The organism is Aeromonas sp. S11(2024) (genome assembly GCF_041402345.1).
Classification (GTDB): Bacteria; Pseudomonadota; Gammaproteobacteria; order Enterobacterales; family Aeromonadaceae; genus Aeromonas; species Aeromonas veronii.
Genome location: NZ_JBGLRC010000002.1, coordinates 1 through 57,671, shown reverse-complemented (window position 1 = coordinate 57,671; position 57,671 = coordinate 1). Strand labels below are relative to the sequence as shown.

The following is a 57,671-nucleotide window of genomic DNA, read 5'->3' as shown; positions in this document are numbered from 1 at the left end:
TCTGCATCACTGCCGGCGCCTTTGTCGGCGGCAAGCTGATTGGCCGTACCGGTCACTACAAGAGCTTTGTTGCGGTGGGCTTTGGCCTCGCGGCGGTGGCGCTCTGGCAGATCCACTTCGATGCCAGGGTCAGACTGGCCCTCGGGTTTGCCGGTATTGGTCTCGGTCTGGTGCTGCCCGCCCTCTCGGTGGTGGTACAGAATGCCCTGCCACGGGAAGATCGCGGCATCGGCATGTCGCTGTTCAACTTCGGGCGGGAGCTTGGCGGTGCCGTCGGCGTGGCCATCTGCTCCATGCTGTTTCATTTCCGCCTGCCAGCCGGCAGCGATGGCGATCTGAGCCGACTTGCCCCCGATCTGCTGGCCCCGGGCTTCAGCGCGACCTATATCGGCATGGCATTGATCGCCACGCTGGCGCTGCTCATCACCCTGCTGGCGTTGAAGCGCCATGAGCTGGCCTCCATCAGCGCCTGATTTGGCCTGCGCCAGCATTGGCTCACCATAGATAGCATCAGGGCTCCCCGCGGGGAGCCCTGATTATTATTTGGCGAATAGAGTGGCTGCTGCCATCAAGTCATGCGCGGGTTACTCCTGCGCCGGACTCTCCTTGCCCGCCAGCTGGCTCAGCCAGGCGAAGCGGCGGTTGGCCTCCTGCTCCGCCTCTTCATAGAGCTGGCTGGCCACCTCAGGCAGCTGGCGCTCCAGCCGCTGGAAGCGGGGCTCATGGCGCAAGGTCTCGGCCAGCGAGGCATTGGAGGCCCGCGAGTCGAGCGCCAGCGGCAGTTTACCCTCGTCAGCGCGGCGCGGATCGAAGCGGTAGAGGGGCCAGAAGCCGGTGGCGGTCAGCTGCTTCATCTGCTCATGGCTCTCGGCCATGTCGTAGCCATGCTCCTCGCAGGGGCTGTAGGCGATGATGAGCGAGGGGCCCGGATAGGCTTCCGCCTCCTGAATCGCCTTCACCGTCTGGTTCATCTGGGCGCCGAGGGAGATCTGCGCCACATAGACGTGGCCATACATCATCACGCTGGCCCCGAGATCTTTGCGTGCCTTGCGTTTGCCCTGCTCGCCAAACTTGGTGATGGCACCGAGTGGCGTCGCCTTCGACTGCTGGCCACCGGTGTTGGAGTAGCACTGGGTATCGAGCACCAGCACATTGATGTTCTCCCCCAGACTCAGCACATGGTCGAGCCCGCCAAAGCCGATATCGTAGGCCCAGCCATCGCCGCCGATGAGCCAGACCGATTTTTCCACCAGATAGTCCGCATCGCGAGCCAGCTCTTGGGCTGCCGGGGCCTTGCTCTGTTGCAGCAGCACCCGTAGCTGCTGGATATGGGCCCGCTGCTCGGAAACCGGCAGGGTGGCATCGCCGAGCGCCTCGCGCAGCGCTGCCGGTATGGTGTCGCCCAGGCTCGCCAGCAGACGGCGCACCCGCTCCCTGTGCTGATCGACGGTAAGACGGAAGCCCAGTCCGAATTCGGCGTTGTCTTCAAACAACGAGTTGGCCCAGGCCGGCCCGCGCCCGTCGGCGTTGGTGGTGTAGGGGGTGGTAGGCAGGTTGCCGCCATAAATGGACGAGCAGCCGGTGGCGTTGGCAATCAGCAGCCGATCGCCATAGAGCTGGGTCAGCAGCTTGATGTAGGGGGTCTCGCCACAGCCGGAGCAGGCGCCGGAGTATTCAAACAGCGGCGAGATGAGTTGGGAGGTGCGAATGTCGATGCGCTCCAGCTGCTCGGCGCTGCGCTCTGGCAGATCGAGGAAGAAGTCGTAGTTGGCCTTCTGCTCGTCGAGGTGATCGAGCCGTGAAGCCATATTGATCGCCTTGCGATCCGGGTTGCTGCGATCCTTGGCCGGGCACACCTCGACGCAGAGGTTGCAGCCGGTGCAATCCTCCGGCGCCACCTGCAGCACGTACTGCTGGCCGCGCATGTCACGGGATTTCACATCCAGCGCATCGAGAGTGGCGGGAGCTGCGGCGAGCGCATCCGGTTCCACCACCTTGGCGCGAATGGCCGAGTGGGGACAGGCGGCGACACAGTAGTTGCACTGGGTGCAGAGCTCCGCCTCCCAGATGGGGATCTCCTTGGCGATATTGCGCTTCTCCCAGCGGGTGGTGCCGACCGGCCAGGTGCCATCCGGCGGGAAGGCGGAGACCGGCAGGCTGTCACCCAGTCCCGCCAGCATGGCGGCGGTGACGGTCTGGACAAAGTCTGGGGCCTTGGCCGAAACCACCGGCGGGCGGGGGCGGCTGGTAGGATCCAGCTCGCCAAGTTGCACCCGGGTCAGTGCGGCGCAGGTTGCCTCCAGTGCCATCCAGTTGCGCTCGACCAGTGTCTGCCCCTTGCTGCCATAGCTGGTGGCGATGGCTTGCTTCAGCAGGCTGGTCGCCTCTGTGGGGGGAATGATGGCGCTGAGCTGGAAGAAGGCCATCTGCATCACGGTATTGATGCGGTTACCGAGCTGGCAGTCGCGGGCAATTTTGGCGGCGTTGATGATGTAGAAGCGCGCCTCTTTCTCGCGCAGGGCGTGCTGTACCTCGCTGGGGAGGCGCTGCCAGATATCCGCTTCGCTGTAGGGGGTGTTGAGCAGGAAGATGCCGCCCGCCTTCAAGCGCTCCGCCATCCGGTACTTGTCGACAAACTGCCACTGATGGCAGCCGATAAAGTCCGCCTCTTCCACCAGATAGGCCGATTGTAGCGGCCGCTCGCCTACCCGGAGGTGAGAGACGGTGAGACCCCCCGCCTTTTTCGAGTCGTAGACGAAATAGCCCTGCGGATAGAGGTCGGTGTGGTTGCCGAGGATCTTGATGCTGTTCTTGGCCGCCGAGACGGTGCCGTCGCTGCCAAGGCCGTAGAAGAGCGCTTCCAGCTTGTGTGGCTGGCTGTGGAGGGGGCTTTGCGAATCCAGCGCTGCCAGCGGCAGCGAGAGACCAGTGATGTCATCGAAGATGCCGACGGTAAAGCGCGGGCGGGGGTTCTCTTGCGCCAGCTCGACAAATACCGCCAGCGCGCAGGCGGGGCCGAACTCTTTGGAGGAGAGGCCGTAGCGACCGCCGATAACCCGCGGCAGGCTTGCCCGCTCGCCCCGGCTGACCGCTTCGGCCAGCGCCGTCATCACATCGAGATAGAGGGGCTCGGCCTGTGCGCCCGGCTCTTTGGTGCGATCCAGCACGGCGATGGTGCGGGCACTCTCGGGAATCGCGGCCAACAGGTGCCCGGCCGAGAAGGGACGGAACAGCCGCACCTTCACCAGACCTACCTTCTCCCCTTGGGCCAGCAGGCGTTCGATCACCTCTTCACAGGTGCCGATGGCCGAGCCCATCAGCACCACTATCCGCTCCGCCTGCGGGTGGCCAACGTATTCAAATGGCCGGTAGTGGCGGCCGGTCTGTTCGCCAAAAGCCTGCATTGCCTCATTCACATGGCCATAGGCGGCGTCATACCAAGGGTTGCTCGCCTCCCTGCACTGGAAGTAGGTGTCCGGGTTGGCGGCGGTGCCGCGAATGACCGGTTTGTCGGGGGTGAGCGCCCGGTCACGATGAGCGCGGATGGCATCTGCGGGCAGCAGGGCGCGCAGGGTGTCGTCAGCGAGCGGCGCTATCTTGGCGATCTCGTGAGAGGTACGAAAGCCGTCGAAGAAGTGGATAAAGGGGAGGCGGCTGTTGAGGCTCGCTATCTGGGAGATCAGGGCAAAGTCCTGCGCCTCCTGCACATTGCTGGCACAGAGCATGGCACAGCCGGTCTGGCGCACCGCCATCACGTCCGAGTGATCGCCAAAGATCGATAGCGCATGGGTCGCCACGGTGCGCGCCGCCACATGCAGCACGAAGGGGATGAGCTGACCCGCCAGCTTGTAGAGGTTGGGGATCATCAGCAGCAACCCCTGCGACGAGGTAAACGAGGTCGCCAGCGCGCCGGTCTGCAGGGCACCGTGGACGGCGGCGATGGCTCCCCCTTCCGACTGCATCTCGACAACCCGGGGGACATCCCCCCACAGGTTCTTGCCCCGCTCGCTCGACCAGGCCGACGACTGCTCAGCCATGGCCGAGCTGGGGGTGATGGGGTAGATGGCGATGACTTCGCTGGTGCGGTACGCCACCGAGGCGACTGCGTTATTCCCGTCTGTGGTGATCATCTGTTTTCCACTTTGCTATGCCAGTTTGAAGGCCGATGGTTGCATCGGCAATGGATAGGTCGCAGGCATAGTAAGAGGGGCAATGAGAGCGTATCAAACGGGATAAATAATCAATTAATAAGTCAGTAATAGTGGTTAATTTAATCCCGCCTAGTGGGGGCGTGATTTTCTGCTGATAACCGGCGGGGGGCGATTGACGGGCCATTGACATGGCCCGTCAGCACGGGGTTAACTCCGCTCCACTTGCAGCCAGATGGCGCACTGATAAGGGGCGAAGAGTGGCAGTGGTTCGCTTGGGTAATTGGCCAGCAGCAACTGCATCTCGTCTGTCACCTTGTCGAAGTGGGGCATCGTCAAGGGATTGGCCGTGAGATTGGCGAGCAGCAGCAGGGTGTGCCGATCTCCGCTTGCCGGATCCTGCCAGTGGCGGCGATAGCTGATGCGCTCGGGGTCGTCCCCATCCAGCAGCTCGAAATTGCCGTGGCGAATGACCGGGTAGGCCTTGCGCAGGGCGATGAGCTGGCGATAGCAGTGAAACGGCGAGTCGGGGCGGGTCAGCTGTTCGTCAGCATTTATCTCGACGTGGTTTGCATTGAGGGCAATCCAGGGTGTGGTGGCGCTGAAACCGGCGTGGGGGCCGGCATTCCACTGCATCGGGGTGCGGGCGTTGTCGCGGCCGATGGCATCGAGCCGCCGACTCAGCTCGGCAGGATCCAGCCCTGACTGGCTGGCGCGGTAGTTGATGGCCTCCACATCGCGCAGCTCGCCCGGCTGCCAGTGGCGGTTGGTCATGGCGAGCTCCTCCCCCTGATAGATGAAGGGGGTGCCCTGCATCATGTGCAGCACCATGGCCCACAGGTTGGCGCTGGTTTCACGCCACTCTGGCCTGTCATCGCCAAAGCGTGATACGGCGCGGGGCAGGTCGTGGTTGCCGAGAAACAGGCTGTTCCAGCCCTGACCGTGCAGCCCTTGCTGGTGGCGGGCCATGGCTCGTTTGAAGGCGAGGGGATCGAAGCGGGATGACCACTTGTCACTGCCGAGCCCCAGATGCTCGAAGTTGAACACCATGCTGAACTCGCTGCCGTCGTGGTTCGAATAGTTCTGCATATGGGCGAGATCGGCCCCCCAGGTCTCCCCCACCGTAATGATCCCTTTGCCGCCGAAGCTCGCGGCATTGAGCTCGCGGATATAGTCGTGCAGGCGCGGGCCATTGCTCATGGCCAGTCGGTCCCACTCCTTGCTCACCATATCGATCACATCGAAGCGAAATCCCTTGATCCCTTTGCCCAGCCAGAAGTTGATCACCGCCGCCATTTCGGCCCGCACCGCCGGGTTATCCCAGTCCAGATCGGCCTGACTGGGATCGAAGTTGTGCAGGTAGTAGCGATCAAGCTCCGGCACATACTGCCAGCCGCTGCCACCAAAAATCGAGGTGATGGGGTGGGCGTTGACAAAGGCTTGGTCGCGAAATACGTAGTAGTCCTGATAGCAGGGATCCCCGGCCAGTGCCTTCACAAACCACTCGTGCTCGGTGGAGGTGTGGTTGGCGACGATATCCATCATGATGCCGATGCCGTGAGCGGCCGCTTCGGCGATCAGCTGCTCCATCTCGGTCAGGGTGCCGAAGGCGGGGTCGATGGCACGGTAGTCCGCCACATCGTAGCCGTTGTCCCGTTTGGGGGAGCGATAGATGGGGGTGAGCCAGAGCATATCGACCCCGAGGGTGGCCAGATAGTCGAGGCGCTGGCGGATGCCGTTGATATCGCCCATGCCGTCGCCATCGCTGTCCTGAAAACTCATGGGGTAGATCTGGTAGATGACGCAGCTATTGAGGTCGATATCGGGCGTGTGAAGGGAGTGCGTATTCATCAGCTTGGCCGGTTAGGGGAGAAGATTTTCTATCTTACGCAGATGAACGGGTACTCGACAGGGCAGGGGAAACCTTGAAAAGGGTTCCATAGTTGACTGATTGCCAAAAGTGCGGGAAGGGTCACAAAGGTGCCATCCCGGGCCACGGCTGTGGTCGGGATGGCACTTGGCGCTGATGCTATGCAGGAATACTGGTTATTGAGCAGTCTTGGCCTGTTCGCTGCGCTGCTCCTGCTGGCGTTCTGCCTTCTCTTGTTGGCGCTCCGCTTGTGCTTCCAGCTCCTTGCCGAGGAAGTAGTTCAGGAAGGTGCGGATCACCGCAATGATGGCGAGGCGGATCAGCTCCTCCTTGCTCGGCGCGATCGTGGTGGCCAGGATGTCGGCGGCCAGCTGGAACTCCAGCGCCAGAATGAGCCAGCTGCCAAAGCAGAGGCGAATGCGCGGAAAGCCGGGCTGGTGATCCCGCACTCTTGCCGCCAGCCAGAGGGTCTTGCCAAGCCCTATCACCACACAGGCGATGGAGATGATCTCCAGCAGCAGCTGGAACAGCTCGACCCCGTGCATCATCCCCTCTTTCAGGCTCGCTATCTCAAACACTCGGGTCACCTCCCTGATTCAAAAGAGGACACTATTAACACATCGCTCGGCAAAGGCCAAATCAGAGTCTCTTGATAAGCAGTGAGAGCTGTTCAATGAGCTGACGCGCCGCGGGGCTGACTCCGGTCAGTTGGAAGAAGCCGTGTATAACACCCAGTTGCCGCTGACAGGTAGCCGTGACACCGGCTTGCAGCAGTTTGCGATAGAAGGCTTCCCCCTCATCGCGCAGCGGATCATATTCCGCCGTTACGATATGGGTCGGCGGTAATCCTGACAGGTCCGGATGGTGGAGAGGGCTGGCTTCGGGATGAGTGACGGGCTGCTCCCCCAGATAGGCGTGAAAACCGCTTAACAGCATGTCGCGGGTGATGAGGTAGTCATCCCCTAGCTGCCGATAGCTGTCACTGTCGCCCGCAGCATCGAGCATCGGATAGATGAGCAGTTGGGCTGCGGGCAAGGGGGCGCCTCGCTCCTTGAGTCGTAAGGTGGTGATCAGGGCTAGGTGGCCGCCGGCACTGTCGCCCGCAAGGGCAATCCTTGCCGGATCCCCATGCCATTTCTCCACATCGGCCATGATGGCGAGCGTAGCAGCCATTGCATCGTCATGTGCTGCAGGATAGGTGTGTTCAGGGGCAAGGCGGGTATGTACCGCGAACACCAGTGCCTCGGCGCGATTGCACAGCATCCGCATCTGGCGGTCGTGAGTGTCGAACTCACCGCTGACAAAACAGCCGCCATGAAAGTAGATCAGGGCCGGACGGCTTGCACTTGAGGTGGACGCTGGCTGATAAAGGCGAACGGAATAATGGCCGTTTTGCCACTCTTCGGCAGCGCCAACCTCCTCTTGTTCACCACCCAATATGGCTGAAGCAAGATAGCCTTCACGCCGCTCCTGCCAGCTCAGGCTGCTCGCCTTGGGGCGGCCTGCGGCAATGAACTCTGTCACCATGGCCGCAATGGCCGGTTCAAGTTGTGTTTCCATAACGCACTAATGACTGTATATAAAAACAGTTATTTTGCGCTTTTAGCCAGAAAGCGCAACCGGCGTTAGCTGAGGCAGCTCACAAAATCAGGCTTCAAGCAGCTGGAATTCAATCACATAGAGCGGCGGCAGATCGGGGTAGATATCGCGGATCACCTGTTTGAGCTCGGGGAGGGTCATGTTCTCCTGACGGGCGTGCTCGTCGTTCAGTTCATCGAAGGCGACCGTCTTGACCGAGAGCACCTCTATGGTGCCAAAGGGCTGGTGCTCCGGGTTGGTGAACAGTACCAGCCGCTGGCCGGGTTGCCAGTTGGCTTCGCTCTCGTCGCGGATGGTGATGGTCTTGCGGCCCGCCTGAATGTCGGCAACGAAGCGGCTGAAGAAGGTGAATTCGGGATAGGGATGGGCAGACATGGTGACTCCTGACAGGGTGAATCGAAATGAGGTGAATGGAAATCAAAGATCGAGATAGGCGCGCAGCCTGGCCAGATCGGCGATAACGGGGCCATTGCTGCCGTCGGCAACTATGCCCTGTTCGACCAGCTCCTTGAGGGCGCGGCGGTAGACCCGCTCGGTGGTGCCGAAGCGCGCCGCCTCATGGGCCCGCGTGCGTGACCCCAGCATGGGGGTGCGCTGGCGTTCTCGCCACAGCTCATAGGCGATGTTGTAGGCAATGGGGTGGAGCAGCCGGCTGGTGGTGATCTCCAGGGTATCGAGATAGTCGCTGGCAAGTGCGGCGGCGAAAAAGAGGGTCAACTCAGGTTCTGCCAGCAGCCGCTGGGCCAGCTTGTGGGCGCAGATGACCCGGGCGTCCAGCTCGGTTTCGGCCACCACGTTCCACTGCACCGGGGTGGCGCTGAAGAACTCCATTTCGCCGAAGATCTGGCTGTGACACTCAATCTCGCCGAGCTGGAAGATGCGGCCCGAGTGGACGGCGCTATTGAGGGAGACCCGCCCTGCGCCCACCAGATAGAGCTGCTCGCTCAGCTCCCCCTGCCGCATGATCAATTCGCCCGGCAGGTAACGGCGCAGAAACAGGGTGCAGGCGTCGAGCGCCGCGGCAAAGCGGGGTTCAAGCTGCTGGAGTTCGGCGTGAAAACGGCCGAGGGGGTAGGGCTGTTGCTGCATGACTTGCCTGTCGCACCGGATGACGAGGGCCATGAGGCTAGCAAGAGTGCGGGCCGGATACCAGCCCGCACGGTAGCGGATGTGCCGCAGTTAACGGTTTACGGTTTATTGCACCAGGGCGTGGAGGGCAGCTGCGATGGCGTGCTGCTCCCCGGCCATCATCGCCTGTTCGGCGCTGGCGTAATCCGCCACCCCTTGCTGCACATCCTGCTCGAACAACACCACGTTGCAGAGCACGGCGGCGACCCGCACCTTGCGCAGGCGACCCACGGTCAACAGGGAGGCGGTCTCCATGTCAGCGCCCAGTACGCCACGGGCATGCCAGTAGCGGCACACCTCCTGCTCATCATCTCGATAGAAGCTGTCGTGGGAGCGTACCAGCCCGTGCCAATGAGGCTGGCTGCCAGTCGCTAAATGGTTGAGCAGGGCGGCTTGCAACCAGATATCGGCGCAGGCGGGGTACTCGGCGGGCAGATAGGCCTGCGAGGCCCCCTCATTGCGTACTGCTCCTTCCACCACGATAAGGTCGCCCAGCCCGATGTCGTGCTGCAGGGCACCGGCGGAGCCGACCCGAATAAGCGAGTGGGCACCGGCTTGCACCAGCTCCTCCAGCGCTATGATGGCCGAGGCACCGCCAATGCCGGTGCTGCAAACCGTGATGGGCTGCCCCTGATAGGATCCGTTGATGAGGCGAAACTCCCGGTTTTGCCCCAGCACTTCACACTGTTCGAGCTGGCTGGCGATGCGGTCGACCCGGGCCGGGTCGCCGCACAGTACCACCCGCTCGGCAATCTGGTCGGGGCGGCACTGCAGATGGGGTAACAGACTCATGGCTTACAGACCTTGTGGCTGGCGCTTGGCGGCAATCACCCAGAGGCGAGTGCCGTTGGCGGCGATAAACAGCAGGATCAGGTACTCCAGCGACATGGCGTAGACGCCCTGCGCGGCATAGACACCGATGCTGATGATGTTGATGACGACCCAGAGGATCCAGTTCTCCACGTATTTGCGGGTCATCAGGATCTGGGCGACCACCGAGAGCACCGTCATGCTGGCATCCCAGAACGGGAAGGCATCAGGGGAGGGCTCGGGAGTAGCAAGGTTGGCACCAAACAGGTTGAGCAGGGAGACCGAGGTGCGTGCCAGGGTGGCGAAGACCGGGTCGATATAGCGGGTCAGCAGAGCGATGGCCAGCACGCTCACGGCGGCGGTCACCATCAGTTTGGATCTGCTGAGCCAGCGGATCTGCAGGGTATCCCCTTGCTCGTTGGCCGGGCGGGTCCAGGCGTACCAGCCGTAGACGTTGGCGCAGAAGAAGAACAGCTGCAGCATCAACAGCCCGTAGAGCTGGATCTGGAAGAAGATGATGGCAAACAGGCTGACGTTGATCAGACCAAACAGGTAGTTGATGGTCTTCTCCTGACTGGCGAACCAGATACAGGCCAGCCCGAACAGGGTACCGATGGCTTCAATCCATGACATGGCATAGCCGCCACCCAGCGGTATGGTCACTAGGGTGTTATTGATGCTGAACAGCTCGAATATGCTCATTTTCTGATCCTTGGGCATGAGGGTTAGTATGCGAGGGGGCCATTCTAAGGGGTGAGGGGGAGGAGGGGCAGGACTTTTGTCCGCCCCGTACTTGGCCCATATCAAAGAAATCGCCGCTGCTGCCCGGTTATTCCAGCAGTGATGGGTTATGGGGTCCCGATGGGCCGGACTTTATTGATATGTAGCAAGATGATAGCGCCGTGGCTGTGGTCTGATAGAGTCCACTCTCCGGGAGGAGAATCACGTGATAAAAGGAGGTTGTATTGAATTCTGAGCTTGTCTGGGTGCTCTGTCTGCTGGCTGGCGCCATCTATCTCTTTATGACCAACAAGGTGCGGATGGATGTGGTCGCCCTGTTGATCATTATCCTCTTTGTGCTGAGCGGCACCCTCACCCTGCCAGAGGCGCTGGCGGGTTTTAGCGATCCCAACGTCATTCTGATTGCCGCCCTGTTTGTGGTGGGTGAGGGGCTGGTGCGTACCGGCATCGCCTATCAGGTGGGGGATGCATTGGTGAAGGTGGCGGGTAGCAGCGAGACCAAGCTGCTGGTGTTGCTGATGGTCGCGGTGGCGAGTCTGGGGGCGGTGATGAGCAGCACCGGAGTGGTGGCCATCTTTATCCCGGTGGTGCTGAGCGTGGCGAACCGGATGGGGATCCCGGCCGGTCGCCTGATGATGCCCCTCGGTTTTGCCGGGCTGATCAGCGGCATGATGACGCTGGTGGCCACGCCTCCCAACATGGTGGTCAACAGCGAGCTGATGCGTCACGGCATTCACGGCTTCAGCTTCTTCGATTTCACCCCCATGGGCCTGCTGATCCTGGGGCTGGGCATCCTCTACATGCTGTTGGTGCGCGGCTCCTTGGTGGGCGAGGGAGAAGAGGGCAAAGGCAAGCCGACCGGGCGCCGCACCCTGCGCGATCTGATCCGAGACTACCGACTGGCTGGCCGGGCCCGTCGTCTGGCGCTGCGGCCGGACTCCCCGCTGATTGGTCATACCCTGGACGAGCTGCAACTGCGCGCCCGTTATGGTGCCCACGTCATCGGGGTGGAGCGCTGGCGCAAGTTTCGCCGGGTGATGGTGCCGGTGTCGGGGATCAGTGAGTTCCAGGCCAAGGATGTGCTGCTGATCGACATGTCAGACCCCGAGGTGGATGTGCGGGCGTTTTGCAGCGAGGCGCGGCTTGAACCCATGATCCTGCGCGGGGAGTATTTCTCCGATCAGGCGCGGGAGGTGGGGATGGCCGAGGTGTCACTGATCCCCGAGTCCAAGCTGCTGGGTAAAAGCGTGCGTGAGGTGACCTTCCGCTCCAGCTATGGCCTGAGCGTGGTGGGGCTGCGCCGCGACGGTGAAGCGCTGGCAGGCAAGCTGGTGGACGAGCCGCTGCAGATGGGGGACACCCTGCTGGTGGTAGGGAACTGGAGCCACATCAGACAGTTGCAGACCCATAGCCGCGACTTTCTGCTGATGGGGCTGCCGGCCGAGGTGGACGAGATGGCCCCCGCCCGCAGTCAGGCTATTCATGCCCTCTTCTGTCTTGGAGTGATGATCCTGCTGATGGTGACCGATCCGGTGTCCAACGTGATTGCCGCGCTGATCGCCTGTCTGCTGATGGGCAAGTTTCGCTGCATCGACATGGAGAGTGCCTACAAGTCGATCCACTGGCCGACCCTGATCCTTATTGTCGGTATGCTCCCCTTCGCGCTGGCGCTGCAAAAAACCGGCGGGGTGGATCTGATCGTCGGTGGTCTGATCAATGCGGTAGGGGAGATGGGGCCGCGGGTCATGCTGGCCAGCCTGTTTGCCCTCTGCGCGGTGATCGGGCTCTTTATCTCCAACACCGCCACCGCAGTGCTGATGGCGCCCATTGCGCTGGGTACGGCCCAGCAGATGGGGGTATCGCCCTATCCGTTTGCCATGACCATTGCCATTGCCGCCTCGGCCGCTTTTATGACGCCGGTCTCGTCACCGGTGAATACTCTGGTACTGGGGCCGGGCAACTACAAGTTTGCCGATTTTATCCGTATCGGGGTGCCATTCACCCTGTTGGTGATGGCGGTCAGCGTGGTAGCGATCCCCTGGTTCTTCCCGTTCTGATAACCGGGATGATGAATGTGTGCACCAGCGGCCTGCGGGCCGCTTTTTTGTGGCCGGGAGACAAGAATAGCAAGGCGTGCTCGGAATAAATGAAGAGGGACGTGAACGTGAATTAACGTGGAGCTGGGTTAATAGAGGAGCGAGAGAAAAACTGGAGAGAGGCAAATTTCAGACACAAAAAAACCAGCGTGAGCTGGTCTGTTTGGTACTGCTATTAATGGTGCGGAAGGAGAGACTCGAACTCTCACGCCTAGGGCGCCAGAACCTAAATCTGGTGCGTCTACCAATTTCGCCACTTCCGCAATATTAATGGTGGCTATGACGGGATTCGAACCTGTGACCCCCGCATTATGAGTGCGATGCTCTAACCAACTGAGCTACATAGCCGTTTGTTATCAACCACTGATGTGGAAGAGAACAGAAAAATGGCTGGGGTACTAGGATTCGAACCTAGGGATGGCGAGATCAAAACCCGCTGCCTTACCGCTTGGCGATACCCCAACAGTGATGCCTGACAGAAACTATCAAACATCTTTCAAAAATGGCTGGGGTACTAGGATTCGAACCTAGGGATGGCGAGATCAAAACCCGCTGCCTTACCGCTTGGCGATACCCCAACAGTGATGCCTGACAGAAACTATCAAACACCTTTCAAAAATGGCTGGGGTACTAGGATTCGAACCTAGGGATGGCGAGATCAAAACCCGCTGCCTTACCGCTTGGCGATACCCCAACTAGAGATGGTGGCTATGACGGGATTCGAACCTGTGACCCCCGCATTATGAGTGCGATGCTCTAACCAACTGAGCTACATAGCCAACCTTGCTTCCGGTGAGTCGTTACCTCGTCACCGTGCGGGCCGAATTATGCGTATCTGGCTCTGGGGCGTCAACCCTTTTTTTGCCAGAAAAACGCAATTTGAGTGCGTTTGACCAGTTATTGGTCTCTGTTGCGCAAAAGCCCAACAATCTGGTTTTTTTTAAGACATTGCCATGATTGCCCGGGCAATGGCAGATAAAAAACAGGCCAGCAAATGCTGGCCTGTCATGGGATTAGACGTTGAACAGGAAGTTGGTCTTGAGTGAGTCTCCATGGATGTCATGAAGTCTCATCTTTTAATTCAACCTCTTTATTATCAATAAATTAAAGAGTTTTTGGTCTCACGACGTTTCAGGTGGAATCACTGGTAGCCAAGTAGTTTGTGTACGCAGTTGCGTACTCAAAATGCTATTGTGTACACAGCTTGAACAAAGGGGGCTAGGGTGGCGCTTAAGACAGATCGGGAAATCGCCAATTTGAAGGCGGAGGATGGCCAACGACAGGTGGTTGCTGTTGCTAGTGGGGCTGGTGGTGGGTTGTGTATCGAGGTTCGCAGTGGTGGGCGTTCTAAAACATGGCTTTACCGTTATCGTATCAATAATAAGGCCCGAAAATTCACATTGGGCTCTTACCCAGCAATGAGCTTGGCGGCTGCGCGAGTTGAGCACGGTAAGGCTGTTGCTTTGGTTAAGGCAGGAGAAGATCCTGCTGCTGTTGCCAAAGCATCCAAAGTGAAGCGGTCGGCTATGCCGACATTTGATGCGTTTTTTGAAGAGTGGTTGGAGTGGAAGCAAGTTGCCAGGCCTGCCCGAGCATCTACCGTTGAAGCCTATCGTCACACACACCGACTATATATAAGCAAAGCCATTGGTAGTCTGTTACTGAAAGATGTGACGCGAGCAGTGTTGTTTGCTCACTTATCTAAGGTTCGAGGGCGCAGCATACAGGCTGCGCGAAAGGCACTGACTATCTGTGCTCAGATGCTAGATCATGCTGTGAACCTAGAATTGCTCGAACTGAATCCAGCTCGAACCATTAAGCCATCAACAATTGGGGCTGAGGCGCCACCTCCTCGTCAACGTTGGCTTTGTCGTGAGGAAGTCGCTTCTTTTTGGCAAGGGCTATCAGAAGGAGGGTTCCATCCATCTCAGTCAAATTGTTTACGTTTGATTTTGTTAACTGGTGTTCGCCGTGGAGAAGCTACGGGCATGACCTGGGAGCAAGTTATTGGCAACAAATGGATCATTCCTGCCAGTAATACCAAGAATGGTAAAGAGCATACGGTCACGCTTCATAAGATGTCTCTAGAGATCCTTGCTCATCAACGAGCTATTAGCAGTGGCAGTCCTTGGGTTTTTGAGGCAATAAGAGAACACGAAGCTGGACAAGGTCATATTGATGGCAATGCCCTTCGTTGGGTGATAAATAAGGTAAGGTCTATTTCTATGGCCCAAAGTGAGCAATTCACCGTCCATGATTTACGGCGTAGCTTTGCTAGCTGTTGTGCAGAGTATTTGGATGCAAATGAAAGTGTGATTGAACTTGCTCTTAATCACAGCAAGCGAGATCGTCTCGTTGCTACTTATCAAGCGGGTAAACGTGCGGAACAGGTAGCTCGGCTTTTTGAAAAATGGGGTGAGTATATTGAAAAGCTCACTACAACAGAAAATACAATTCCAGACAATGTTGTTACTATAAACTTCAGGAAATAGATACCAATGATAAATCACATCAATTATATCTGAGACTATTATGGTTCATGATTAATGTGAGAAAAGTTAGTTGCCAACACCGGAACTATGGCTAAATACGGCAAGGAAATGCCAAGTGATTTCCTTGTCGTATTGTTGTAGAAAGCTCAAGGTCTCGTTATCTTCTCATACTCAGCCCTGATCAGGGCCTCAACTATTGCATTTTTATTTTCATTTCTAGCTAAGCTAAGTTTATCAAGAATATCGCCAATGTCTTGGCTCATGTTTATACTGTATTGTTTCTTTTCTTTGTTTTTATCTCGGTATTTTCTCTGGCTCCATGTTTTTTTCATGGTGAGTGCAATAAGTTTTGAGCTATCCTCATTTAATGTGCGCGTCACATCAAAAAATGAAATAATATCATCTCGAACTCCAATTGAACCAGGAAGTACTAGTGGTATATATCTTGGTTTGATATTAAGTAAGTAGTCAAATACCCACGTTGTTTTTTGATGTTCATCCTTGCTTAGCCAGTTAGTTATTTCTTTATTTTTTAGAGTGTATGAAGCTGCCTGTTTTATGTGGTCTAGTATTTGTAATTTAGTGGCCTTGCTAACTCTCAATCTATTTATACAGCAAGCGATTAAGAATGTGCTTATTTTTTCGTTGGTAATATCATCCATTCTCGCCATTTTTTTGCTGTTGTTTGGCTGCATTGTGTGTAAAAAATCATATTTAAGATCGAAACCGAACATCCTATTAGAGGTGTTCTCTAATATTAAATGACTTAATGTTCGCCATATATAAAAAATCAATCTGGTATTTTTGTCATCTATCCAATGTAGGTCACCCTTGGAAATACAAACTTGGGTATATTCGTTATGAATTACTTTGATAAATCGGTCGAGGTTAAGTGTTGAATTGTCTCTAACATCATTATCAGACATGAATCTTTGGGCGTTAGGATCTAAGCTGGCTCTTAATAATTCGTTTTCAAGATTTTCAGCTGCAGGAATTATACATACTGAGTACAAATTTATTTCACATGTTCTATACCAAAGATAATCAACGAAGTATCTGTCGAATAACTGTGTTCTGACAACTTTTCCATCCGCCCAGACCGCCATGCTTTTACCCCAATAACTTAAAACTACATTGTAGTTTTTATTGCGTCTTTCATGAGTGGTTTTTGTTGATTTTCGTGATGCATTTCACGTGTTTTTTATGTCTAGCCTGGTGCAGGCTATGTCAACCAGTGTCTGTGGTATCTGGTTTTAAGCTATCTATGTATATGGTGGTTTGGTTCCTGATATTGTTTGGTGTGCTATGAATTACTGTGTGTCAGTAAAGTTATTTCTTCATGAATTTATCGCAAAGTTCAGTGGAGGCCGGGCTTTATTATTCAGTTGTGGGAGGTAGTGAATTTACTCTACGAATTAATGAGATTGAGATTAGATCGGCTAGATAGTGGTTTTCTTCGGATGGTAATTTTTCACATGAGGTCCTTCGTTATGAAGAAATAACGGAGAGAGAACATGAAGTTGATTAAGCTAAAAGAAGTCATCGAAATGACTACCTTATCCAAAGCGACAATTTATCGCTTGATGAGCAAGGGGGCATTTCCTAGAGCCGCTCCTTTAGGGGCTCGTGCAGTCGCTTGGAAGCAGAGTGACGTAATAGAATGGATTGATTCGAAGGTATCCGCTAGAGAGGAGGTATCGAGCTAAGTTCAGAGTAACTTCTTTGTCCTAATGCTCGGTATTATCGAGAACTTATAGAAAATAACTGCGATTTTCTCGGTGATTTAGTCGGCTACTTAGTTTGGTAATAGTATTACTATACACGCGAAGTGTATAACAAGGTAAATGTGGCGTAGAGGATATACACACCAAGGTGTATAACAAGGTAGAGGGGGTAGGAGATATATCGAGGGTGAGAGTGATACACCATCAGAGTGTATCACAGGGTATGTGAACGAGAATATGTGATATATACACTTCGTGTATACCAATCAGATGCACATCAGGCTTGTACATCAGAGACAAGCCATTAGCCGTATACATCTGCATAGCGAAGCATATGTAAAGCACAGGGTGCTAAATGTTGGTTGATATATAAACCTAGTGGTTTGATAAGAGAGCAAGGTATCAGTTGTCCGTAAAGTTTTACGTAGCAATCCTCATTAATTACGATAAGTGAAGTCACCTGAGTATCTAACCCCAAGGCATGGATATTCCATGCGAACAATAGGTCTGTATATGAAGTCAATTGTTGGGTATCATTTAATAGCCGACGAGCTAGAAAACTTGCGAATTGATGCAGAAGCCAAGTATGGCGAAATATCACATGAACAATTGGAAACGTCATTAGGTGTGATCATGAACTTCTTGCATCGCTACCCACGAGTGTTTGCAGTGCGCGTTGATCTACGCTTTCCCCAGATACCAGTTATGGATGATCCGGACATGCCGACAAGCTTTCCACCGGAGGTAGAGGAGGAAAGGGTGATTAAGCGCTTTATAGCTTCACTAAAAAGCCAAATACAGGCGGCACGTCACCGTAAGGGTAAGGCTGGTAAACCATTCTTCTTGGGATTTATCTGGGTGAAGGAGCAAGTAACAAGCCAGTATCCTCATTATCACGTGGTGCTACTATTTAACCGAGATGATTATGGTCATCTTGGGGATTACTCTAATTTCGATGCGGATAACATGGCTACACGCATCCGTAAAGCTTGGTGTAGTGCATTGAGGCTCGCATACCCTGATTATGCGTCTTTGGTGCATTTCCCTGATGATGCAGAGTATCGATTTGATCGCCGAGATGCTGACCTACACAATGAGAAATTTTATAAATTCTTGGAGAGGACTGCGTATTTATTTAAATTACGTTCGAAAGTACGAGGTGAGCGTAATTTCGGGCGTAGTCAACTGATAAGGTAATGTTTACACTTAATTCATGGGCTCTAAATAACTGATCCTAATAGTGCTACACCTTCGCTGTGCCATAGCCATTCCCGGCGAAAGGAGACACGGTATCCATGAAGTGTTTCACTCGGGCCAGCAGGCTGGCCATTCCTCTACATTGATGATTGCGCGTGATGGTTTCATGTAACTTGTGCCACAGCCGTTCTATGTGATTAACCCAAGGGCTGTAAACTGGCTGGAACACCAAGCAGAACTTGGGGTTCTTCTTCAACCATCGCTCGGTCTGCTTGCTTTTGTGGGTGATGCATCCGATCGGTTGAGTTGATATGATGAACTCTTTTGAGACCGACAGCTTCATGGCATCCATCCCCGTTCACTGTCCTCGTTGCAACTCTGACCACGTATATCGCCATGGTAAGACCCCTGCTGGCCATGTTCGCTATCGTTGCCCCGTCTGTCCGCACGTGTTTCAGCTCACCTACACCTATGAAGCCCGCAAGCCTGGCGTCAAAGACAAGATTGTTGATATGGCGTTCAACGGCTCAGGTGTTCGTGATACTGCTCGCGTCCTCAAGATTGGCATCAACACCGTCATACGCACCCTAAAAAACTCACCCCAAGGCAAGTAACCTCCGAAAAGGGGGGGCTCGATGACGTGGCGCTTATCTGTGAACTTGATGAGCAATGGGCCTATGTTGGCAACAAACTGCATCGACATTGGCTTTGGTATGCCTTTGATACCAAGAGAAAACGAGTCGTGGCATATACCTTTGGCCCACGCAACGATGAGACATGCCGTCGGTTGCTGAGCCTGCTTTCTCCGTTCCAGATAGGCTTTATCACCAGTGATGACTGGGGAAGCTATGCCAGAGAGGTGCCGAGCGAGATGCATCTGACCGGGAAGATATTCACCCAGCGTATCGAGCGTAACAACCTGACGCTCAGAACGCGCATCAAGCGATTGGCTCGCAAGACCATCTGCTTCTCTCGTTCCGTTGAGCTCCACGAGAAAGTGATTGGTGCCTTTATAGAAAGACACCATTTCAACTGATTGGAGTCATTACCGTGAGCTGATCACCACGATCCTCTTCAAGTCTGCATCATGGGCAAGTCGCTTCACCCCATTACCAACTGGCCTCAATACAACAAGTCTCTGATTAGCCGTGGCTCTCTCACCTTCTGGGTTGATGCAGGCGCCATGGATAACTGGTTTCACCAAAACCAACACGGGCGACGGGGCCGCAACCAGCTCTACACCGACCAGACCATCTGCACCTTCCTGATGCTCAAGGGGATTTTCAACCTCACTCTGCGGGCCACTCAGGGACTACTCGACTCCCTGTTCGAGTTGATGAATGTGCCGTTGTGCGCACCGGACTATAGCTAATGGGATGGTCGCCCCTCCCCAAAACGGCATCTGAGTGCCCAAGTGGCGAATGTATGTAGTTGGTTAGCCAGAGCTGTTCGCTGCTCAACTATGAGCTGGCGAGCACTACGTAACGCCTTGATATCTTGTTGTTCTGTAGTTTTAACTGATACGAATTGGATCCCTGGTCGGAAAGCGCCATGAAAAAGGGACTGCCGGAGCAGTCCCTGAGGTAGGTTCATAGAGATAACATATATCTGAGATTTGGTTCAATTGTATTATCCACATGTTAATCAAAGCTGCTTACTGAGAGCGTTGTTTAACTAAACTAAGTCCAATGCTCATCGCTTAGCAATACGGCTATACCATGACCAGTTTGGAAATAGTTGACCACTACAATATTGAGGTGTCAGCGAAGATATCAGAATAGGCCGGCTCCGGCTGAGGGCTTACAGATATAGATGCTCGGGGCCAGACCGCTTACTTGGGGATAACGAATATTAACCTGTTCGCACAATGCTGCTGTCAGTGACTGTGGAACCAATGCAACCACACAACCACCAAACCCGCCACCTGTCATCCTCACACCACCACGACTGCCGATGATATCTTTGATTATGTCGACCAGGGCATCAATGGCGGGCACTGTGATGGCAAAATCATCACGCATCGAGGCATGAGAGGCTGCCATTAATTCGGCCATCATGACCATGTCTTCATTGGCAAGCGCATCGGCCGCTGCCAGCGTTCGTTCATTCTCGGAGATGACGTGGCGTGCACGGCTCGCGACGACAGGAGCCAGTTCGTTGGCTCGCTCCGTGAACTGGGTCATAGTCAGGTCGCGCAGTGCCTTGACCCCAAAATGCCGTGCGGCCTCTTCACACTGTGCTCTGCGGGTATTGTATTCGCTATCCACCAGGCCCCGGCGTACGTTCGAGTTGATTATGACCACATCAATGTCGGCCGGCATGCTTACAGGACGGGTTTTCAGGCTACGGCAATCGATCAGCAGGGCATGATCCTGCTGACCCAGGGCGGAGATGAACTGATCCATGATGCCGCAGTTGCAACCGACGAACCTGTTTTCCGCCAGTTGTCCGTTCAGGGCGATATCTGCCTGGCTGATGTCGAGGTGATTCATCTCTTTGAAGATCTGTCCTACCGCCACTTCCAGAGAGGCGGAAGAGCTCAGACCGGCTCCCTGCGGTACATTGCCACTGAGCACCAGGTCAGCCCCGGTCAGTTGACAGCCTCGCAATAGCAAATATTTGACGACACCTCGCACATAGTTGGCCCACAGGTATTCCGGGCGCGGCTCTATGGGGTGGCGCAAGTCAAATTCATCCAGCTGGTTGTCATAGTCGGCAGCGATCACCCTGATCAGGCTGTCTTGGCGGGGGGCCGCACTGATCACTGTCTGATAGTCAATGGCGCAGGGGAGCACGAAGCCGTCGTTGTAGTCCGTGTGTTCCCCGATGAGGTTGACACGCCCTGGAGCCTGAATGGCGAGGGTAGGGGGATAACCGTACTGGGTGTAAAAGGTGCGTTCAGTCACGCTGCGTGGCGATTCAATACTCATATCTCAACCTCAAACCTGTTCACGAAAATGGATATCACTGACGGAACGCAGGCGTTCGGCCGCCTGTTCTGCCGTCAGGTCACGCTGTGTTTCCGCCAGCATTTCATAGCCCACCATAAATTTGCGTACGCTCGCAGAGCGCAGCAGGGGCGGGTAGAAGTGGGCATGCAACTGCCAGTGGTCATTCTCCTCGCCATTGAAAGGCGCACCATGCCATCCCATCGAATAGGGGAAGGAGCACTGAAACAGGTTGTCATAGCGGCTGGTCAGCTTCTTGAGCGCAAGCGCGAGGTCTTCACGCTGTTGTGTTGTCAGGGCCGGTAGACGTGTTACCGCAAACTTGGGAAGCAACAGGGTTTCGAAGGGCCAGGCCGCCCAATAGGGCACCACTGCCAGCCAGTGCTCCGTTTCCACTACGGTACGGCGGCCGTCAGCCTGTTCGCGCTCCACATAATCGAGCAACATGGCACGACCATTTTTTGCAAAATACTCCCGTTGGGCATCATCTTCCCGCGCGGCTTCGTTGGGCAAGAAGTCGTTGGCCCAGATCTGCCCGTGTGGGTGGGGATTGGAGCAACCCATCATGGTTCCCTTGTTTTCGAATACCTGGATCCAGGGGTAGTCGCACCCCAGCTCTGCAGTTTGCTCGCACCAAGTGTTGACCACGGCGGTGAGGGAGGGGACGGACAACTCGGGTAAGGTCTTGCTGTGATCCGGTGAGAAGCAGATTACCCTGCTGGTGCCGCGCGCACTCTCTAGCTGGAAGAGGGGATCCTCGCTGGTTGGGGCCATCGGAGTATCAACAATCAGGGCTGCAAAGTCGTTGGTAAAGACGAAGGTCGACTGATAATCCGGATTTTTGTCACCAGTGACGCGAGTGTTGCTGGCGCAGAGGAAACAATCCGGATCGTGAGCTGATCGCTGGGTGCGATCGGGTTCATCCTGCTGCCCCTGCCAAGGGCGCTTAGCCCTGTGGGGAGAAACTAGAACCCACTGCTGGATCAATGGGTTGTAACGACGGTGGGGGTGATCGGTCGGTTCAAATTGCATAGGAAGGCCTGTCTCGTTCTGTACATTCATGGAAGGGGGTAACCGTTCGGATTTTGGGATTGCCAGCGCCAGGTATCGGCCGTCATCTCATCAAGCGTGCGATGAGCCTTCCACCCCAGCTCGTTGTAGGCTCGTGTTGGATCGGCCCAACACTGCGCTATGTCCCCGGCGCGGCGCGGCACGATCTCATAAGGCAGTTCGCGGCCACAGGCCTTGGAGAAGGCGGCATGAATGTCTAGGACGCTGTAGCCATGCCCAGAGCCCAGGTTGTAAACATGGACGCCAGCTTGCCCAAGAGTATGTTTCAAGGCTGCAACATGGCCATCGGCTAGATCCATGACATGAATGTAATCCCGCACGCCGGTACCATCCGGTGTCGGGTAGTCATCACCAAATATGGCGAGTTTGGCACGGCGGCCCACTGCCACCTGGGCAATATAAGGCATCAGGTTATTGGGAATGCCCTGGGGATCTTCGCCCATCAGGCCGCTGGGATGGGCTCCTACCGGATTGAAATAGCGCAACAGGGTTAATGACCAGTCGGGAGCTGATCGTGCAAAGTCCTTGATGAGACGCTCCACCATCAGCTTGCTCTGACCATAAGGGTTGGTGGCGCTAAAGGTTGGCGATTCCTCGGTGATGGGCATAGTCTCTGGTTCACCATAAACGGTGGCAGATGAGCTGAATAGCAAGGTCTTGACCCCGGCGCGTCGCATAGCCTGCAATAGCACCAAGGTGCCGCTGACATTGTTGTCATAGTACTCGAGAGGTTTTTGTACTGATTCACCTACAGCCTTGAGGCCAGCGAAGTGGATTACGGCATCTATTTGCTGGTCGGCAAAAACTCGATCAAGCAGGTCGGCATCTCGCACATCACCGTGATAGTGCAGAGGGCGTTGTCCGCTGAGAGTGTGGATACGTTCTAGGACACTTTCTCTGCTGTTAACCAAATTGTCCAACAAAATGGGGGTCATCCCGGCAGCGATAAGCTGCAAGCAGGTATGACTACCTATGTAACCAGTTCCACCCGTGACGAGTATCTTCAACATGAATCTCTCCTTGGCGCTCGTTTTGATTGGGTTTCATTAGTGTAACCGCTTACCCTTATTCTGCGCTTGTGGAAGTATGCCGGGAAGATTCACCTCCATTTTATGTGATTTTTGTCACGTTTTTATTCGCAATACGCATGATGCTGGAGAGCGGTGTATGTAAGATGATTACACGGCGAGGCGCTCGTATTGATAGAATGATCCCGCTTTTGGTATGAAAGCCGTGTCAGGCATTGGAAATGTCGGTAGTATCCTTACCATGTAAAGCACAGGTTTTTATTTATCCCGTTCACCGGAAAAACTAATTCATGGCAACTATCAAAGATGTAGCACTCCTGTCAGGCGTATCCGTCGCCACAGTCTCACGTGTCATCAATAAGTCGCCAAAGGCAAGTCAGGCATCACGCGATGCCGTCTTCAAGGCGATGCATGAACTCAACTACCACCCCAACGCGAACGCGAGAGCATTGGCCCATCAGAACAATGAAACTTTGGGATTGATTGTTGCTGATGTGTCTGACCCGTTCTTTGGCACCATGGTTAAAGTTGTTGAGCAAGTGGCACAGGCCACGGGGAATTTTCTGCTTATCGGAAATGGTTACCACGACGCAGCCAAAGAGAAGCATGTAATAGAGCAGTTGATAGGGCATCGCTGCTCTGGCTTGGTGGTTCATGCCAAAATGCTGCCAGATGAAGAGCTGATCCAGATGATGAGCTATGTTCCAGGCATGGTACTAATCAACCGTATTGTTCCAGGATTCGAGTCCCGTTGTGTTGCGCTAGATGATCGCTATGGTTCCTGGCTTGCGACTCGGCATTTGATTCAGGAAGGCCATAAGAAGATAGGATTTTTATGCTCAAATCATCAGATATCAGACTCTCAGGACCGTCTGCAGGGTTATCTGGATGCTCTGCAAGAGCACAATATTCCGGTTGATGAACGCCTGATCTCCCGCGGTAGTCCTGATGAATTGGGGGGGGAGGCTGCGATGACCGAGTTGCTGGGTCGGGGACCGCAGATGACAGCCGTCGTTTGCTATAACGATTCGATGGCGGCGGGGGCCTTGTCAGTGCTTAGCGATAACGGGATTGATGTTCCTCAAGACCTCTCTTTGGTGGGCTTTGATGATGTGCTGATATCTCGCTACTTGCGTCCGCGTCTCACCACAGTTAAATACCCCGTGGTGGCTATGGCAACGCAAGCTGCTGAGTTGGCTGTGGCTCTGTCGCGTGGTGAGGCCATCAATTCAGCGACCAACTTGTTTAGCCCGACCTTGGTTCGGCGCCATTCAGTCAAAACCTTGTAAATCTGACTCCCGCCTCTCTAAGTGGTCAAGATCCAATGATCTGGCCACTGCTTCTTCTTGACGTTGCCTTTAATGCCCGTCTCGCTATCCGCTCTGTTAGCTAAGACCTCTGCCTAAGTCGTTGGCTTAGGGCCTCTTTCAGTCCGCAGTGTCTGCTTGACAGCCTTGGTTGTGCGAAAACACTTTATTAACAGTGTAATCGATAACACTCCAGTGGTGATTTATTTTTATTGATTATCAATACCTTACATTAAGTCTTGTGTTGATGTAATGTGTTTTCACCATTTCAATGATGCTTGTTTCATGAATGTGTGATGCATGTCATGACAAAAGTTCAATCGTCGCGCATATAATCCGTTCCGTCGGTGAGAGCGTTTTCTTGGATGCTGACGTTCATCGCCATACATATATAGATACAACGGAGGAAGGAACGCACATGAAGACCAAATATTTGACATCATCGATTGCACTCGCTGTTGCCATGATGGCTGCGAATGCTCACGCTGTTGATTTTACTGGTTATTTCCGTTCTGGGGTCGGTGTTTCCCAAGATGGTAAACAGCAGACAGCGAATAAGGATCTATTAGGTCGCCTGGGTAATGAAGATGATACCTATGGCGAAATTGGTCTTGGACAAGAGCTGTTTAAAAAAGATGGCGTCTCGTTCTATGTAGACAGTATGGTCAGCATGGAAAGTGATGGTTCTAATGACGGTGAAAGTACCAAAGATGATGATGCAAAATTTGGTCTTCGTCAGTTTAATGCTAAAGTTAAAGGCCTCATTGCTAGCGATCCAGATGCAATACTGTGGGTTGGTAAGCGTTATTATCAGCGTCATGATCTGCATATTATCGACACCAAGTATTGGAACGTGTCCGGTGCAGGCGCAGGCTTGGAAAATCTGAAAGCAGGGCCAGGAGCATTCTCTTTTGCCTGGATCCGTTCCGACGGCAATGATATTGATAATTCCATTACCAATAATGATCTGAATATCAACTTCCTTGATGTACGCTATGCAGGATTAAAGCCCTGGAGTGGTGCTTGGACTGAGTTTGGTGTTGATTACGCTATGCCCAACCCAACTGATGAGCAAAAATCTGCTGGCTCCAGTTATGATCCAAAGAATGGGGTAATGGTGACTGGTGAAATCAGCCAATATTTTGATGGCTCAGGCATCAATGAAAAGCTGGTACTGCAGTATGCCAATAAAGGTCTGGCTCAGAATATGATCTCGCAAGGTGGTGGTTGGTATGACGTATGGCATACAACCGACGATGCCACTGGCTACCGCGTCATTTTGACTGGTGATATTCCAGTTGGTGAGCGTTTCTCAATCAACCATGTTTTCACTTATGGCAAGGGTGAAAAACTCCAAGCTTGGCACGACAATACTGAACTCTTTAGTGCAGTAGCTCGTGGTTCATATGCTTGGACTGATATTACTAAGACCTTGGTTGAGCTTGGCACTTTCGAGCGCACCAAAACTTGGACCAGTGGTTCTGAAGACAAAGAAAGTGGTCAAAAATATACGTTGGCACAAGCTTGGTCTGCTGGCCCTAGTATGATGGCTCGTCCTGAAATCCGTGTTTATGCAAGTTATCTGACAGATGGTGAAGGTGATTCCTTCAATGGTAACACCGATGACCATGCGTGGAACTTTGGTGTCCAAGCTGAAGCGTGGTGGTAATATCTACTCGGGTTTGTTACATGCTGCCCCCTTTTGGGGGCAGTCTTGTTTGTGTCACCATTTGATAGGGAAATACGATGAAGTTGGCCAATTATCTCCTTGCCGCCGCGGTGGCAGTCGTGTTGTCGGGCTGTTCAAGCATGACGGTTCCCCTGCAGCCGCATGAAGCCGTGTTAAATTCCCCCGATGCAGCTAAACAGGCGCTGCTTTCAGCCCAGAGTTGCTGCGCTTCCCTGTCGGCGCTTAAATATCAGCCTCTGGCGGAAGGCGATACGCTGCTGACCATTGATGGCGCTTCCCAGGTTTATAAATTTCAGGAAGGGTTGAGTTACCTGGCTGCCTACCAGTTGCCCACCAATACCGGTGATATGGTGGTCAAGGTTGCAGCCCAAGTGGGCAAGAGTGTCTTGATGCCGCAGGTATTGATGCTCAACAGCAATTTTGAAGTGACCCGGGTATTGGGCAAATCTCTGTTTAGTTACAAACCGGCACACCTGCTCGATAATGACCGTATTGAGGGCACCATTTACGTAAGCCGTAATGCACTCAAGCCAGAGGCGTATATGGTCATCTATTCACCGGCCACCGAGCTCTCGGGTTCGACCACGATTTTGCACCCCGCTAAGGCGTTTGCCCGAGCGACCTCCACTCAGGAGCCGCCGGTCAATGATCCGGTTATCCCGCACTCCCCGTGGGGATTGGTCAAGATTGAGCTGGTGGATCGCGCCAAGCTGGAAGGGGTCGATAATGTGTTTAAATCAGAATACAGCGACAAACTGGCATTGAGCCAAGGTGTGCAACCCAGTGCCATGGCGCTTGGCGCCGGTGCTGGCGCTGTGGCGGCAACGGCGATAAAGAATCAGCCAGCCGTCGCGACTCCGACCATGTTGGGTGAAACGGAGAACTTCTATCTGACCCAGATTGAGATAGCGGTGCAGGCTGGTGATATCGACAAGGCGATGAAACTGGTGGATGAAGCTGAGCGGGCTGGCTCGACCAAGGCCAAGACCACCTTTGTCGAGGCGGTCAAGCGCAGTCAGAAATAAGACGAGCCACGTTTCTTAAATAACAACGCCTGCTTAAGCAGGCGTTGTTATTTAAGAAACATAATGCCAGCTAATTTTTACGGGTTGGCATTATTTGTCGGTATTATCTGTGCGGCAATATTTAATCTTTACTGACGGTGACGATCACCTTGGCCGGGTCACGACGATCAAGCGTAAATGTGTAACTTCCATCAGCAGCTGGTGTAAATTTCATATCGCCCCACTGGTAACCGGCTTTGACCACCACGGGCTTGCCTGACTCGACTTTGCTGGTGGGATCGACCTGGCCATAGGTCGTGTCACTTTTCCATTTTTCATCAGCAATCTTGAACTTGTAAGCGCCGTGACTGGCTTGCAGTTGCGTCTTTACGCTCAATAGGTCGATCGCCTGAACCGTCATCTTGGCGGCAGCTGACGCTTCCCAGTTGTTCATCTCGCCACGTAAAAACAGAGCACGGGTTTGCGCCGAGTCATCATCGGCAAATGCAGGTTGCAGGCAACTGAGCATAGCCGCGACAAGCAGAGTACGTTTGAGCATGTTAGTAGGTCCTCATGGTCATGGGATATCTCCCGTTTTGGTCAGGTATTTTGCAGAACAAAGCGCTGTACCAGAGATTGCTGCTGTGATGAGAGCTTTTGCAGTTGCCCGCCGGTATGAGCCACATTGCCCAGCACTTTTTGGTTTTCATTGGCAATAGAGCTGATATTGCTGATGTTTCTGGCTATTTCTGTACTGGTTTGGCGCTGCTGTAGGGCCGCTGTAGCGATTCGACTGCTCAGTTCGGCCACTGAGTGAAGACTGTCTGAAAGAGCGCCAAGCATCATTCGGGTTTGTTGACTGTCCTGGCTACATGCCTGCATTACTCCGTGGCAGCGGACAATGGTCTCGACCGCTCCGGTAACCCCTTGCTGCAGGGCCGCAATGTGCGACTGGATCTGGGTTGTTGACTCTGCGGTATGACGGGCTAGCTGGCGTACCTCGTCGGCAACAACCGCGAAGCCACGGCCGTGCTCGCCGGCTCTGGCGGCTTCTATTGCCGCATTGAGCGCGAGCAGGTTAGTTTGCTCTGTGACCCGCTCAATGATCTCAAGAATGCCACCGATATTGACACTCAAGTGATGCACTGACTCAATGGCGTGGCAGGAGTTGGTCAGGTCGTCAGCTAATCGACTCATTCGCTCTGCAGTGTGCTTACTCATCATGCTGGTCTGAGTGGCTTCTTTCGCCACCTGTGCCAGCGTCTGTTCGGCCATTTCAGCACTGGTTGCCACTTCTCGCGCCGAATAATCCATCTCCTCCATCGCGGCGCAGACACTGTTAGTTTCACTTCGCTGCTGCTCAAGCTGGCGGGTGGCGCTTTGTTGTGCGCTCAGGTTGAGCTCGGCCATTTCCCCGAGTGAACGGGCGGCATGTACCACTTGGCTGAGCATATTGCTCATCTCGTGTGCCAAAGAATTGATCCCTTCGCCTACTTGCCCCAGTTCGTCATGACGATCCAGAATGGCTCGCTGTGTCATGTCACCACGACTTAGTGAGAGCAGTGTTGTGAGCAGTTGTTGCATGGGCTTACGAATGGCGCGAATCAGATGCAGTAAAATAAGAGCGCTCAAACACAGTGAAACCAGTAGCCCAACCGAGAGCCCGATTTCCAGTTGCAACAGAATACCCTGGCTTTGTGAAACCCGCGCACTGAGCTGGGCGTCCACGATGTCATCAATGGCAGAGAGTTCTGCGAGCAGTGAGTCAACCATGCGGGTTGCTTGCTCGCTTTGATTGCGCAATTGTTCACTGCGCATAGAAAGTTCCAGGTGTTTTGCCAAGAGTGCTTGGGGGCCGGAGAGCAAGGCAAATACGCTATCTAGGGTGATCCCGGCACTTTGTTCAAGGTCAATATAGTCACCAAAGGCACTTTCCTGCGTGCGTAATTGCACTGAGAGTTGCTTGCGCAGTGCAGCCAGTTTCATCGCTGATGCGGTGAGTTGCTCAACCTTGCTGGCAATCAGCTGGGGATCACGTTGTTTGAGAGAGTCTGTCACACTACTTGTTTGTAGCTCCAACTCTTGTAACAGCTGATTTTTTGTAAGCACGGCAGGATGAGCCCCCAGTGGCGCAACCAATATATCCAGTTGTCCGCGTAATTTTCGAAAAGCACTATTGAGTCTGTTATCGCGGCTGAGCGTCTGCTGATGGGAGAGATTAGTGGCATAGTCAGTTGCAAGTTGCTTTATCAGTGCCCAGTACTGGCTCTGCTGCTCGTCCAGCGTCAAGACCTTCTCTTGTAAATCGGCATCACTGTTGGTCTGCTCTTTTAGACGCTGCGCGTCTTGCTGGTAGCTTTGTTGCCATTGCTGCATGAGGGCTATCGCTTTATCGATATCCTCCACAGAGGGCTGCAATAAGGCGACTCGCAGGCTCTTATCGAGAGAGAAAAGGTCACGCGTCACCGCGCGGCTCTGTACCAACGTCGGGGCAGTGTGTCCGGTAAGCTCATTGACTTGGGCTGCCAATCTCTGTCCGGTATAAAGCGAAAGCCCGACCGAGAGAATCAGCAATAAGATGATGGTAAGAAATCCCAGTGCGATGCGCTGAATAATGGAAAAATGTCGTTTTGATGTCTTCATTGTAATCAATTACACGGATTAAGAGTTATGACACTCGGTTGATTGATGACCGAAGACCTCTTCGGCGACTCGTTGCTGATGCGTCGCAACACGTCTATAGCGCGTCTTTTGATCGCCAGGAACTTCTTGTGTAACGTTTACACAATTAAGTGAGTATTTTACACCGCCTAGTTCAGGACGAAATTACAACTCACCGGAGCTGAGAGATAGCTCTCATTTTCCTTTTAATAACAAATGAATAAAAAAAAGCCCCCGGCTCTGCTGGGGGCAAATCTGGCATGGCTTGTGATGAAATCAGTGGTTGATGCGTAATCCTTCTGCATCAAAAACGAGACAATGTTCGGGTGAGAAAAAGACATCCATCTTCTGGTAGGGGCTAAATGCGCTGTCGCCGGCAAGTAACAGTTTGAATCCATCGACGCCGCAGCACTGGCCAAACAGATAGGTACTGTTGCCCAGGCGTTCAACGACTTCACAGGTAAAAGTGAGGTGAATGCCTTGGCCGTTTGGCACAACATGCTCCGGACGCAGGCCCAGTGTCACTTCGCTGCCTTCTGCTACGTGAGAGGTGGCTATGGGCAAAGTCAGGATCTGTTGCTCACTGACTTGTACGGTCAGCTCATTTTCACTCCAAGCAAGCACTTTACCGGGCAGGAAGTTCATCTTGGGGGATCCGATAAAACCGGCGACAAACTTGTTGGTTGGTTTGTAGTAGAGTTCCATCGGAGAGCCCACCTGCTCTACCTTGCCGTAGTTCATGACCACGATCTTGTCTGCGAGGGTCATTGCTTCCACCTGATCGTGTGTAACGTAAATCATGGTGGTCTTGAGTTCCTGATGCAGCTTGGCGATATGTAGACGCATCTCCACACGGAGTTCTGCATCAAGGTTGGATAGTGGCTCGTCAAACAGGAACACCTTGGGGTTACGCACGATAGCTCGGCCGATGGCTACGCGCTGACGCTGCCCGCCGGAAAGTTGCTTGGGTTTACGGTCGAGCAAGTGGGAAAGTTGCAGTGTTTTGGCCACCATGCTGACCTGATGTGCGATCTCCTCTTTCACCACACCATTGACCCGCAGGCCATAGCCCATATTTTCGGCCACAGTCATGTGGGGATACAGGGCATAGGATTGGAACACCATGGCCACCCCGCGATGAGCTGGGGCTACATCGTTGACCACCTGCTCATCAATCGCAATGTGGCCGTCCGAAATCTCTTCCAGACCGGCGATCATGCGCAGCAGAGTGGATTTACCACAACCGGAAGGACCGACAAAGACGGTGAACTCACCGTCTTCTACATCCAGATTCACATTATGTAGGGTCACATTGCTGCCAAAACGCTTGATCACATTGTTCAGTCTGATACTCGCCATGAGCTTTAACTCCTTGATAATAAATGCATTAGCTGCGAGTGCTGGGGCGGTCATACCCCTTCTGCGGCTTTTTTGCCCTAGGAGGGAGAAGGCGTTTCACACCGTTTCACTCTGTGGCTTTAGAGGGACTATATCAGGCTGGTGTAATCGGTTGCACAAAATGCTGTTTCTTTTGTGCATGAGATCACAGCCTTGATATGTGCTGCTGGCAGGCAGAGCAAGCACCGCTTACCGTAGAGGTATTCGGTGTAATCGTTACCTTTTTTGCTGTTCCAGTGCACCCGAAGACCTGTGCCAAGCAAAAATCAAGTGATAGAGCGTATTGCTCCGGATCTGATGTATGGGATTAAACCATTTATTTTTCATTGCATTAGGTGGTGGTTAGGTTGTGTCGTAGAGGCCAGACCAGTCCGGCGTGAAATGTGGCTTTGCTTTGTTTTACACCCGAATTGGTAACAATCTTCAGAAGTTACACCGACTGGATGGAATCGTAACACTCACTTTACCTACGTGGTCTGACAAGACCTGCTTTTACCTGAGTTGGGGACAAGGAAATTATATGAAAATCAACAAATTGACTGCTGCAATGTTGTTGTCTTTGGGCGTTATGGGGTTGGGCCAGTTAGCCCGCGCCGCTGACGGTGAACTTCTGGTGTGGGAAGACATCAAGAAATCAAACGGCATTGAGGAGGCTGTCAAGGCGTTCGAAGCCAAGCACAACGTCAAGGTGAAGATCCTCGAAACCCCGTATGCCCAGCAGATCGAGAAGCTGCGCTTGGACGGTCCGGCCGGTATCGGTCCGGATGTACTGGTACTGCCCCATGATCAGGTTGGTACTGCCGTGGTGCAGGGGCTCATCAGCGAGATCAAGCCGGGGGCCGACTACCTTGCTGGTTTCACCAAACCTGCGGTGGATGCCCAGACTTATGAAGGCAAGCTCTATGGCCTACCCAAGGCGGTCGAGACCATTGTCATGGTCTACAACAAGGACTTGTTACCCAAGGCTCCTGAGAGCTTTGACGAGCTGATCAAGGCTTCCCAGACCCTGCGCGGGGAGGACAAATACGGTCTGCTCGCCAAGTTTGACGAGATTTATTACTCCTATGGTGTAGTTGCAGCCATGGGGGGTTATATCTTCGGCCAGAACCCCAACGGTTCGCCCAACGTCAAGGATGTGGGCCTAGCCAACCAGGGCTCGGTCGATGCAGTGAGTCTCCTCAAGCGTTTCTACAGCGAAGGCCTTTTCCCGGCCGGTATCGTGGGTGAGACCGGTGCTAACGCCATCGATTCCCTGTTCACCGAGAAGAAGGCCGCGGCCGTCATCACTGGACCCTGGTCGTTCCAGCCCTACAAGGATGCGGGAGTGAACTACGGTGTTGCCCCGCTGCCGACATTGCCCAATGGCGAGCATATGCGCTCTTTCCTCGGCGTGAAAGGGTACAGCATCTCTACCTATTCCAAGCAGAAAGAGTTGGCACAGCAGTTCATCGAGTTCATCAACCAGCCTGAGTACGCCAAAGTCCGCTTCGAGAAGACCGGCGAGATCCCGCCCCTCAAGGCGCTGATTGACGATCCGCTCATCAAGAATGACGAGAAATCCCGTGCCGTGGCCATTCAGGCCGGTTTCGCTACTCCGATGCCGAGCGTGCCCGAGATGCAAGAGGTGTGGACCCCTGCCAACAGTGCACTGCAGCTTGGCGTGACTGGCAAGCAGGATGTGAAGGCGGCACTGGAAGGTGCAGTCAAGAACATCAACATGCAGATCGAAGTCAATCACTCGCAGCAATAACACAAGTTGGGCACAGGCCCAATTCGGGCCGGGCGGCGTTCGTGGCCGCCCGGGCTCTCAATGGAAAGGAGGTACATTGTGGTTGTCGATTCCGGATCGCTTACCCAGATCGGTACAAGAACCCATCATGCCAAGGTGGCCGCCCTGCTCTCGCTGATCCCGGGACTCGGTCAGTGGTATAACCGGCAATGGGTCAAGGGCACCCTGTTTTTCATCGTCATGGCCTGTTTCTTCGGCGTATTCCATGATTTTCTATCTCAAGGGTTCTGGGGGCTGTTTACCCTCGGTACCGAGTTGCCCCGGGACAATTCCGTCTTCCTCTTGGCCAAGGGGGTTATCAGCGTACTAGTGGCCATCTTTGGTTGCGCCATCTATTACTGGAGCGTCCGTGATGCTTATGTTAACGGCGATCGCCGGGATCGTGGCGTAGCGCTGACCAGTGTGCGTAAGCAATACCAATTGTTGCTGAGCGAAGGTTTCCCCTACCTGATGATCACCCCGGGCTTTATATTGTTGGTATTCGTGGTGGTGTTCCCCATCATCTTTGGTTTCTCCATCGCCTTCACCAACTACGATCTCTACCACACTCCGCCTGCCAAGCTGGTGGACTGGGTGGGGATGAAGAACTTCATCAACATCTTCAAGCTCGATCTGTGGCGTTCGACCCTGCTCGATGTGCTGCAGTGGACCGTGATTTGGACGCTGATCGCCACCACGCTGCAATGCACGGTCGGGGTACTGCTGGCTATCCTAGTCAATCAGAAGGATCTGCGCTTCAAGCCGCTCATTCGCACTATCCTGATCCTGCCGTGGGCAGTGCCCGGTTTTGTCACCATTCTGGTCTTTGCCGGCATGTTCAATGAGACATTTGGTGTGATCAACAATGGCATCCTGGCTGCGCTTGGCATTGAGCCCAAGGCATGGATGACAGATCCCTTCTGGACAAAGACGGCCCTAATCCTGATGCAAACCTGGCTTGGTTTCCCGTTCGTCTTTGCCATGACCACCGGGGTACTGCAGGCGATCCCGGATGATCTCTATGAGGCCGCCACTATCGACGGCGCCAGCGCATGGCACAAACTGACTACCATCACACTGCCTCTGGTGTTGTACTCGATCGCCCCGATTCTGATCACTCAGTACACCTTCAACTTCAACAATTTCAACATCATCTACCTGTTTAACAATGGTGGCCCTGCTGTGGCAGGCTCAAACGCGGGTGGGACCGACATCCTGGTCTCCTGGATCTATAAGCTGACCATGTCATCGTCCCAGTATGCGATTGCGGCGAGCATCACCATCCTGCTCTCTATCTTCGTGGTCGGCATCGCCCTGTGGCAGTTCCGTGCGACCAATTCGTTCAAACAAGACGACATGGTGTAAGGAGACCCTGCCATGAGTGTCAAACACAGTCTGAAAAAGCGTAATGCCATTCGCCTGACCCTGAGCTACCTGCTTCTAGCCATGGTCGCGGTTATCATCATCTATCCCCTGATCTGGACGGTTGGAGCCTCTCTCAATCCGGGCAGCAGCCTGCTCAATACGTCGATCATCCCGGAAAACTTCTCCTTTATTCATTATCAGGAGCTGTTTGACGGTCGCATCGACTATGCAGCCTGGTACTGGAACTCGATGAAGATCAGTTTCCTGACCATGGCGTTTACCCTCATCAGTGTCAGCTTTACTGCCTATGCCTTCTCACGCTTTCGTTTCCGTGGGCGGCAAAATGGCCTGATGTTGTTCCTGTTGTTGCAGATGGTGCCCCAGTTCTCGGCCCTCATCGCCATCTTCGTGCTGGCCCAGATGCTGGGTCTGGTCAACAGCCACCTGGCGCTGGTGCTGGTCTATGTGGGCGGCATGATCCCGATGAACACCTATCTGATGAAGGGTTACCTCGATGCCATCCCCAAGGATCTTGACGAGTCGGCGCGCATGGACGGGGCGGGCAACTTCCGCATCTTCATCGAGATCATCATGCCGCTCTCCAAGCCCATCATTGCGGTGGTTGCACTGTTCTCCTTCACCGGCCCGCTTGGCGACTTCATCCTGGCCAGCACCATATTGCGCACCCCGGATCAGTTCACCCTGCCCATTGGTCTCTACAACCTGGTCGCCCAGAAGATGGGGGCCAGCTACACCACCTATGCAGCGGGAGCTGTGCTCATCGCGGTGCCGGTGGCCATCTTGTACCTCTCCTTGCAGAAGTACTTCGTTTCCGGTCTTACCGCAGGTGGGACCAAAGGTTAATCCGTTAAACAGGACGTTCGACATGAAAATCAAGAAGACGCTGGTGATGGCGGCGCTGCTCGCCACCGGCATGTTGGGTATGCAGGCCCACGTCGTGGCTGCCGAAAGTGTGGTGGTGCAACCAGTAGCGGTACCGCAGGAGTTCATCAAGGGGGCCGATGTCTCCATGCTGGCCGAAGTGGAGAAATTTGGTGGCAAGTTCTTCGATGCCAGCGGCAAGCAGCAGGATGCCATGGCCATCCTCAAGGAGAACGGCTTCAACTACATCCGCCTGCGCCTGTGGGTGGACCCCAAGGATGCCGACGGCAAGCCTTACGGCGGCGGCAACAACGATCTGGCCGCAACGATCGAACTGGCCAAGCGTGCCAAGGCGCACGGCATGAAGTTCCTGCTCGATTTCCACTACAGCGACTTCTGGACCGATCCGGGTCGCCAGAACAAGCCCAAGGCGTGGCGCACCATGTCGGTCGAGCAGTTGGCGGATGCGGTCTATGCCCACACCAAGGAGAGCATGGACGCCCTGGCCAAGGCCGGCGTGATGCCTGACATGGTGCAGGTTGGCAACGAGATCAACGGCGGCATGCTGTGGCCGGAGGGTAAGAGCTGGGGCCAGAACGGTGGCGAGTTTGATCGCCTGGCCACCCTGCTCAAGGCCGGTGTGCGTGCGGTGAAAGAGCACGGCAAGGATATCAAGGTGATGCTGCACCTGGCCGAAGGCACCAAGAACGACACCTTCGTCTGGTGGTTTGACGAGATAGCCAAGCGCGAGGTGCCCTTCGATATCATCGGGCTCTCCTTCTACACCTACTGGAATGGCCCCATCAGTGCCCTCAAGGCCAACATGGATGACATCAGCAAGCGCTATGGCAAGGATGTGATCGTGGTCGAGGCCGCCTACGGCTACACCACGGAGAACTGCGACAACGCCGAGAACAACTTTACTGCCAAGGAAGCGAGCGACGGTGGTTACCCGGCCAGCGTACAGGGGCAGGCCGACTTCCTGCGCGATCTGATCAAGAGCGTGGTGGCGGTACCGGACGGGCGTGGCAAGGGAGTTTTCTACTGGGAGCCTGCGTGGCTGCCAACCCCTGGTGCCACTTGGGCTACCAAGGCTGGGATGAAGTACAACAACGACGACTGGAAAGAGGGCAATGCCCGGGAGAACCAGGCGCTGTTTGACTGCTCCGGCCATGTGCTCCCCTCGATCAAGGTATTCAACTGACCCGGTTTCAACCGATAGGGCGACCGGCCATGGCCGGCGCCCCCTCGTTTTAGGAGATGTGTGATGTTCAAGTTTCCCCCGCTCAGTGAACGGGTCCCCGCCCTGCTGCATGGTGCTGATTACAACCCGGATCAGTGGCTGGATGATCCCCAGGTGTTCGAGCGCGATCTCGAGATGATGAAGCAAACCCGCTGCAACGTGATGTCGGTCGGCATCTTCAGTTGGTCTTCCCTGGAGCCACAAGAGGGGCGCTATGAATTCGGCTGGCTCGATACGGTGCTCGATCGCCTGCACGAAAGCGGTGTGTCAGTTTTCCTCGCCACACCAAGTGGTGCTCGTCCGGCTTGGCTTTCCCAGCGTTATCCCGAGGTGTTGCGGGTCAGCAAGGAACGTGTGAAGGCACTGCACGGTGGCCGTCACAATCACTGCATGAGTTCGCCTGTCTATCGTGACAAGGTGCGAGCTATCAACGGTGCCCTGGCCGAACGCTACGGCCATCATCCCGGTGTCATCGCCTGGCACATCTCCAACGAGTACGGTGGCGAGTGCCACTGCGAGCTTTGTCAGGAGCGCTTTCGTGACTGGCTCAAGGCTCGTTATGGCAGCATAGAAGCGCTCAATCACGCCTGGTGGAGCAGCTTCTGGAGCCATACCTACACCGACTGGTCACAGATCGAATCCCCGTCTCCCATCGGCGAGAGCTCGATCCACGGCCTCAACCTCGACTGGAAGCGTTTCAATACCGCCCAGGTGAGCGATTTCTGTGCCGAGGAGATCAAGCCCTTGAAGGCGGCCAACCCGAGCCTGCCGGCCACCACCAACTTCATGGAGTACTTCTACGACTATGACTACTGGCAGTTGGCCAAGGAGATCGATTTCATCTCCTGGGACAGCTACCCCCTCTGGCACAACAGTGGCGATGACTCGACCCTGGCGGCGTACACCGCCATGTATCACGACCTGATGCGCACTCTCAAGGGAGGCAAACCTTTCTTCCTGATGGAGTCGACCCCGAGCCTGACCAACTGGCAGCCCATCAGCAAGCTCAAGAAGCCTGGAATGCATATCCTATCCTCCTTGCAGGCGGTAGCCCACGGCTCCGACTCGGTGCAGTACTTCCAGTGGCGCAAGAGTCGTGGTTCGGTCGAGAAGTTCCACGGCGCCGTGGTCGATCACGTTGGTCACATCGATACCCGGGTGGGCCGCGAGGTACAGGCACTAGGCGAGATCCTGGCCAAGTTGCCAGAGGTCGCGGGCAGCCGCGTCGAGGCCAAAGTGGCCATCATTTTCGACTGGGAGAGCCGCTGGGCCATGGACAATGCTCAGGGGCCGCGCAATGCCGGCCTCTTCTACGAGAAGACGGTAGCCGAGCACTACCGCCCATTCTGGGAGGCAGGGGTGGCGGTGGATGTCATCAATGCCGACTGCGCGCTTGATGGCTATGACCTGGTTATCGCCCCCATGCTCTACATGGTGCGCGATGGCTTTGCCGAACGGGTTGACGCCTTTGTCAAACGAGGCGGGCAGTTCGTTACCACTTACTGGAGCGGCATCGTCAACGAGACCGATCTCTGTCACCTGGGGGGATTCCCAGGGCCGCTGCGCCCGGTCCTTGGGATCTGGGCAGAGGAGATAGACGGTCTCTATGACGAGGAACGTAACGCCGTCTCGGGTTTTGCCGGCAACGAAGCCGGACTCTGCGGCCCTTACGAAGTCACTCACCTTTGCGATCTCATCCACCTGGAAGGCGCGAGGGCCCTGGCCAGCTATGACGGTGACTTTTATGCCGGACATCCGGCGGTGACGGTCAACGAGCACGGGACAGGTCGCGCCTATTACGTCGCCTCGCGAAATGATCTGGCGTTCCAACGCGACTTCTTTGGCCATCTCATCGAGACCCTGGCTCTGCCGCGTGCCTTGCCAGCCTTGCCGGAGGGGGTCACCGCCCAGTGTCGCACCGACGGTGAGCAGGTGTTCGTATTCGTGCAAAACTTCGCCAACGCCGAGCGCCTGGTCACTCTGCCGGGTGGTCACAGTGACATGGTGAGCGGTGAGGCGCTGAGCGATTTACTGGTGCTGCCTCCATTCGGCTGCCGGGTGCTGCGTCGCGCCTGTTGATTGCGGGGCGGAGCCAGTGGCTTCGCCCTCTTTTTTACGTTTAGGAGACTCAAATGGTCAAGATGCAGGACTTCAAGCGGCTGTTCGCCGCGGCCCTCGGCCACAAGGAGGAGAAATCGGCCGAGGCACCGCTCTCCGGGCTGGACGAAGCGGCCATCACCGCGCTCATCGCTGCCTTTGGCGGGCGCGACAACATCGTGGGCTTTGACGCCTGCCTGACCCGGCTGCGGGTCAGGGTCAATGCCTTGCAGCCGGTCGACAGCGAGGCGCTGCAGCGTCTCGGCGCCATAGGCGTCATCATCATCGGCGACGAGGTGCAGGCCATCTTCGGCAAACGCTCGGACAACCTGCGTCGTGATCTCGGTCAGTGGTTCGAACTGCACGAGCCGGAGCAGCACTAGGATGCGCCCCCCGCTGAGCTGGCCACTGTTGGTCATGCTGGGAGCCATCAGTGCAGGGGCTGGTGCCGCTCCTCATAACCTGGCCATCCGAGGGGCGGATGTCTCCACCCTGGCCGAACTCGAGCGCCTGGGCGTTCACTATCAAGACGGAACGCGGCAGGGGGATTTGCTAACCCTGATGCGCAAGCGTGGCCTCAACCTGGTACGCCTGCGGCTGTGGGTCGATCCCCGTTCGGCCAAGGGGGAACCCTTTGGTGGTGGCAACAATGACTTGGAAAAGGTGATTGCACTGGCGCAGCGAAGCCGGTCCCTCAACCTGCCCTGGTTGCTCGATCTTCATTACAGCGACTTCTGGGCCGACCCTGGCAAGCAGCACACGCCACGGACCTGGCGAGGCAAGTCGGATGCAGAGTTGGCGGCAATGCTGCACGATTACAGCGCCGCCGTGATACAACGCCTGCGCGAGGCCGGGGTGCCACCGCAAATGGTGCAGGTCGGCAACGAACTCAATAACGGCATGCTGTGGCCGCAGGGGCAACTACACCGGCAAGAAGAAGAGGAGGGGTTCGATCGATTAGCCCAGTTGCTCAAGGCGGCCATCGCCGGGATCCGTGCTGGCAGCGAGGGGGGTATCACCCCACGACTGATGCTACATCTTGCTGAAGGAGGGGATGAGGCTCAGTGCCTACGCTGGTTCAAGGCGATGCAGGTACGCGATGTGCCGTTCGATCTGGTGGGTATCTCCTTCTACCCATATTGGCACGGATCTCTGGGCGACCTCTCGCGCACCATGAACAGCCTTGCCACCCAAATCAGGCGTCCGCTGCTGGTCGTTGAGACCGCCTATGGGCATGACACCGTCAACCAGGACGAGGTTCGTAACGCCTTCGGTGAGCAGGAGGCCGTACGCGGCGGGTTTGCTGCGACGCCCGAGGGGCAACTAGCGTTTCTCGATGCACTGCGTGCTGCTATTGCCGCAGTGCCGGATCAGCTCGGGCTCGGGTTTGTCTATTGGGAGCCGGGCTGGATCCGGGTCCCCGGCGACAGTTGGGCCAGTCGCGCTGGCATGGCGTTCCTCGGGATAGATGAGCCCCTCGGCAATGGCTGGGAGAACCAGGCCCTGTTTGATCGGGAGGGCAGAGGACTGCCGGCGTTGGCCGCCTTTGTCCTGACCCGCTGACTATTTCACATTGAAGAGATGACAACAGCACAATGAAGATTGACATGAAAAAGACCAAAATTGTCTGCACCATCGGTCCGAAGACCGAATCCAAAGAAATGCTGGCCAAAATGCTGGACGCCGGCATGAACGTCATGCGCCTGAACTTCTCCCACGGTGACTACGCCGAGCACGGCAGCCGCATCAGCAACCTGCGCGCTGTGATGGCCGAGACCGGCAAGCACGCAGCTATCCTGCTGGACACCAAGGGTCCGGAAATCCGTACCATGAAGCTGGAAGGCGGCAACGACGTCGCGCTGGTCGCTGGCCAGACTTTCACCTTCACCACCGACCAGACCGTGGTTGGCAACAAAGACAAAGTGGCCGTGACCTATGCAGGTTTCGCCAACGATCTGCGCGTCGGCAACCGCATCCTGGTTGATGACGGCCTGATCGGTCTGGACGTTATCGAAATCACCGAGCGCGAAGTTATCTGTAAAGTACTGAACAACGGTGACCTGGGCGAGAACAAAGGCGTTAACCTGCCGGGCGTCTCCATCAAGCTGCCGGCCCTGGCCGAGAAAGACAAGCGCGACCTGATCTTTGGTTGCGAGCAAGGCGTTGATTTCGTTGCTGCTTCTTTCATCCGTAAGAAAGAAGACGTTCTGGAAATCCGTGAGCACCTGAAAGCCCACGGTGGCGAGAACATCCAGATCATCTCCAAGATCGAAAACCAGGAAGGCCTGGACAACTTCGACGAGATCCTGGCTGTCTCCGACGGCATCATGGTTGCCCGTGGCGACATGGGTGTCGAGATCCCGGTAGAAGAAGTGATCTTCGCCCAGAAGATGATCATCGCCAAGTGCAACAAAGCCCGCAAAGTGGTCATCACCGCCACCCAGATGCTGGACTCCATGATCAAGAACCCGCGTCCGACCCGTGCCGAAGCTGGCGACGTGGCCAACGCCATCCTGGACGGTACCGACGCAGTGATGCTGTCCGGTGAGTCCGCCAAGGGCAAGTACCCGCTGGAAGCCGTGACCATCATGGCCACCATCTGCGAGCGTACCGATGCCGTGATGCCGTCCAACCTGTCTGCTGCCAACGACAGCAACAAGCTGCGCATCACCGAAGCCGTATGTAAAGGCGCCGTAGAGACCTCCGAGAAGCTGGACGCCCCGCTGATCGTGGTCGCTACCGAAGGCGGCAAGTCTGCCAAGGCCATTCGCAAGTACTTCCCGAAAGCCTGGATCCTGGCTATCACCACCAACAAGAAAACTGCTGCCCAGCTGGTTCTGACCAAGGGTGTAGTTGCTCACGTGGTTGACAGCATCGCCTCTACCGACGATTTCTATCGCATCGGTAAAGAAGCCGCGCTGGAAATCGGCATGGGTCTGAAAGGTGACGTGGTTGTGATGGTCTCCGGTGCTCTGGTACCGAGCGGCACCACTAACACCGCCTCCGCACACATACTCTGAGCTGAAATGGAGTCTTTTGAGTCCCGAGGTGGATTTAACATTCTTATCTAACTTCTAGCTACTCAGAACCTGCGACGCACCATATCGCGGGTTCTGTATTTCAAGGGGGGGGGGACGCATATGTTATAAGTATGCGCTATCCTACCGTCTTGATCTCACTGCAAAAAGCATGGTTTCCCACCTTTCCCTCTTCTGCGAGGCTCTTTCATTTTACCTATGCTCCTGAAGCGCTCATACATCACAGCCAGTAGTACTTCATCAAATTTGAGCAACTAGTTCAGCACATATGCAATAGCAGATGAAGTGTAGTGGAGAGAGCTGTTGCCATGCTGGTCAAAGAAGGGCGATTACGTTTTGTTGGGCCGCGTAAGAGCGGACGTTGGGAGGTACTGGATCCTGACGCGTAAACCATCCAGCCCCGCAACTAACCGACTCAGGACTACCTCGCCACCGGCAGGTCTTCCCAGCGGGTGGTGTAGCAGGGGCTCCGGTGCTCTTGTCGCATCATCCACTCAGGCGACCCCGTGCCTTGGCTGGCAAAGCCTACGCGCCCCAATCCCTTGGCTTTGATCTGGTCCATCACTGCCATCAGCGCGTCCGATTGAGCGGAAGATGGGGCAAACAGGTCGGCCTGTTGCTGCCCCTTGGGGGTGAACTCACTCAGCATGACGCCCCCCTTCTGATAACGGTAACCGTCGCGCCAAATCTGCGGTAGCAGCACGTTCACTTGCTGCAGCAGCAACCGGGTATCATCGCTAGGGCAGACCAGCCGGATGCCCGCCTGCTCACGGTAGTAAGGGGCTCGTTCATCAAAGGGGCTGGTTCGCACGAACAGGTGCACCCGCTGGCAACACATCCCCTCGGCCCGCAGCTTCTCGGCTGCACGAGCCATAAAGCCTGACAACGCTTGGGCCATTTCTCCACGGTCAGTCACGCGCTCACCAAAGGAACGGCTCGAGAGGATCTGCTGCTTCGCCGCCGGTTCAACGGTCAGCTCTGCGCAAGGCAGGCCACGCTGCTCCTGTACGATCCGCTCGACCACCACGCCGTATTGGGCGCGTAACCCTTTGGCGTCGCTAACCACCAGGTCAGCCACGGTGTTGATGCCTTGTGCCACCAACTTGGCTCCCAAGCGCCGTCCTATGCCCCACACCTCGTCCACCGGGGTGATAGCCATCAGCCGGGCACGGCGCAGCTCGTCACGCAAGTCCACGACGCCGCCCGTGGCAGGCCACTTCTTGGCTGCATAGTTGGCCAGCTTGGCGAGGGTCTTGGTGGGGCCGATCCCAACCCCTACCGTTAGGCCGGTCCACTGCCACACTCGCTGCCGGATCTGTTGTCCATAGGCCGTCAGGTCCCCGGCAAACGACTCCGACAGTGACAGGAATGCTTCATCGATGGAGTAGACCTCCAGCTCGGGGGCCATTGTCTCCAACGTGCTCATCACCCTGCCAGACATATCTCCATAGAGCGCGTAGTTGGAGCTGAACGCCACACCGCCATGCGCCTCCAACTGCTCGCGGATCTTGAAGTAGGGCCCGGCCATCTTGATGCCCATCGCCTTGGCCTCGGGGCTGCGCGACACCACACACCCATCGTTGTTGGAGAGCACCACGATCGGGCGGCCACGCAGCTCAGGGCGAAACAGCCGCTCACAGCTGGCGTAGAAGTTGTTTACATCAACGAGCGCTATGGCCATCACGTTGCCTCAGATTGCCAATCACATGGGTGACCACCCCGAATAGCTCCAGGGAGAGGCTCATGCAAGGGTCGATAGGCGCGAACGCCGGATTGGCTGGTAACAGCCGCAGCCTCGGCTTGAGCTGCAAGGTCTTGACCGTGAAGCCGCCATCGAGCAGTGCAATCACCACATCACCATGGCGCGGGGTGAGGCTCTTATCGACCACCAGCAAGTCACCGGGAAAGATGCCGACCCCGGTCATGCTCTCCCCCTCGGCACGCAGATAGAAGGTTGCTGCAGGGTGCGCCACGCAGTGGGTGTTGAGGTCCAACTTCCCTTCCAGATAGTCGCTGGCTGGGCTGGGAAAGCCGCAAGAGGCGCGGTGCAAGAACAGCGGGATGGTCACATCGGCGGGTGATGGGTCTGGGGTTAACAGCTTCATGGTAACAACGCCTGTATTTATATACAGGCATTATAGCGCACCACCTTTGAACCAGCGCAAGTCCCGCATGCCAGTGATGGCGTACCATGTCGCCAACAAATAACAAATAGGTCAGTATGAGTCACAATCTGTGTGCCCTACCGAAAGAGCAGCAAGAACGGGTCGAGGTCGAGAAGGGCGCCGCATATGCGGTATGGAAGGAGCGCAACGGTTACTTGGCCAGCGCAGAAAGCGAAGCAAGCCAGCATAAGGGTGAGCCGGGCAGCTACTTTCTTGAGCAAGTAAGTAGATACAAACGGGGCTAGCCTTCCTGTAGCCATGTTTTTATTCTGGGAACACCTTAAGTCCCTTAACTCTCGCGCAAATCCGGGCTTCGGAGCTTGAAGATGCAGCCCTTGGCTACCAACTCGTCCCGGTTTGCCAGCACCAGCGGGTAGAGCAGCGGATGCTGTTCGTGATCGCCGTTATAGCTCACTTGCATGCGCTCCAGCGCGTAATGCATCAAAGGGATGCGCTGGTTGAGCAGCAGCTTGCCATCTGGCATGGCATAGTCACTGGCAATGATGGCCTGTTGACCTGCGCTGAGGGTTGGGTTGGGTATTACCACCGCAGTGACCTGGGTGTTCCACTCAAGATCCTGATCCCGGCCGTGAGGGGAGGTATCCAGTAGCTCAGGTTCCCCACGAAACCGGCTCATCACAAAATCCAGATACACCCCTTTCTTCTCGCAGTAAGCGCGAACGTGCCAGCGGATCCCGTCATAGACCAAGGTATGGGGCACGATATTGCGGCCGCTCTGCTCCTCTGAGCTGAGGGATACGTAATCGACATCGACCCGCAACTGACCGCGAGCCGCTTGCACCAGACCCCGCACAATCTTGGGGTCGATATGGCGGTTGGGCACATCCAGGATCTCGATATGGCCGTAGCGCAAATCCATCAGCGGCAGGGTCAACAGCCCCGCCTCATGTTGGCGTTGGTGCTGCTTTTCACGGTGCAACAGCATCAGGTATTCGTCCACCTTGCCTTCACTAAAGCGGGGCACAAATTGCGCGGTAGGTTTGTACCCTTTCAGGCGTCGGTCATAGGCCAGCCCTTCAGGGGCGTAGTCACTCATATAGCGATTGATGTCTCGCGAGGCTTGCTGGCGGCCGATATTGAAGGCGGTTGTCAGGTGATTGGTGGTCAGCCGTCCTTCCCATTGCAACACGATCTCCAACAGGCGAAAGCGCAGGGTTTGATCCCAGGTGAGTTCGTTGGCGGGCATATGTGCTCCAAAATGCGACATGTGCATTTATACACCCGTTTAGGATGTAATGAATACTCTGTATGATGGCCTCACTAGAAACTTGTTCTTTTTAATCAACAGCTTCAGCAACGAGTAGTTATTTGTAGATCATGAGGATCCCATGCATAGCGAGCAATCCCTTTTTAACAAGAGGCAGTCAATGGATCCTCTGACTGTTAAACCAGCGATGGCTCATTACCGAAAGCGTGACAATACAACGCATTTGGTCGGTGAACATCTGTGGAGCGTGGGGTTACTAGCTGCCGGATTTGCCGGGAAGTTGAATATTGCTCTGGCAGGTGAGTTGATTGGGTTATTGCATGACATTGGCAAGTACAGCCAAGAGTTTCAGGATTATATCCAATCCGCACTTGGTCTAGTGAATTGTGACGAAGATGACTATGTGGATGCTGATGCCCAGCGTGGCAAAGTAGATCACTCTAGCGCAGGAGCGCAGTACATTTGGCGAGCTTTGTCCGAAAGGGGGGGGCTGGAGTCCCTCTTTGCTCAAGTACTTGCCCTTTGCGTGGCATCGCATCACTCCGGCCTGATTGATTGCTTGGATGTGGAAGGTGAAGACAACTTCTCCCGTCGAATGAACAAGGCTAAGGACAAGACACACCTGGATGAAGTGTGTCGCGCCGCTGATACCGAGATCATGGCGCGGATCGATGAACTGCTGGGTATGCCCGAACTGTTTACAGAACTGCGCAACAGCATCGGCAACATCTTTGCCAAAAACCGTGAGCCCCACAAAGGGAAGCTCCGAAACGCCCACCAACAAATCGGGCTGGCAGTGCGCTACCTGTTCAGTTGCCTGATCGACGCAGACCGGATAGACACCGCCGATTTCGAACACCAGCGAGTCAAACTGTTCCGTCCGAACGGCGACTACGCCAAATGGCCAGCGTTGATTACTCGGTTGGAACGCAAGCTCTCGGCCATGTTACCCACACGGCCTATCGACCATTTGCGCAGGGACATTTCGCAGCACTGCCTTGATGCCGCAACACGGCCCGGCGGTACCTATACGCTGACCGTTCCAACGGGTGGTGGCAAAACGCTAGCCAGCCTGCGTTTTGCGCTCCATCACGCACAACAGCGCAAGCTTGATCGGATCATCTATGTTATCCCCTTCACATCGATCATCGAGCAGAATGCGCAAGTCGTTCGTGACATCCTTGAACCTGCAGATGCACCGGAAGATCACGGGAAAATAGTGCTGGAACATCACAGCAGCGTCACGCCTGAGCAACAGACTTGGCGCGAGAAGATCCTGTGTGAGAACTGGGACGCCCCCGTGGTTTACACCACCATGGTGCAACTTCTGGAGGCCTTGTTCGGGGCAGGAACCCGTGGCGCCCGGCGCATGCACCAGCTCGCCAATACAGTGCTGATCTTCGATGAAGTGCAGACCCTGCCCATCAAATGCACCCACCTATTCAATAACGCCATCAACTTTCTTACCGAACAGTGCAATAGCACCGTTGTGCTTTGCACCGCCACGCAACCATTGCTTCACAAGGTGGCTGTGGAAAAAGGTGCGATCCGGCTGGCGGCACAGCACGAAATCATGCCGGATGTGCACAAGCTCTTTGCCGATCTGAAGCGCGTCGATGTGCGCGACCAACGTAAACCGGGTGGCTGGAGCGTGGTTGAGGTAGCACAGCTCGCGCTGGATGAGCTGAGGCGTGCAGGCAGCAGCCTTGTCATCGTTAATACCAAGCGTGCCGCGCAAGAAGTCTTCGAGCTCTGCCACACGCAGCTAGAGCAGGGACAGGCTTTCCATCTCAGCACCGATATGTGCCCGGCCCATCGTAAGGATGAGCTTGCCAACGTTCGGGCTCGTCTGGCGGAAGGCTTACCGACCCTGTGCGTCAGCACGCAACTGATCGAGGCGGGCGTGGATGTCGATTTTGGTGTGGTCATCCGCTATCTCGCAGGTCTGGATTCTATTGCGCAAGCGGCCGGCCGCTGCAATCGAAATGGTCGGCCAGAGCCAGGCATTGTCCATATCGTCAACCCTCGACCCGAAGACGAAAAACTGACCTGGTTGCCGGACATTGCCAAGGGGCGCGACGTCGCATTGCGGCTGCTGGATGACTATGCCGTTGTCCCCGCACGTTACGCCGACAACCTGTTCGGGCCTGCGGCACTGAGCGACTTCTATCAGTACTACTTTTTCGAGCGTCAGAAAGAAATGGACTACAGTGTCTCGGCCTCTGCACTGGGGCGTGATGACTCCATCGCTAACCTGTTGGCTGAAAACTCGGGAGCCGATGCCGACTGCCGTCGCAAATACGGAAAAACGCCTGAGCGTATGCTGAATCAGTCTTTCATGGCGGCAGCCAAAGCCTTTAAGGCCATCGACGCTCCAACGCAAGGAGTCGTTGTGCCCTATGGCCCGGAAGGTATAGATATCATCGCGAAGTTGCATGCCTCTTTTGACGTGGAATTGGATGTGCCGCTGCTACGCCGCGCTCAGCAATTTACGGTCAACGTCTTCCCCAACGTGTTTGAGCAACTCGTGAAGGCTGGGGCCGTTCATTCGGCCGACCCCAACAAACAGGCTCGTATCCTGACCCTCGATCCTCGTTATTACAGCCCACAGTTCGGGATCTCAACCGAACCCGTATCCACGATGGAGGCGCTTTATGTCGACTGAGCATCGCAACAGCATTGAATTCAGGGTGTGGGGGCGTTATGCCCTGTTCACCGATCCACTCACCAAGGTAGGTGGCGAGAAGTTTTCGTACCAGGTGCCGACGTATGAAGCACTGAAAGGCATCTGTAAATCCATCTACTGGAAGCCGACGCTGGTCTGGGTCATCGACGAAGTGCGCGTGATGAAGCGCATCCGCACCCAGACCAAGGGCACTAAGCCGCAGGAGTACAGTGGCGGGAATACGCTGGCGATCTACACCTTTTTGGCCGATGTGGAGTATCAAGTTCGCGCCCATTTCGAATGGAATACAGCGCGCCCTGAACTCGAAGCCGACCGCAACGAGCACAAGCACCACAACATCGCCCGACGCATGCTGGAGCGCGGCGGTCGGCAGGATATTTTCCTTGGCACTCGTGACTGCCAGGGCTATGTCGAACCCTGTGAATTTGGATCGGGAGCCAGTGAACTAGATAGTGCTGGCGAGTTGGCGCTGGGCCTGATGTTTCATGGTTTCGACTACCCCGACGAAGTCGGTGGTGATGCGCTCCATGCGCGCTTCGCCCGTATCGTGATGCGTGACGGCGTGATCCGCTTCGACCGGCCTGAGCAATGTTCCGTTAGAAAGCGCGTGCGGGCGATGAGCGTGAAGACTTTTGGGTTGAGTGAAACAGTGCGTGCGGCAGATGAGGAATGGGTTGAACTGGAGAAGCAGGCATGAGCTGGATTCAGAAGCTGTATGAAACTTACGATGCTTGCGTAGGTAGGGAGCCGGAGGGTGCTGAACCTTTGATGCCGATTTGTCATACCACACAACAGGTGCAAATCGAAGTTGTCCTGGATCAAGACGGCGTTTTCAGAAGGGCATCTGTTATAGACAAGGGAGCTGCGACCACGATGATTCCTTGTACTGAGTCGTCTGGTGGGCGTGCTGGATCCAAGCCAGTCAATCACCCTTTCGCGGACAAACTGCAATATGTCGCCGGGGATTTTCTACGGTTCGGCGGGAAGGTCACTTCCGGATTCGCAGCCAAACCGGATGAGCCACACGTTTCGCTCTTAAAGGATTTGCGGGCATGGGCAGAATCGCCATATTCCCATCCCAAGCTAAAAGCAGTTCTTAAGTATTTGGAACGCGGAACCTTGGTTTCTGATCTGGTTTCAGCAGGAGTTCTTCCGATCCATTCTGATGGCATGCTGATGAAATCTTGGCAGGGTGACAAAGATGCTGCCCCTGCCATTTTTAAAGTGATCCAGGCGACACAAACGCCTGAAGATGCTTTTGTTCGCTGGTGCGTCGAAGAAATCGGCAATCCTGTGTCGGCCACATGGGAAGATGCGGAACTGATCTCTGCTTGGGTCAAGCATTACCAAAGTACGCAGAGCATGCGGGGATACTGCATGGCAGCCGGTACTGAAATGGCACTGGCCGTTCAGCACCCCGCAAAACTCAGGCATGGCGGTGACAAGGCCAAGCTGATTTCATCAAACGACACGGCTGGCTACACATTTAGGGGCAGATTTCTCGGCGCTGATGAGGCCGTTTCGGTGGGATTTGAGGTCACACAAAAAGCACACAACGCGTTGCGCTGGCTGATCCCACGACAAGGTTCGCGCAATAGCGAGCAAGTGATTGTGAGCTGGGCCGTGACGGGGCAGCCTGTACCAGATCCTTTTGCCAGCACTCTGGATCTTTTCGGTATTGAGCCTGTCGAAACCTCAATGGCCACTGGCCATGCCGACACAGCCCAGTCGTTTGCTCTGCGGCTTAAACGCGCAATAGCAGGCTACGGCACCAAGCTTGAGCCCAGTACCGATATCGTTGTCATGGGCATTGACTCAGCGACACCTGGACGCATGGGTATCACCTTCTACCGCGAGTTGAAAGGCTCTGAATTCCTGAATCGTATCGAGGCTTGGCATGCAAATAGCGCATGGCCACAGTATTTCGGTAAGGACAGGAAGTTCATAGGCGCGCCCGCGCCACGAGATATTGCCGAAGCGGCTTATGGTCGCAGGCTGGATGACAAGCTGAGCAAAGCCACTGTCGAGAGACTGTTACCTTGCATTATTGATGGTTCGCAACTGCCGCGGGATCTCGTTGAGACGACAACACGACGTGCCAGCAATCGGGTTGGTTTCAAAGAGCATTGGGAATGGGAAAAGTGCTTGGGTATCGCCTGTGCGCTTTTCAGGGGGCATAACAAACAAAGGAATTACCAAATGGCACTAGAGCAAGACCGAATTACCCGCGATTATCTCTATGGTCGCCTGTTGGCTGTGGCCGAAAATATTGAAAGCCGGGCGCTGTTCGTAGCTGGTGAAAAGCGTGACACCATGGCTGCGCGGTTGATGCAGCGCTTTGCTGACCGGCCCTATTCCACATGGAAAACGATAGAGCTGTCACTTTCATCCTACAAGACCCGTTTGCGCACCCAAAGGGCGGGTTTCTTGTATGCCATGGAAAAATTGCTGGATGAAGTAATGGGGCTTTTCCAGAGTGAGGACTTCACCAAAGACTCGCAACTTACTGGCGAATTTCTCCTGGGGTATCACTGCCAGCGGCAAGCGCTGCGCTCTGGCGATGCCGCTAGTGCCGAAGAACAATCCACCGAAGAAACCGTAGCCGGCTAAGGAGCCACCTATGAGCACATTACAAAACAAGATCGACTACGCTCTGGTTCTGCGCGTGAAGAATGCCAATCCCAATGGTGATCCGCTCAATGGCAATCGCCCGCGCACCGATTACGGTGGCTTTGGTGAGATCACCGATGTTTGTATCAAACGCAAGTTGCGTGATCGGCTGCAAGAGGCAGGTCAATCCATCTTTGTGCAATCGGATGATCGCAAAACGGATGACGAAACCAGTCTGCGTAATCGTGCCGAGTCCAGTCTGAATGGCTTGGGTAAAGACAACTGGAACCCGAAGAAAACCAAGAAGGACGATGCAGCCAAGAAGGCTTGTGCCAAGTGGTTCGATGTCCGCGCCTTCGGTCAGGTTTTTGCCTTTGGCAAAGACGCTGACGCCAGCGGTGTTTCTATACCAGTCCGGGGCCCGGTGACGGTGCAGTCGGCTTTCAGTAAGGAGCCGGTCAGTATCACCAGCACCCAGATCACCAAGAGTGTGAATGGTGAAGGTGATGGCAGTAAGCGTGGTTCTGACACAATGGGGATGAAGCATCGCGTTGATGGCATGAGCATTTATGAGTGCTATGGCAGTATCAACCCTCAATTGGCCGAAAAAACCGGCTTCAGTGATGCGGATGCTGACATCTTCAAGTCTGTGCTGCCCCGGCTTTTCGAGAACGATGCATCATCTGCACGGCCAGAGGGCAGCATGGAAGTCGTCAAGGTGATTTGGTGGAAACACAATTGTAAAGCCGGTCAATACTCATCGGCTAAAGTACATCGATCTCTGGTTGTGAATGCCGATGGGACAATATCAGTCGAATCCCTTGACGGTTTGGTACCGGAAATTATCGAAGGCTTTTGATTGTCATTGCCTCAGATGATGTCACTTGGTGAAAACAATGGACGATCCCCGCCTGATCCCACTTTCTGCTTTGCAGCACTATGCGTTTTGCCCAAGGCAATGTGCCCTGATTCATAACGGTCAAGTCTGGGCTGAAAACTGGCTGACAGCGCAGGGGCTATTGCTGCATCAGCGTGTGGATCAGGGTGAGCCGGAGACGCGCAAGGGCGTGCGTTATGAGCGTGGGGTACTGGTCAGTGCCCTCCGTCTTGGTCTGACCGGCAAGCTTGATCTGCTGGAAAAGGATCTGGTCAGCGGGGAGCTGCTACCTGTGGAATACAAGCGTGGCAAACCCAAGAGCCATGATGCCGATGCTATCCAGTTGTGTGCCCAGGCGCTGTGTCTGGAGGAGATGACCGGCCAGTCTATACAGCGGGGGGCGCTCTGGTACTGGCAGATACGGCGTCGGACAGAAGTGGTGCTGGATGCGGTACTGCGGGAGCGGACGCAGCAGGTCATCGCGCAGGTCGCCTTATTGCTGAAATCAGGTGAGATCCCACATGTGAAGCCGGGCAAGCATTGCCAGGCCTGTTCATTGTGGGAGTGGTGTCAGCCGGAATATCAGGCAAGGGATCGCTCAGTGGCTTACGTAGCGGATCTATTCTCAATGCAGGAGGGCGCCGAGTGAAAAAATTGCAAAACAGCCTCTATATCACTCGCGATGGCGCCTATCTGCACAAGGAGCGGGAAACGCTGCTGGTGGAGCAGACGGTCGAGGGGCAACGCAAAAAATTGTTGCAGATACCCATTCATTCGGTGGGTAACATCTTTTGCTTTGGCAATGTACTGGTGTCGCCGCAGTTAATGGGCTTTTGTGGTGAAAACGGCACACAGCTGGCGTTTTACGATGCCTTTGGCCGTTTTCAGGCCCGGGTGGTGGGCAAACAAACCGGGAATGTCTTGCTGCGGCGCGCCCAGTTTCGCCGCGCGGATTGCGTGGATAGTCGTGAAAACCATATTGCCCGCAACATTGTCGTGGCAAAGGTGCACTCCTCGCGGGGAGTGCTGCAACGGCATCTTCGAACATATGGTTCAAATCCGGATGTCTCTGCAGCGGCGCATCGGTTACGGCAGATCGTGGTCGAGTTGAAAAGCCAGAGCGATCCGGCGCGGATCCTTGGTTTTGAAGGGGAAGCGGCCCGTCATTATTTCGGGGTATTCAGTCAGCTGATCAACTCGCAAACGGGGTTCATTTTTGATGGCCGGACTCGGCGTCCCCCCAAGGATCCCGTCAATGCCATGTTGTCATTTATGTATTCCGTGCTTTCGAAAGAGATCAGTGGCGCGCTGCAGGGCGTGGGTCTGGATCCACAAGTGGGGTTCTTGCACGAAGAACGGCCGGGAAGGGATAGCCTGGCGTTGGACTTGCTGGAGGAGTTTCGGGCGCCGATAGTGGATCGATTGGTGTTGACCCTGATCAATCGTCAGCAGGTCAAGGTGGGCGATTTTACAACCGATATGCTGGGCGGAGTCGCTATGAAGGAAGATACCCGGCGGTTGTTGTTACAGAGCTGGCAAGCCAGAAAGCAGGAAGAAGTTACCCATCCGTTCTTGGGTGAAAAAGTAGCCGTCGGCCTGCTGCCGCATGTGCAGGCCATGTTGCTTGCGCAACATCTGCGCGGTGATTTGGCGGAATATCCGCCCTATGTTCATCGGTGAGGTAGTACAGCCATGATGATATTGGTGACCTACGATGTTTCTCTGGAAGATCCTGACGGGCCTCGGCGTCTGCGCCATCTGGCAAAAATCTGTCTGGACTACGGTGTGCGCGTACAGTACTCGGTGTTTGAATGCGAAGTGGAACCAGATCAGTGGGTGCGGTTTCGGGATCAACTGTTAAAGACCTATGATCCGGATGTCGATAGCCTGCGTTTTTATCGTCTCGGAAAGGAATGGCGCAGCAAGGTGGAGCATCATGGCGCCAAACCCGCCCTCGATATCTTCAAGAGTGACCTGATTATCTGAACGCCAACCGCTAGTGCTCATTAAAAATCCGGAAGATTGGCAATTTTTTAACTAATTGATAAATAGCGATATATTGAAAGGCAGCCTTTCGGGATCGTCTATCTGTGATCCAACTGACATGGGTTGGCGCAGAATACCGTTTTCCGATAGGCGGTTTCTGTCTTTGCAAGAAGACGGTCGCGCCCCCTGCGGGCGCGTGGATTGAAACAGCCCATTGCTGCGCAGATAGCCGGTGATGAAAGGTCGCGCCCCCTGCGGGCGCGTGGATTGAAACCGGGATGATTTGTTGGGCCACCAGTTGTGCTGGGTCGCGCCCCCTGCGGGCGCGTGGATTGAAACTGCTGCTATGCCCACCCTACCCCACGGGCCACCCCGTCGCGCCCCCTGCGGGCGCGTGGATTGAAACCCGTTTTTAACGCCCATCTTGTTAATATCGGCCGTCGCGCCCCCTGCGGGCGCGTGGATTGAAACTTAGCCACCTGACGGAATCCGAATGTTTCAGGTGGTCGCGCCCCCTGCGGGCGCGTGGATTGAAACGCGGTTACGGCGAGCTGGTGTCATGTTTCCCCCTGTCGCGCCCCCTGCGGGCGCGTGGATTGAAACTCGGCAGTAGATACCAGCTCGCTGCTCGACTTCGTCGCGCCCCCTGCGGGCGCGTGGATTGAAACCATCGTCTCTGCTACGGCGGCATGGTCATCAGGGCGTCGCGCCCCCTGCGGGCGCGTGGATTGAAACAGCGATGAGCAGGCCGCCCGGGAGGGATATCTTGCGTCGCGCCCCCTGCGGGCGCGTGGATTGAAACACCCGCATAGGAGTTGTCCACGTACTCGATCTGCAGGTCGCGCCCCCTGCGGGCGCGTGGATTGAAACTCGATCACATCCGCATAAACGGCATCAATCTCGCCGTCGCGCCCCCTGCGGGCGCGTGGATTGAAACTGACTTCGGAGATTGGTACTTGTTAACAAGGTCAAGTCGCGCCCCCTGCGGGCGCGTGGATTGAAACTGACTTCGGAGATTGGTACTTGTTAACAAGGTCAAGTCGCGCCCCCTGCGGGCGCGTGGATTGAAACGAGCTCATCCCCGAAGTCGTCAAGGGCCTTACCAAGTCGCGCCCCCTGCGGGCGCGTGGATTGAAACAGCATATGGCTGGCAATTTTGACGGCCTGAGCTTGTCGCGCCCCCTGCGGGCGCGTGGATTGAAACAGCCGTGACGGCGGCGGCCACGTGGGTTTCGTTGTCGCGCCCCCCTGCGGGCGCGTGGATTGAAACCGCCTAAAAAATTAGCGGCAAGGTTGCCAAGTGGTCGCGCCCCCTGTGGGCGCGTGGATTGAAACTTCGATTGGCTGACCATTGAACAGGATGTCGGGTGTCGCGCCCCTCGCGGGTGCGTGGATTGAAACAAGGAGATTGACTTGCTTGGCCGCCAGTTGGAGCGTCGCGCCCCCCGCGGGCGCGTGGATTGAAACATAACCCAATGCGTGGTTTCGAGCATCCCACCGGATCGCGCCCCCCGCGGGCGCGTGGATTGAAACACTAGGGGCCTGGTCAAAGGTGATGCCGTTTGCCAGTCGCGCCCCCCGCGGGCGCGTGGATTGAAACACTCGGGGCCTGGTCAAAGGTGATGCCGTTTGCCAGTCGCGCCCTCCGCGGGCGCGTGGATTGAAACAGCTTGGCACCTTCCTGAGAAGTCAGGATCAGCAGTCGCGCCCCCTGCGGGCGCGTGGATTGAAACTATCCATGATTGTCGGCCTTGATCCCGAGGTGATTGTCGCGCCCCCCGCGGGCGCGTGGATTGAAACTCCAAGAATGTGCTTGAACCAGCAGTTAAGGAAGTCGCGCCCCCCACGGGCGCGTGGATTGAAACACATACTGCCCAGCGTGCGATCGCGCACCACAGCCGTCGCGCCCCCTGCGGGCGCGTGGATTGAAACACCAGGTGCAGATGATAGCCGGTGCCCATCGGCGGTCGCGCCCCCTGCGGGCGCGTGGATTGAAACAACAGTCCATCGAGCAGTATCACCTAAGTGGATCGTCGCGCCCTCCGCGGGCGTGTGGATTGAAACCCCGACAGCTGGTGGTTTGTCCCTGCAAACACCCGTCGCGCCCCCGCGGGTGCGTGGATTGAAACTTTGCCAGCTCTTTGGCAGCGGCCTCACGGCCTTGTCGCGCCCCTCGCGGGCGCGTGGATTGAAACGTGATAGCGGCCCGCAGATAGACCTCCTCGCGCATGTCGTGCCCCCCACTGGCGCGTGGATTGAAACACCTCTTCCAGCGTGATCCACGGCATAACTACTCGTCGCGCCCTCCTCGGGCGTGTGGATTGAAACAAAGTGGTCTTCATCGACCCACGCAAGGGTTCCGGTCGAGTCATCTCTGATGGCGTGTGGATTGAAACCCCGACAGCTGGTGGTTTGTCCCTGCAAACACCCGTCGCGCCCCCGCGGGCGCGTGGATTGAAACAAGACTTGTTCGCCCAAATTGAAGCGTATCGCCGTCGCGCCCTCTGCGGGCGCGTGGATTGAAACAGGGCAAGGCTTGTCGCCTCACTGGGGTTAAGTGTCGCGCCCCTCCGCGGGCGCGTGGATTAATAATGGATGTGAGGCGGTGATGTGGTTAGATAGGATCTGGATATTCAAAGGGCCAATCTAGGATCATTGGTGCGCCTCACCTGAAAAAATAAAAAGAAAAGGGTTCAGCAAGGCCGAAGGATAGCTTGGCTGAGCCCTTATTCGTTAGGCAAGTACCCCTCTCTCTGCCAGCGACACGATGCCTTCGCCGCCCACAACTAGATGATCCAGGGTGCGGATATCCACCAGTGCCAAGGCGCTTTGCAATCTTTGGGTGATCTCGATATCCGCTCTACTGGGTTCCGGGGGGCCGGAGGGGTGGTTATGCACCAGCATCAGAGCTGCAGCATTGAGCGCCAACGCACGTTTAACTACTTCCCGTGGGTAGACGGAGGCACTGCTTAGCGTACCGCGAAACAGCTCCTCATATGCCAAGATCCGATGCTGGTTGTCCAAGAACAGCATGGCAAATACTTCATGCTCTCTGCTCTGCAACAGGGTTTGTAGTGCATGCTGTGCCAAGTGTTTGTCGGTAATAGCTTCTCCCTTGGCCAGTTTCTGACGGGCGATCTGGTTGGCGATAGTCAACAGCTCCTCTTCGTTAATCAACTCAGTGACGAGATAGGTGCCGGGGAGCTCCCCAGCGATCAGTTTGTGATGCAACATGATTAGGCTCCATACACCATCGCCCCACCGCGTTGGATGCGGCAGGGTAGGCGAGCTATTTGGTTAATGGGTTACTGAATGGAGTGTGACCACAGGCTTGGTTGGCAGTGTTCAGGCCGCCAGTGTGTGCGGGGTGTAGTCGTGCAGCGGAATGTGGTAACTGGTGGCTAGTAGGGTGCCTAGCTGGGTTAGCCAGCGGTGATCCGGGTGGTCGCACAGCCATTGAGCCAGTGCATTGCCCTGTTCGTTTTCATAGCGCAGGTAGAGGGCATAACCGTCCACTGGCTGGCCTTTGTCATGCACCACTTCAATCTGACCATCGTGCTCAAGATAACCCTCCAGCTCGATGGCGATCACGGCGTTAATCATCTTCGCTCTCCTTGTCCGGGATGGGGTCACTTTCCACGGCATAGCCGCGGTGGATGCAGATGCGCTGTAGGTCAGCCAAGAAGCTTGCCAGTACGCGGGGTTGCTCGGTGAGCGGCACTGGCCCTGCTTTACAATGCCAGAAGCAACTGCGTTTGGGGTCGATGCAGATCTCATCTCTAGGTTGGTTCATGGTGTGCGAGTCCTCCGCATTGGTGAGGGTGAGCAACTGCCACTGCGCCCCAGACCAGCGCACTTGTAAGGTGACTGTGCGGGTATGTGGGCGATCCGGTGTCAGGTTTAGCAGCCAACGCTGACCAATGTGGGTGGGGGTTAACTTGGCGCTCGCCGCGATGTGTCCCAGCCACTGACGGGAGTAGTGGGAAAGCGCTAATTCTTGGCTCATTGTATCCTCCTAATCTCCTGCGACCGTGACGCTGAAGCATTCCAACCGGCAGTAGGCAATGAAGTTGCTTTGCCAGATATCGAACAACTCCCGCGCTTCGGCCAGTCGCAACGATCCCCAGCCCAACATGGTGTGTTCCCCATCAAGGAAGTTGAAATCGAGTTCCTTGCAGAGCTCAGCGTTTTGGCTCTGCCCCAGATAGCTGAAGTCGGTGACGTAATCGAACAGCCAGCCATCGAGCCCACGGATCAGGCGGATCTCGACTGGGTGCACACCGCCTTGTTCGGCGCTGTAGCCGGGGTTACGAAAGTTGAAAGTCAGTTGGGTTAAGCGCTCAATATTGAGCTCGGTTTTAGCGACTTCTTGGTCGAGCAGAACCAGCAATGCTTGTGCAACGGGCATGGCAAAGCCGTCCCGGAAAAAGGGAATGGTCATGGTGTACTCCTTGTGGGGGTTAATTTTGGCCGAACAGCTCGCGCATTTTTCTGGCCACACGGGCACGGATCTGTTCATCAATAAAGGCGGTAATGCTGGCGAGAGCTGCACTCAGTACCGCGATGTCATCGGCGAGTCCCATCGGCAACACATCCGGGATCGCATCAATGGGCGATATAAAGTAGGCCAGCGCACTATAGATCAGCAGTTTGGCCCAAAGCGGCAGATCATCCTTCTGGCTGGTGTAGTAGAGCAACAAGCAGGTCTCGATAAAGGGCCGACCGGCACGTTTGGCAAAGGCCCAGAGTTTGTGCCAAAAACCTGGGTGATCGAACGGCTCGCATTCAGGGGGAATGCAGGGGGGCATAGTGTG

The 57,671-nt window shown here is 55.5% G+C and carries 48 protein-coding genes, 6 tRNA genes, 3 pseudogenes and 1 CRISPR repeat array (1 of these 58 running past the window's edge); of the genes and pseudogenes, 26 read left to right on the top strand and 31 right to left on the bottom strand.

Annotated features, from left to right (window positions below; all coding sequences use genetic code 11):
• Positions 1-473 carry the 3' portion of an MDR family MFS transporter gene (locus tag ACB040_RS02090; protein ID WP_371153076.1) on the top strand. 904 nt of this gene lie to the left of the window's left edge, so 473 of the gene's 1,377 nt are visible here — the last part of the coding sequence; the start codon falls outside the window, past its left edge; it ends in the stop codon at positions 471-473.
• A gap of 111 nt (positions 474-584) precedes the next feature.
• On the opposite strand, the gene nifJ is transcribed toward ACB040_RS02090, so the two are convergent.
• The 8 genes from nifJ to pnuC all read right to left on the bottom strand — a co-directional run bounded on the left by nifJ (position 585) and on the right by pnuC (position 10,257).
• Positions 585-4,130: a pyruvate:ferredoxin (flavodoxin) oxidoreductase gene (gene nifJ, locus ACB040_RS02085; protein ID WP_371153075.1), complete on the bottom strand. Its 3,546-nt coding sequence runs from the start codon at positions 4,128-4,130 to the stop codon at positions 585-587.
• A gap of 228 nt (positions 4,131-4,358) precedes the next feature.
• The gene (locus tag ACB040_RS02080; protein ID WP_338772252.1) at positions 4,359-5,999 is read right to left on the bottom strand and encodes an alpha-glucosidase; all 1,641 of its coding nucleotides are present in this window, start codon (positions 5,997-5,999) and stop codon (positions 4,359-4,361) included.
• A 195-nt stretch (positions 6,000-6,194) separates the two neighbouring features.
• Positions 6,195-6,596 (bottom strand): DUF1622 domain-containing protein, encoded by a 402-nt coding sequence (locus ACB040_RS02075; protein WP_338772251.1) that lies wholly within the window; start codon positions 6,594-6,596, stop codon positions 6,195-6,197.
• Positions 6,597-6,657: 61 nt separating this feature from the next.
• Positions 6,658-7,578 carry an alpha/beta hydrolase gene (locus ACB040_RS02070; RefSeq protein WP_338772250.1) on the bottom strand — a complete coding sequence of 307 codons (921 nt, stop codon included), beginning with the start codon at positions 7,576-7,578 and terminating at the stop codon, positions 6,658-6,660.
• 87 nt (positions 7,579-7,665) lie between these two features.
• Positions 7,666-7,992 carry a N(4)-acetylcytidine aminohydrolase gene (gene yqfB, locus ACB040_RS02065; protein ID WP_371153074.1) on the bottom strand — a complete coding sequence of 109 codons (327 nt, stop codon included), beginning with the start codon at positions 7,990-7,992 and terminating at the stop codon, positions 7,666-7,668.
• A 42-nt stretch (positions 7,993-8,034) separates the two neighbouring features.
• Complete coding sequence (locus ACB040_RS02060; RefSeq protein ID WP_371153073.1) at positions 8,035-8,706, bottom strand: Crp/Fnr family transcriptional regulator; 672 nt, start codon at positions 8,704-8,706, stop codon at positions 8,035-8,037.
• Between the two features lie 105 nt (positions 8,707-8,811).
• Entirely contained in the window at positions 8,812-9,537 is a 726-nt protein-coding gene (locus ACB040_RS02055; protein ID WP_338772247.1) for a nucleoside phosphorylase, read from the bottom strand.
• Between the two features lie 3 nt (positions 9,538-9,540).
• Positions 9,541-10,257 carry a nicotinamide riboside transporter PnuC gene (pnuC, locus tag ACB040_RS02050; protein WP_139460484.1) on the bottom strand — a complete coding sequence of 239 codons (717 nt, stop codon included), beginning with the start codon at positions 10,255-10,257 and terminating at the stop codon, positions 9,541-9,543.
• A gap of 263 nt (positions 10,258-10,520) precedes the next feature.
• Here pnuC and ACB040_RS02045 point away from each other — a divergent pair, with 263 nt between their 5' ends.
• Positions 10,521-12,353: an SLC13 family permease gene (locus ACB040_RS02045; RefSeq protein ID WP_338772246.1), complete on the top strand. Its 1,833-nt coding sequence runs from the start codon at positions 10,521-10,523 to the stop codon at positions 12,351-12,353.
• 218 nt (positions 12,354-12,571) lie between these two features.
• On the opposite strand, the gene ACB040_RS02040 is transcribed toward ACB040_RS02045, so the two are convergent.
• The 6 genes from ACB040_RS02040 to ACB040_RS02015 form a co-directional block, all read right to left on the bottom strand.
• Positions 12,572-12,655 (bottom strand) — tRNA-Leu (locus ACB040_RS02040).
• A gap of 8 nt (positions 12,656-12,663) precedes the next feature.
• Positions 12,664-12,740: transfer RNA gene (locus ACB040_RS02035), tRNA-Met, on the bottom strand.
• Between the two features lie 39 nt (positions 12,741-12,779).
• Positions 12,780-12,854, bottom strand: a tRNA-Gln gene (locus ACB040_RS02030).
• A 41-nt stretch (positions 12,855-12,895) separates the two neighbouring features.
• Positions 12,896-12,970: transfer RNA gene (locus ACB040_RS02025), tRNA-Gln, on the bottom strand.
• Between the two features lie 41 nt (positions 12,971-13,011).
• Positions 13,012-13,086: transfer RNA gene (locus ACB040_RS02020), tRNA-Gln, on the bottom strand.
• A gap of 8 nt (positions 13,087-13,094) precedes the next feature.
• Positions 13,095-13,171: transfer RNA gene (locus tag ACB040_RS02015), tRNA-Met, on the bottom strand.
• Between the two features lie 444 nt (positions 13,172-13,615).
• On the opposite strand from ACB040_RS02015, the gene ACB040_RS02010 reads away from it, so the two are divergent.
• Positions 13,616-14,884, top strand: a complete 1,269-nt coding sequence (locus ACB040_RS02010) for a site-specific integrase (protein WP_257688159.1) — start codon at positions 13,616-13,618, stop codon at positions 14,882-14,884.
• A gap of 146 nt (positions 14,885-15,030) precedes the next feature.
• On the opposite strand, the gene ACB040_RS02005 is transcribed toward ACB040_RS02010, so the two are convergent.
• On the bottom strand, positions 15,031-15,990 hold the full coding sequence (locus ACB040_RS02005; protein ID WP_257688158.1) for a hypothetical protein: 960 nt from the start codon (positions 15,988-15,990) through the stop codon (positions 15,031-15,033).
• 408 nt (positions 15,991-16,398) lie between these two features.
• Between ACB040_RS02005 and ACB040_RS02000 the strand changes: the two genes are divergently transcribed.
• Both ACB040_RS02000 and ACB040_RS01995 read left to right on the top strand, forming a co-directional pair.
• Positions 16,399-16,590 (top strand): AlpA family transcriptional regulator, encoded by a 192-nt coding sequence (locus tag ACB040_RS02000; RefSeq protein ID WP_257688017.1) that lies wholly within the window; start codon positions 16,399-16,401, stop codon positions 16,588-16,590.
• A gap of 531 nt (positions 16,591-17,121) precedes the next feature.
• Complete coding sequence (locus ACB040_RS01995; protein WP_257688016.1) at positions 17,122-17,805, top strand: inovirus Gp2 family protein; 684 nt, start codon at positions 17,122-17,124, stop codon at positions 17,803-17,805.
• Between the two features lie 46 nt (positions 17,806-17,851).
• Here the strand turns inward: ACB040_RS01995 and ACB040_RS01990 are convergent.
• Positions 17,852-18,094 (bottom strand): annotated as a pseudogene (locus ACB040_RS01990) (transposase); the annotation flags it as partial.
• Between the two features lie 52 nt (positions 18,095-18,146).
• On the opposite strand from ACB040_RS01990, the gene ACB040_RS01985 reads away from it, so the two are divergent.
• Both ACB040_RS01985 and ACB040_RS01980 read left to right on the top strand, forming a co-directional pair.
• Positions 18,147-18,841 (top strand): IS1 family transposase gene (locus tag ACB040_RS01985; RefSeq protein WP_162849160.1). Its coding sequence is split into 2 segments (ribosomal slippage): positions 18,147-18,393 and positions 18,393-18,841, totalling 696 coding nucleotides; the frame shifts between segments, so codons are not numbered across the junction.
• Between the two features lie 51 nt (positions 18,842-18,892).
• Positions 18,893-19,174: pseudogene (locus ACB040_RS01980) on the top strand (transposase); the annotation flags it as partial.
• Positions 19,175-19,233: 59 nt separating this feature from the next.
• Here ACB040_RS01980 and ACB040_RS01975 read toward each other — a convergent pair.
• The 4 genes and pseudogenes from ACB040_RS01975 to galE form a co-directional block, all read right to left on the bottom strand.
• Positions 19,234-19,347 (bottom strand): annotated as a pseudogene (locus ACB040_RS01975) (IS110 family transposase); the annotation flags it as partial.
• A gap of 230 nt (positions 19,348-19,577) precedes the next feature.
• Complete coding sequence (gene galK / locus ACB040_RS01970) at positions 19,578-20,735, bottom strand: galactokinase (RefSeq protein WP_252657424.1); 1,158 nt, start codon at positions 20,733-20,735, stop codon at positions 19,578-19,580.
• 9 nt (positions 20,736-20,744) lie between these two features.
• A complete protein-coding gene (gene galT, locus ACB040_RS01965) occupies positions 20,745-21,785 on the bottom strand; it encodes a galactose-1-phosphate uridylyltransferase (RefSeq protein ID WP_042080899.1) in 1,041 nt (346 codons plus the stop codon).
• A 26-nt stretch (positions 21,786-21,811) separates the two neighbouring features.
• Entirely contained in the window at positions 21,812-22,831 is a 1,020-nt protein-coding gene (gene galE / locus ACB040_RS01960; protein WP_204524411.1) for a UDP-glucose 4-epimerase GalE, read from the bottom strand.
• A gap of 311 nt (positions 22,832-23,142) precedes the next feature.
• Here galE and galR point away from each other — a divergent pair, with 311 nt between their 5' ends.
• From galR to ACB040_RS01945, 3 genes are all read left to right on the top strand, one after another.
• Positions 23,143-24,141, top strand: a complete 999-nt coding sequence (gene galR, locus ACB040_RS01955) for an HTH-type transcriptional regulator GalR (protein WP_042080901.1) — start codon at positions 23,143-23,145, stop codon at positions 24,139-24,141.
• A 436-nt stretch (positions 24,142-24,577) separates the two neighbouring features.
• Complete coding sequence (locus ACB040_RS01950) at positions 24,578-25,828, top strand: maltoporin (RefSeq protein ID WP_042080902.1); 1,251 nt, start codon at positions 24,578-24,580, stop codon at positions 25,826-25,828.
• A 77-nt stretch (positions 25,829-25,905) separates the two neighbouring features.
• Complete coding sequence (locus ACB040_RS01945) at positions 25,906-26,874, top strand: MalM family protein (protein WP_042080903.1); 969 nt, start codon at positions 25,906-25,908, stop codon at positions 26,872-26,874.
• A 121-nt stretch (positions 26,875-26,995) separates the two neighbouring features.
• Here ACB040_RS01945 and ACB040_RS01940 read toward each other — a convergent pair whose 3' ends face one another.
• The 3 genes from ACB040_RS01940 to ACB040_RS01930 form a co-directional block, all read right to left on the bottom strand.
• Complete coding sequence (locus ACB040_RS01940) at positions 26,996-27,412, bottom strand: hypothetical protein (RefSeq protein ID WP_042080904.1); 417 nt, start codon at positions 27,410-27,412, stop codon at positions 26,996-26,998.
• Positions 27,413-27,453: 41 nt separating this feature from the next.
• Entirely contained in the window at positions 27,454-29,496 is a 2,043-nt protein-coding gene (locus tag ACB040_RS01935) for a methyl-accepting chemotaxis protein (protein ID WP_252657143.1), read from the bottom strand.
• A 294-nt stretch (positions 29,497-29,790) separates the two neighbouring features.
• Positions 29,791-30,873 (bottom strand): ABC transporter ATP-binding protein, encoded by a 1,083-nt coding sequence (locus ACB040_RS01930; RefSeq protein ID WP_042080906.1) that lies wholly within the window; start codon positions 30,871-30,873, stop codon positions 29,791-29,793.
• A 559-nt stretch (positions 30,874-31,432) separates the two neighbouring features.
• On the opposite strand from ACB040_RS01930, the gene ACB040_RS01925 reads away from it, so the two are divergent.
• The 8 genes from ACB040_RS01925 to pykF all read left to right on the top strand — a co-directional run bounded on the left by ACB040_RS01925 (position 31,433) and on the right by pykF (position 41,287).
• Positions 31,433-32,662, top strand: a complete 1,230-nt coding sequence (locus tag ACB040_RS01925; protein WP_042080907.1) for an extracellular solute-binding protein — start codon at positions 31,433-31,435, stop codon at positions 32,660-32,662.
• A 78-nt stretch (positions 32,663-32,740) separates the two neighbouring features.
• Positions 32,741-34,045, top strand: a complete 1,305-nt coding sequence (locus ACB040_RS01920) for a sugar ABC transporter permease (protein WP_257688013.1) — start codon at positions 32,741-32,743, stop codon at positions 34,043-34,045.
• Positions 34,046-34,057: 12 nt separating this feature from the next.
• A complete protein-coding gene (locus ACB040_RS01915; protein WP_042080909.1) occupies positions 34,058-34,909 on the top strand; it encodes a sugar ABC transporter permease in 852 nt (283 codons plus the stop codon).
• A gap of 22 nt (positions 34,910-34,931) precedes the next feature.
• Positions 34,932-36,131: an arabinogalactan endo-beta-1,4-galactanase gene (locus ACB040_RS01910; RefSeq protein WP_047434901.1), complete on the top strand. Its 1,200-nt coding sequence runs from the start codon at positions 34,932-34,934 to the stop codon at positions 36,129-36,131.
• Positions 36,132-36,194: 63 nt separating this feature from the next.
• Positions 36,195-38,249 (top strand): beta-galactosidase, encoded by a 2,055-nt coding sequence (locus ACB040_RS01905; RefSeq protein WP_042080910.1) that lies wholly within the window; start codon positions 36,195-36,197, stop codon positions 38,247-38,249.
• A gap of 53 nt (positions 38,250-38,302) precedes the next feature.
• Positions 38,303-38,650 (top strand): glucose PTS transporter subunit EIIB, encoded by a 348-nt coding sequence (locus ACB040_RS01900; protein WP_042080911.1) that lies wholly within the window; start codon positions 38,303-38,305, stop codon positions 38,648-38,650.
• 1 nt (position 38,651) lies between these two features.
• Positions 38,652-39,830, top strand: coding sequence for a glycosyl hydrolase 53 family protein (locus tag ACB040_RS01895; RefSeq protein WP_042080912.1), 1,179 nt, complete (start codon positions 38,652-38,654; stop codon positions 39,828-39,830).
• 44 nt (positions 39,831-39,874) lie between these two features.
• Positions 39,875-41,287 (top strand): pyruvate kinase PykF, encoded by a 1,413-nt coding sequence (gene pykF / locus ACB040_RS01890; RefSeq protein ID WP_257124509.1) that lies wholly within the window; start codon positions 39,875-39,877, stop codon positions 41,285-41,287.
• Positions 41,288-41,726: 439 nt separating this feature from the next.
• Here the strand turns inward: pykF and umuC are convergent, their stop codons facing one another.
• A complete protein-coding gene (gene umuC / locus ACB040_RS01885; protein WP_371153072.1) occupies positions 41,727-42,986 on the bottom strand; it encodes a translesion error-prone DNA polymerase V subunit UmuC in 1,260 nt (419 codons plus the stop codon).
• Complete coding sequence (gene umuD, locus ACB040_RS01880) at positions 42,967-43,410, bottom strand: translesion error-prone DNA polymerase V autoproteolytic subunit (protein ID WP_371153071.1); 444 nt, start codon at positions 43,408-43,410, stop codon at positions 42,967-42,969. The genes umuC and umuD overlap by 20 nt, the downstream gene beginning before the upstream one ends.
• Before the next feature lie 116 nt (positions 43,411-43,526).
• Between umuD and ACB040_RS01875 the strand changes: the two genes are divergently transcribed.
• Positions 43,527-43,715 carry a DUF3283 family protein gene (locus tag ACB040_RS01875; protein ID WP_371153070.1) on the top strand — a complete coding sequence of 63 codons (189 nt, stop codon included), beginning with the start codon at positions 43,527-43,529 and terminating at the stop codon, positions 43,713-43,715.
• A 44-nt stretch (positions 43,716-43,759) separates the two neighbouring features.
• On the opposite strand, the gene ACB040_RS01870 is transcribed toward ACB040_RS01875, so the two are convergent.
• Positions 43,760-44,677, bottom strand: a complete 918-nt coding sequence (locus ACB040_RS01870; protein ID WP_101531523.1) for a WYL domain-containing protein — start codon at positions 44,675-44,677, stop codon at positions 43,760-43,762.
• A 142-nt stretch (positions 44,678-44,819) separates the two neighbouring features.
• Between ACB040_RS01870 and cas3 the strand changes: the two genes are divergently transcribed.
• Genes cas3 through cas2 form a run of 7 tightly spaced genes read left to right on the top strand, consistent with a single transcriptional unit; the run spans position 44,820 to position 52,857 of the window.
• The gene (gene cas3, locus ACB040_RS01865; RefSeq protein WP_371153069.1) at positions 44,820-47,363 is read left to right on the top strand and encodes a CRISPR-associated helicase Cas3'; all 2,544 of its coding nucleotides are present in this window, start codon (positions 44,820-44,822) and stop codon (positions 47,361-47,363) included.
• Positions 47,353-48,081: a type I-C CRISPR-associated protein Cas5c gene (gene cas5c, locus ACB040_RS01860; protein WP_042081052.1), complete on the top strand. Its 729-nt coding sequence runs from the start codon at positions 47,353-47,355 to the stop codon at positions 48,079-48,081. Before cas3 ends, cas5c begins: the two co-directional genes overlap by 11 nt.
• Positions 48,078-49,994, top strand: a complete 1,917-nt coding sequence (cas8c, locus tag ACB040_RS01855; RefSeq protein ID WP_371153068.1) for a type I-C CRISPR-associated protein Cas8c/Csd1 — start codon at positions 48,078-48,080, stop codon at positions 49,992-49,994. Before cas5c ends, cas8c begins: the two co-directional genes overlap by 4 nt.
• 10 nt (positions 49,995-50,004) lie before the next feature.
• The gene (gene cas7c, locus ACB040_RS01850; protein ID WP_042081050.1) at positions 50,005-50,853 is read left to right on the top strand and encodes a type I-C CRISPR-associated protein Cas7/Csd2; all 849 of its coding nucleotides are present in this window, start codon (positions 50,005-50,007) and stop codon (positions 50,851-50,853) included.
• A gap of 37 nt (positions 50,854-50,890) precedes the next feature.
• Entirely contained in the window at positions 50,891-51,520 is a 630-nt protein-coding gene (cas4, locus tag ACB040_RS01845; protein ID WP_302342526.1) for a CRISPR-associated protein Cas4, read from the top strand.
• A complete protein-coding gene (cas1c, locus tag ACB040_RS01840) occupies positions 51,517-52,551 on the top strand; it encodes a type I-C CRISPR-associated endonuclease Cas1c (RefSeq protein WP_302342525.1) in 1,035 nt (344 codons plus the stop codon). The genes cas4 and cas1c overlap by 4 nt, the downstream gene beginning before the upstream one ends.
• 12 nt (positions 52,552-52,563) lie before the next feature.
• Positions 52,564-52,857 (top strand): CRISPR-associated endonuclease Cas2, encoded by a 294-nt coding sequence (gene cas2, locus ACB040_RS01835; RefSeq protein ID WP_042011353.1) that lies wholly within the window; start codon positions 52,564-52,566, stop codon positions 52,855-52,857.
• A 176-nt stretch (positions 52,858-53,033) separates the two neighbouring features.
• Positions 53,034-55,449: direct repeats of the CRISPR family, unit length 20 nt; unit sequence GCGGGCGCGTGGATTGAAAC.
• A 141-nt stretch (positions 55,450-55,590) separates the two neighbouring features.
• Here cas2 and radC read toward each other — a convergent pair.
• The 5 genes from radC to ACB040_RS01810 all read right to left on the bottom strand — a co-directional run.
• Positions 55,591-56,091, bottom strand: a complete 501-nt coding sequence (radC, locus tag ACB040_RS01830) for a DNA repair protein RadC (protein ID WP_047435410.1) — start codon at positions 56,089-56,091, stop codon at positions 55,591-55,593.
• A gap of 111 nt (positions 56,092-56,202) precedes the next feature.
• Entirely contained in the window at positions 56,203-56,460 is a 258-nt protein-coding gene (locus tag ACB040_RS01825) for a hypothetical protein (protein WP_322862569.1), read from the bottom strand.
• Positions 56,453-56,863, bottom strand: a complete 411-nt coding sequence (locus tag ACB040_RS01820) for a hypothetical protein (RefSeq protein ID WP_371153067.1) — start codon at positions 56,861-56,863, stop codon at positions 56,453-56,455. Before ACB040_RS01820 ends, ACB040_RS01825 begins: the two co-directional genes overlap by 8 nt.
• 9 nt (positions 56,864-56,872) lie before the next feature.
• Positions 56,873-57,298, bottom strand: a complete 426-nt coding sequence (locus ACB040_RS01815; RefSeq protein WP_257123371.1) for a DUF2787 domain-containing protein — start codon at positions 57,296-57,298, stop codon at positions 56,873-56,875.
• A 19-nt stretch (positions 57,299-57,317) separates the two neighbouring features.
• Positions 57,318-57,671: YkvA family protein (locus ACB040_RS01810; protein WP_371153066.1), on the bottom strand; the 354-nt coding region annotated here is incomplete at its 5' end.

Bases quoted from the DNA above. Each gene is read 5' to 3' on its own strand.
- cas2 (WP_042011353.1), top strand. From the start codon at position 52,564: ATGATGATATTGGTGACCTACGATGTTTCTCTGGAAGATCCTGACGGG.
- pnuC (WP_139460484.1), bottom strand. From the start codon at position 10,257: ATGAGCATATTCGAGCTGTTCAGCATCAATAACACCCTAGTGACCATA.
- ACB040_RS01910 (WP_047434901.1), top strand. From the start codon at position 34,932: ATGAAAATCAAGAAGACGCTGGTGATGGCGGCGCTGCTCGCCACCGGC.
- cas5c (WP_042081052.1), top strand. From the start codon at position 47,353: ATGTCGACTGAGCATCGCAACAGCATTGAATTCAGGGTGTGGGGGCGT.
- ACB040_RS01825 (WP_322862569.1), bottom strand. From the start codon at position 56,460: ATGATTAACGCCGTGATCGCCATCGAGCTGGAGGGTTATCTTGAGCAC.
- ACB040_RS01995 (WP_257688016.1), top strand. From the start codon at position 17,122: ATGAAGTCAATTGTTGGGTATCATTTAATAGCCGACGAGCTAGAAAAC.
- ACB040_RS01925 (WP_042080907.1), top strand. From the start codon at position 31,433: ATGAAAATCAACAAATTGACTGCTGCAATGTTGTTGTCTTTGGGCGTT.
- umuD (WP_371153071.1), bottom strand. From the start codon at position 43,410: ATGAAGCTGTTAACCCCAGACCCATCACCCGCCGATGTGACCATCCCG.
- ACB040_RS02080 (WP_338772252.1), bottom strand. From the start codon at position 5,999: ATGAATACGCACTCCCTTCACACGCCCGATATCGACCTCAATAGCTGC.
- ACB040_RS01945 (WP_042080903.1), top strand. From the start codon at position 25,906: ATGAAGTTGGCCAATTATCTCCTTGCCGCCGCGGTGGCAGTCGTGTTG.
- ACB040_RS01900 (WP_042080911.1), top strand. From the start codon at position 38,303: ATGGTCAAGATGCAGGACTTCAAGCGGCTGTTCGCCGCGGCCCTCGGC.
- galK (WP_252657424.1), bottom strand. From the start codon at position 20,735: ATGAGTATTGAATCGCCACGCAGCGTGACTGAACGCACCTTTTACACC.
- ACB040_RS01935 (WP_252657143.1), bottom strand. From the start codon at position 29,496: ATGAAGACATCAAAACGACATTTTTCCATTATTCAGCGCATCGCACTG.
- pykF (WP_257124509.1), top strand. From the start codon at position 39,875: ATGAAAAAGACCAAAATTGTCTGCACCATCGGTCCGAAGACCGAATCC.
- ACB040_RS01905 (WP_042080910.1), top strand. From the start codon at position 36,195: ATGTTCAAGTTTCCCCCGCTCAGTGAACGGGTCCCCGCCCTGCTGCAT.
- radC (WP_047435410.1), bottom strand. From the start codon at position 56,091: ATGTTGCATCACAAACTGATCGCTGGGGAGCTCCCCGGCACCTATCTC.
- ACB040_RS01870 (WP_101531523.1), bottom strand. From the start codon at position 44,677: ATGCCCGCCAACGAACTCACCTGGGATCAAACCCTGCGCTTTCGCCTG.
- ACB040_RS02005 (WP_257688158.1), bottom strand. From the start codon at position 15,990: ATGGCGGTCTGGGCGGATGGAAAAGTTGTCAGAACACAGTTATTCGAC.
- ACB040_RS01815 (WP_257123371.1), bottom strand. From the start codon at position 57,298: ATGACCATTCCCTTTTTCCGGGACGGCTTTGCCATGCCCGTTGCACAA.
- galT (WP_042080899.1), bottom strand. From the start codon at position 21,785: ATGCAATTTGAACCGACCGATCACCCCCACCGTCGTTACAACCCATTG.
- cas4 (WP_302342526.1), top strand. From the start codon at position 50,891: ATGGACGATCCCCGCCTGATCCCACTTTCTGCTTTGCAGCACTATGCG.
- ACB040_RS01875 (WP_371153070.1), top strand. From the start codon at position 43,527: ATGAGTCACAATCTGTGTGCCCTACCGAAAGAGCAGCAAGAACGGGTC.
- ACB040_RS01820 (WP_371153067.1), bottom strand. From the start codon at position 56,863: ATGAGCCAAGAATTAGCGCTTTCCCACTACTCCCGTCAGTGGCTGGGA.
- cas7c (WP_042081050.1), top strand. From the start codon at position 50,005: ATGAGCACATTACAAAACAAGATCGACTACGCTCTGGTTCTGCGCGTG.
- yqfB (WP_371153074.1), bottom strand. From the start codon at position 7,992: ATGTCTGCCCATCCCTATCCCGAATTCACCTTCTTCAGCCGCTTCGTT.
- umuC (WP_371153072.1), bottom strand. From the start codon at position 42,986: ATGGCCATAGCGCTCGTTGATGTAAACAACTTCTACGCCAGCTGTGAG.
- ACB040_RS02000 (WP_257688017.1), top strand. From the start codon at position 16,399: ATGAAGTTGATTAAGCTAAAAGAAGTCATCGAAATGACTACCTTATCC.
- ACB040_RS02055 (WP_338772247.1), bottom strand. From the start codon at position 9,537: ATGAGTCTGTTACCCCATCTGCAGTGCCGCCCCGACCAGATTGCCGAG.
- ACB040_RS01915 (WP_042080909.1), top strand. From the start codon at position 34,058: ATGAGTGTCAAACACAGTCTGAAAAAGCGTAATGCCATTCGCCTGACC.
- ACB040_RS01930 (WP_042080906.1), bottom strand. From the start codon at position 30,873: ATGGCGAGTATCAGACTGAACAATGTGATCAAGCGTTTTGGCAGCAAT.
- cas3 (WP_371153069.1), top strand. From the start codon at position 44,820: ATGCATAGCGAGCAATCCCTTTTTAACAAGAGGCAGTCAATGGATCCT.
- ACB040_RS02070 (WP_338772250.1), bottom strand. From the start codon at position 7,578: ATGGAAACACAACTTGAACCGGCCATTGCGGCCATGGTGACAGAGTTC.
- ACB040_RS01950 (WP_042080902.1), top strand. From the start codon at position 24,578: ATGAAGACCAAATATTTGACATCATCGATTGCACTCGCTGTTGCCATG.
- ACB040_RS01895 (WP_042080912.1), top strand. From the start codon at position 38,652: ATGCGCCCCCCGCTGAGCTGGCCACTGTTGGTCATGCTGGGAGCCATC.
- galR (WP_042080901.1), top strand. From the start codon at position 23,143: ATGGCAACTATCAAAGATGTAGCACTCCTGTCAGGCGTATCCGTCGCC.
- cas8c (WP_371153068.1), top strand. From the start codon at position 48,078: ATGAGCTGGATTCAGAAGCTGTATGAAACTTACGATGCTTGCGTAGGT.
- nifJ (WP_371153075.1), bottom strand. From the start codon at position 4,130: ATGATCACCACAGACGGGAATAACGCAGTCGCCTCGGTGGCGTACCGC.
- ACB040_RS02060 (WP_371153073.1), bottom strand. From the start codon at position 8,706: ATGCAGCAACAGCCCTACCCCCTCGGCCGTTTTCACGCCGAACTCCAG.
- ACB040_RS01940 (WP_042080904.1), bottom strand. From the start codon at position 27,412: ATGCTCAAACGTACTCTGCTTGTCGCGGCTATGCTCAGTTGCCTGCAA.